Below are 49,453 nucleotides of genomic sequence, written 5' to 3' on the forward strand. Positions count from 1 at the left end.
CCACAGGTTGAGCTGGAATGCGATTGAATGTGGGAGCGAGCCTGCTCGCGAAGGCCGCGCTGCGGTTCTGGATCACTATCTATAATCCTCGCCGGCACGCACAGACCTGCCCACCACAAAAACCTTAACCGAGGCCGCCCATGCATCCGCCCATCCTCAACCTCAACGAGGTCGAACTCGAAGCCCTACCCGAAGCCCTCGCGCCGCAAGGCGATACCGCCGGGCGTTATCAGCAGCGTATCGCGCGGATCGGTCAGCAACTTGGTGCGCAGAAGCTCGGTTATCGCTTGTACGCGCTGCCCGCAGGCATGCGCGGCAGTCCATTCCACAGCCATCGGGTCAACGAGGAAATGTTCTACGTGGTGGCCGGGGAGGGCGAGGTGCGGTTGGGAGACGAGCGTTTTCCGATCCGCGCCGGTGATGTGATCGCCTGCCCACCCGGCGGACCGGAGAAGGCACATCAGATCATCAATACCAGCGCGGATGAGCTGCGTTATCTGGCGATCAGCACTCAGCAGCAGCCGGAGATCTGCGAGTATCCGGATTCGAACAAGTATGCGGTGATGGATCATTTCACGGTGGATGCCGAGGGCAATGCCTCGGGTTTTGTCGCTGTCGCGCGGCAGGTGGATGGAGTGGATTATTGGGATGGGGAATGAAACGGGCAGCTGAATATCGTGCAGATCCTGTGGGAGCGAGCCTGCTCGCGAAGGCGGCGGGTCATCCGAGATCGTGGTGACTGACACTACGCTTTCGCGAGCAGGCTCGCTCCCACAATGGCTTTGCGGTGGTTATTCGAGGCGGGCCAGGCGTTCTTCCAGTGCTGCGATCCGTGCTTCCAGCTCTTCGATACGCTCCAGTGAAACGCCACCGCTCGATCGCTCCCCAGGATTTTGCCGCGCCGTCAGGATCGCTTCGATATCCGCCGGATCGCCGAGGGCATGGGTATAACGGTCCTCACGCTGCCCGGCCTGACGCGGAATCAATACCGCCAGACCGCGGGCGATCAGGCGTTCAAGCTGATGCACGACCTGCTCGGCGTCTTCGAACTCGTGCATGCGCCCGCTGCGGGTCAGCAGTTCGTTAACGGTCTGCGGGCCGCGCAGAAACATCAAACCCGTCAGAATCACCTGTGCCGGCACCAGTTCCAGCGCCTTGTCGACCTTGTGCTCCCAGCGGTCGGCACGGCTGCCCATTACCAGCCGGGTAAAGCCACGACCCTCCAGAGCGCGCAAGCTCTGGCCGACCTGGCCCTGATTGAGGTTCATCACCGGTTCGCGGCTGGTTTTCTGATTGCAGGCCAGCACCAGCGCGTTGAGGGTCAGCGGATAGGTTTCCGGGCTGGTGGCCTGTTTTTCGATCAGCGCACCGAGAATGCGGATTTCCGTGGCATTGAGCCGAGGCTGTTCGGAGGTGGATTCTTGTTCGTTGCTCATCGCGCGTTCCCTCTGCAGTCGAAGCCGCCTAGCCTAATCCTTGCCAAACAAAAGGCAAGCCGTGTGCTCATCAAGCATGGCTATAATCGCCACCACGTATTACCCAGCCATCACATGAGATTGCCATGACCATTTCACTGTACGCCGCATCCGTCCCGGTTTTTCAACAAATGCTCAACGCCCTGAGCGATGTGCTGAAAAAGGCCGAAGCCCACGCCAGCGCGAAAAACATCGACCAGAGCGTCTTCCTGCAAGCGCGTCTGTACCCGGACATGTTCCCGCTGGTGCGTCAGGTGCAGATCGCCGTGGATTTCGCCAAAGGCGTGTCGGCGCGTCTGGCCGAAGTCGAACTGCCGAAGTACGACGACACTGAAACCACCTTCGCCGAACTGCAAGCGCTGATCGCCAAGGTTCTGGCCTTTATTGGCGAGATCAAGCCAGAGCAGATCGATGGCAAGGAAGGCATCGAAATCGTGACCCGTCCGGGTACGCCGAAAGAGAAGCGCTTCAGTGGTCAGGCGTATCTGCTGACTTACGGCTTGCCGCAGTTCTTCTTCCACGTCACCACCACCTATGCGTTGCTGCGTCATAACGGCGTTGAAGTGGGCAAGCGCGATTACATGGGCGCGTTCTAAACACCCCGATACGAAAAAGCCCGCCAAGGTTCGCGCCTTGGCGGGCTTTTGTTTTTCTGTGGGAGCGAGCCTGCTCGCGAATGCGGCGTATCAGGCGCTATTAATGCTGAATGTCTCGCCCCTTTCGCGAGCAGGCTCGCTCCCACAAGGTAAGGCGGTTACGCCGTACGCTGAGCCTTCTCTTCTTCGCCCAGGCAAGCCGCCGCGGTAAACAGCACGTCAGTCGACGAGTTCAGCGCGGTCTCCGCCGAATCCTGCAGCACGCCAATAATGAAGCCCACCGCCACGACCTGCATGGCGATCTCGCTCGGGATGCCGAACAGGCTGCACGCCAGCGGAATCAGCAGCAGCGACCCACCGGCCACACCCGAAGCACCACAGGCGCAAATGGCTGCGACGACGCTGAGCAGGATTGCGGTCGGAATGTCCACAGCGATGCCCAAGGTGTGCACCGCCGCCAGGGTCAGCACGGTAATGGTGATCGCCGCACCGGCCATGTTGATAGTCGCACCGAGCGGGATCGATACCGAGTAGGTGTCTTCGTGCAGACCCAGGCGCTTGCTCAATTCCAGATTGACCGGAATGTTCGCCGCCGAGCTGCGGGTGAAGAACGCGGTGATACCGCTTTCGCGCAGGCACATCAGGGTCAACGGGTACGGATTGCGGCGCAGCTTCCAGAACACGATCAGCGGGTTCATCACCAGCGCGACAAACAGCATGCAGCCCAGCAGCACCGCCAGCAGGTGCGCGTAGCCGAGCAGCGCGCCGAAACCGGAGGTGGCCAGTGTCGACGCGACCAGGCCAAAGATGCCCAGCGGCGCGAAGCGAATGACCACGCGGACGATCACGGTGACGCCGTTGGACAAGTCACCGAGCACTTCGCGAGTGGTGTCGCCAGCGTGGCGGATGGCAATGCCCATGCCGATCGCCCAGGCCAGAATGCCGATGAAGTTGGCATTCATCAGCGCGCTGACCGGGTTGTCGACGACGCTCAGCAACAGGCTTTGCAGCACTTCGCCGATGCCGCCAGGCGCAGTCACGGCAACGTTTTCGGCCGATAGCACCAGATTCGACGGGAACGCCATGCTGGCGACCACGGCCACCACCGCAGCGCTGAATGTGCCCAGCAGGTACAGGAACAGGATCGGCCGGATGTGGGTTTCCTGACCGTGCTTGTGGTTGGCGATCGAGGCCATCACCAGCACGAACACCAGAATCGGCGCCACGGCTTTCAACGCCGAGACAAACACCTTGCCGATGAACGCGGTGGACTTCGCCAGCTCCGGTGCAATCAGGGCCAGGGCAATACCGGCGATCAGACCAATGACGATCTGGCTGACCAGACTCAGGCGTTTCAGGCGTTGCAGTAACGAAGGGGATGAAGCGGTCATAGCGGCATCTCTGTTTTTTATAGGGTGCGAAGCGTCGTGGGCAGTCACGAAACGCCTGTCGAAGTGACATCAACGCCGCCAAACGGCACGTTGAACAGCTGTACGATTTTCAGGGCGCGGACTTTATCACAGCGTAGGCATGAACCTTCAGACCTGTGACGATCTGCCACCGGATCGGCCCGGCAGATCGGCAGTTTTGGGCAACTCAGTGCGGACGCAGTCTGTTAAGCTTCGCCATCCTCATTTTCAAGTTCTGCCAGCGGGCCTCCGGGTCATCGCTGGTGTCGTCGTTTTGCTGGAGTTGCGCATGCTGTTGCCTATTCTTCTGTTGTCCGCCGCCGGGTTCACGGTGCTGACCACGGAATTCGTCATTGTCGGCCTGTTGCCGGCGATCGCCCGAGACCTCGAAGTCAGCATCCCGCAAGCCGGGCTGCTGGTGACCTTGTTCGCCTTTACCGTGGCGCTGTTCGGCCCATTCCTGACCGCCTATTTCGCCCGTTTCGAACGGCGCAAACTGTTTATCAGCATTCTGATCATGTTCGGTCTGGCCAATACCGTTGCAGCGTTGGCGCCGAATATCTGGGTGATGGCCATCGCGCGTCTGATTCCGGCGTTGGGTTTGCCGGTGTTCTGGGCCTTGGCCAGTGAGACGGCGGTGGACATCGTCGGCCCGGATTTCGCCGGCCGCGCCATCGCCAAGATCGGCTTCGGCATCGTCTGCGCCACTGTGTTCGGCATTCCGGTCGGTACGCTGATTTCCGACGCGTTCGGCTGGCGCAGCGCATTCGGCATCCTGGCGTTGATCGCGTTTGCCAAAGCCTTGCTGCTATTTGTCTACCTGCCGAAAACCAGTCTGCACCAGCATCAGGTCAGCTTCCGTTCGCAGTTCAAGATCCTGCGCAGCCCGCTGATGCTCGGCCATATCTTGTTGTCGATTCTGGTGTTCAGCGGCATGTTCACCGCTTACACCTACCTTGCTGACATCCTCGAACGACTTGCCGGTTTCAACGGCACCGTGGTCGGCTGGTGCCTGATGGCGTTTGGCGCAGTCGGGCTGGTCGGCAACTCGCTCGGCGGGCGTGCGGTGGATCGGCATCCGCTGGGGGCGTCGGTGTTGTTTTGTGCGTTCATGATCGCCGGTATGGTTTCGCTGGTGCCGAACATTCATTCGCCAGTGGGTCTGGCGGTGGCGATGGGCATCTGGGGCGTGACTCAGGCGGCGTTGTTCCTGGTCAGCCACGTGCGCCTGATGAAAGCCGCGCCGGAAGCGCCGGCCTTCGCCGCGTCGCTGAACATCGCCGGGGCCAATCTCGGCATCGGCCTGGGCGCGATGGTCGGCGGCCGGGTGATCGACACTGCCGGCCTGGGCTTCCTGGGCTTTGCCGCTGCCGGCTTCATTTTGCTGTCGGTGTTCCTCGCCATGGTGCTGATGACGCTGAAGCCGCGCGAAGTCTGCGCTTCATAACCCGGTAAACAGCTCGCGTCGGGCACCCTCGGTAATCGCTACGATGCCAGGGTGCTTGACCTTGCGCTCCACCGAGATGGCATAGAACGACTCGCTCACGGCGTCGGTCTGGCCGATCAACTCGACGCCGTACTGGCGCTTCACTTCCTCGGCAATCACGCTCGGGCCGATAAAGATCCCGCTGCCGGATTGGCCGAAGGCCTGCATCAAAGCACTGTCATCGAACTCGCCGACAATCTGCGGCTGGATCTGCTGTTCGGCGAACCAGCGTTGCAAACGGCTGCGCACCACGGTTTCCGCGCCGGGAATCAGCAGCGGTGCCCCGTGCAGGCTGCGCGGGAAATCCTGGCCATACTGCGCGGCGAGTTCGGCGGTGGCGAAAAAACTGATCCCGCATTCGCCGAGCTTCTGGCTGTAGCCTTTGATGTCCAGATGCGAAGGCATCGGGCTGTCGGAAATCACCAGATCCAGACGCTGAATGGCCAGATCGGCGAGCAGGCGCTCGAGTTTGTCCTCGCGGCAGGTGATGCGCAGCGGCTCGCTCAATTCCATGGTCGGCGCGATCAGGCGATAAACAATGGATTTGGGCACCACGTCGGCCACGCCGACGCGAAAGAGGATCTGCTGCTCGTTGGGCTGCGCACGCAGCATCAGCTCAAGCTCGCCGCCCAACTGAAACATCTGCTCGGCGTAGGGCAGGGCCTGGCGCCCGGCTTCGGTGAGTTCCAACTGGCGGCCAACCCGGCGAAACAATTCCACGCCATAGGTTTGTTCAAGCAGTGAGATCTGTCCGCTGATGGTCTGTGGCGTCAGGTTCAGCTGCTCGCAGGCGCGGACGATGCTGCCGGTTTTGGCCACAACCCAGAAGTAATGCAGTTGTCGGTAATTAAGCATATCAGTCGCCACTTCGTGAAAACCGAAGTATAGCCGCTAAAAATACGAATTTTCCTGAAGTGTTCATCTCCCTAGAATGCCCAGCCATCGACGGCCGGTGTGTGCGCCTGTCTGTTCATTCGAAGGAAACCTTATGAAATACACATTTCCCGCAGTGATGTTTGCGTCTTTACTGGTTCTGGCCGGTTGTGATCAGGCGGAAAAAAGCGCTCAGCAACTGATGGGCGCGGCGGCTGAAACTGCCAAGCAAGCGATTGACGACACCCATAAAGCCGCTGAGCAAGCGCTCAGTGATGCCACCGGTGGTTTGATCGAGAAAAAAGAAACCCCGGAAAAACACGCGGAAGAATCCGAATCTTCCTCCAAGACCATCTAAACCGTCTTACACAGAGTCAGGACTGACCCATGGAATATCTGTTAGAACTCGCCGCCAGCCCCACCGCTTGGGTTGCTTTGGCCACACTGGTGGTAATGGAAATCGTGCTTGGCATCGATAACCTGATCTTTATTTCGATCCTGACCAACAAGCTGCCCGAACAGCATCGGCAGAAGGCGCGCCGTATCGGTATCGGCATGGCCCTGATTCTGCGTCTGGCACTGCTAAGCACCATCGCGTTCATCGTGCAGTTGACCGAGCCTGTGATCGAAATCCTTGGCCAGGCGTTCTCCTGGAAGGACATGATCCTGATCGCCGGTGGCCTGTTCCTGGTGTGGAAAGCAACGACCGAGATCCATCACAGCATGGACCCGTCGCCGGAAGACCCGAAAACAGCGACTTCGACCGTAACGCTTGGTTTTGCCGCAGCTATCGGTCAGATCCTGATGCTCGACATGGTGTTCTCGATCGACAGCATCATTACCGCTGTCGGCATGACCGAACACTTGCCGATCATGATCATCGCGGTGGTGGTGTCGGTGCTGGTGATGCTGCTCGCGGCTGACCCGCTGGCCAAGTTCATCAACGATAACCCGACGGTGGTCATGCTGGCGCTGGGCTTCCTGATCATGATCGGCATGACGCTGATCGCCGAAGGCTTCGGCGCCCACGTACCGAAAGGCTATGTGTACGCGGCCATGGCGTTCTCGGCCGGTATCGAAGTGTTGAACATGCTGTCGCGCCGGGCGAAGCAGAAGAAGGTTGCTCAGCAGGCGTAATTGCTGAGAACACAAAAAACCGCCTGGGCTGGTTGAGCTCAGGCGGTTTTTTTTCGCTTTGGTGTTGGGGTTGTGGTTTAGAGCTTGCCCCTCATCGGAACGCCGCCCGCCCAGCCCTCTCCCGAGTGAGAGGGAGTCAATTGGGTGCTTGTCAGATCCTGAGTTCGGCTGGATATTTCACGTCGACCTAATCCGGAAGAACAACCCGGTCAGTTCCCTCTCCCTCCGGGAGAGGGCTAGGGTGAGGGGCTCTTGATCTTCAATGCGCAGCAGCGTGCCGCACTGGATGCTTCTCTGTCTTCTCAACCGGCATCGTCTGCACCGGATGATGATGGCGCCGCGAAATCCGCAGCACGCCCCACAACATGGCAGTCGCCACGGCCAGCCAGCCGGCTATCAACATCACGATGGTCATGGTCAGGCTCATTGGTGCCTCCTCTTCGCCCTGCATCGGGCGCCCGCTTTTCGCAATTCGCTCTATTTCAGTGACAGTCTAGTCAATGGGATGTTTCAAGCTATTGACCAAAGGTCGTTGGTGACCAATCAGTTTGCTCTATGCAATCGCCCGCTCTGCGGTTTAAGGCTATACCGCAGGCTGGTGCGGCTCTATGATCGCTGGCGTTGCCGGAACACGATGACCGGCGTCTGGAAGAGAGTGACGATGGTGCAGGTATTTTCTCGAGTGCGTGGAGCGTTGCTTGCCGGCGCTTGCGCAGTGTTGCTGAGCGGATGTGCAGGCAATGTAGCGCCTGAAGTCAAACGCTTGCCGGAGCGGGTTGAGCTCAGCGGCACCTTCTATCGTGGCGAAGCCAATCAGAGCGGGCCACAGGTGCTCGCCAGTCTGCTGTCGCAACAAGGCATCGTCATCACCCCAGGCCTTCTGGAAAAACCGCTGCACTTGCCGGGCGCTGAGGACAAGCTGCAGCAGAACATGCAGAACCTCGCGCGCGAATACGGTCTGGTGGTTTATCCGCTCGACAGCAAGCTGCCAGCCTTGCTGACCCAGGTCGCAGCGGGCTATCCGGTCATGGTGCGTTTCAGCGAAGGTTCGGCATTCTGGGCCGAGCCGCGTTACGCGATCCTGTCCGGCTACGATCGCAATAAACAGAAGGTCCTGCTGCGCGCCGGCATGAATCGTCGGCAGTTGATGGATTTCGGCAGCTTTCAAGCAGCGCTCGACAAGGCCGGTGGCTGGGCGATCCTGATTCAGAAACCGTCGCAGATTCCGGCATCTGTCGACCGCTCCCGTTGGCTGAAAGCCGCCGATGAGCTGGCGCAGGCCGGTGAAGAAAACGCTGCGGCGCAGGCGCGAAAGGCTCTGGCGGCGCAATAAACCTCCGTTCGTCATCTGCCGGGCACGACTGCGCCCGGCGAGCCTCTGAAGATTAATGCCCGTGCTTCGCGGGTGAATCAAGGAGGCAACATGGCAGATTCCCCAAACCCGAAAGGCCCACACTCGTCCGAACATTCCTCGGGCGATGATCTGGGCTTCGATCCGGATTCGCCGGACCTCGACGATCCGCAAGTTGATCCGGTCGGTCCGGCGAAAGCCCCGCTGGATGTCGAGCCCGGTGAAGATCCGAAGAAACCGTCCAAGCCCTATGATCCGTTAGCCGATCTGAAACCTTGATGTGAGGTGCGTATGAGTACCGATTCAAGCTTCGATGACCACAAACCTGACAGCGTACCGACCACGCCGGAGCCGGAGGTTGATCCGGTGCTGGACCCGGACAGCCCGATGCGCGACCCGATGGCGCGGCCAAATGTGCTGACGCCGGAAGTTTCGCCAGAGCCGAGCTCGGGCGACGGCATCCCCGATGACGACAAAATGCCGCTGCCCAACGACTGATGCGCAGACGAAAAAAAGCCCCGAACATTCGGGGCTTTTTCATGATCGCTGAATCTACTTCGCCGCCTCGACCACGCCGCTCTGACGGCTCTTGAGGTTCTTGTCGGCTTTGTACTGCTGTGCCACCGCTGGAACACTGGCGCTGCGCCCGGTTTCCACCCAGCTGCGGATACGGCTGGCGTCGGCAAAATGCGTGTATTTGCCAAACGCATCGAGAATCACCAGGGCGACCGGACGGTTGCCCATCTTCGTCACCAGCACCAGGCAGTGGCCGGCCGGGTTGGTAAAACCGGTCTTGGTAATCTTGATGTCCCAATCAGCCTTGTTGACCAAGTGGTCGGTATTGCGGAAGCCCAGGGTGTAGTTGGGCTTGCGGAACGCCACGGTTTTTTCCTTGGTGGTGGTCAGTTGCACCAGAAGTGGTTGCTTGTGCGCAGCCACCAGCAGTTTGCTCAGGTCGCGGGCGGTGGAAACGTTGCGCTCCGACAAGCCGGTCGGCTCGACAAAGTGTGTGCTGGTCATGCCCAGCGCCTTGGCCTTGGCGTTCATTGCCGCAATAAAAGCAGCGTAGCCACCCGGATAGTGATGGGCGAGACTGGCGGCGGCGCGGTTTTCCGAAGACATCAAGGCGATCAGCAGCATCTCGCGGCGCGGCAGCTCACTCTTGAGTTTGACCCGGGAGAACACACCCTTCATTTCCGGGGTGTTCCTAATATCGACATCGATCCATTCGTCCATGTTCTGTCGAGCTTCCACCACGACAAGGCCAGTCATCAGCTTGCTGACGGAAGCGATCGGTACGATCACGTCAGGGTTGCTGGAATAAATGACTTTGTTGGTCTGCATATCCATGAGCAGGGCGCTGCCGGAAGCGATCTTCAATGTCGAAGCGTCACGTGGGACAGCGGTGGTTTCCGCAGCGTTGATCGTTGGCGTGATGATTGTGCCTGTGACAGCAAACAACAGGCTCAGAATCGAGAGACGAATTTTCACGCGGGTGAACTCTAAAAGGTTGGATATACCGTTAGTTTGTAACGGGTTATTTCTTAAAACCGGCGCATTTTAGGAGTATGTGCTAGGAAAGCTAGAGCCGCCCGTAAACAAAGGGCGAAATATGAAATAAAATTAAGCCTGTACCAATTTTGTACCAATCTGGCTTTCCAGCTTCCCAACTTCAGACCAGTCGGTAGTGGAACTCAGCCAGCGCGCATATGTGGACAGTAACACCTGGACGCTGTGCCCGAGTTGCCCTGCGATGAACGCGGGGTTCATGCCCGCCATAAGGCACATTGTGGCGTAAGTGTGACGGCAGTTGTACTGACTGCGCGGCTTTATTTTCAGAGCTTCCAGCGCCTTGGCGAAGTGGCCACCCGGCGTGGTCGCGCCCAGAATGTATTCCGAGCTTCCGGAAGGCGGAAAGACATAGGGCGATGACTGGCGCTTGCGGCGCACCTGGTTGAGTCTGGCGTCGGCAATTCGCTTGGCTCGCTCCAGAGCGTGCATGGCGCGGCTGTTCAGCATCACAGTGCGCGCATACTTCGTCTTCGTCCGCTCTTCAACTTTTCCATCGACCACGATCCGGCAGACATGCGCGACACGCTTGTCCATGTCGATCTCATCCCAACGAAGAGCCCTAAGCTCTCCCGTCCTCATCCCACAGTAAAACGCGAACTCGAAATAGGCCGCGTAGATCTGTGCCGCCCTCGAAGTGAAGTTGGCATACATCCATTCGATGATCATGTCCGCTTCTTCAACGCTGAACGGATCAATCACTTTCTTGGCTTTGCCAGGGAGCTTGATTGCCGTCGCCGGATTCCTTTCGATTACTTCATCCCGCACCGCAGCCTTGAACAAGGCATTCACTCGCGATATCGCCGTGCGCTTCACGGTGTTGCTTTCCCATGTGGTCTCGGCAATCACCCGGCGCAACAGCATCGGGGTGATCGTGGTCATTGGTACCGTGGCCAGTTCCGGCATCCAGTAGTTGTTGATGGTGCCCTTGTAGTTTCTGCGAGTGCCGGGAACGATCTCAAGGCCGTCGATCCAAGTCTGGGCGTATTCGCCGAACGTAAGGCCAGTGGCAACAGCGGAGTAGCTGGAGTTCGGGAACAGTTCGGCGTAACGCTTCTCGTCCAAAACCCCATGCTTGGCCAAGCTGATTACTTGATCGCGTAGATCGGCGGCCGCCTTGATCCCTTTTGGCGTCTGGGAATGGGCAAGGGTTTCGCACCGCCGCTCGCCGTTCCAAGTGAACCGGATACGGACAGACTGGCCAGCAAATTCAACTCCTCGGGGCAGGCCCACTGGCTTTCTTGCCATGCTTCATATCTCCTGATGCTATAAAAAACCCGGCCGTCTATCTTATTCCAGACGCCTTCGGGGATGACTCCTCGCGCTCGCTTACCTTCGAGTGCGCGTTTGGTGGTACCGATCAGGGCAGCCATTCGCTCTTCGGGCACCTTGTCGAACGGGAACGTTTCGACGGTTTCTTCGTTTTCGGACATAGCAGGGCTCCATGCCGCGCGTGGCGGCAGAAGGTGGTGAAGGGTTATGCGGCTTGGCGACTTGCCTGAGCTGCGTTCCGGCGTCGAGCCATGAGGAGTTGCAGTCGATAGGTTCGGAAGCGCCGACCATCTTGCGACCTGATCTCTTGAGCCAAGTCGGCCAAGTCCTCGTCGAGCCTGCCGAAGTAGTAGAGGTGCTCGCCATCGCCCATCCATTCGGGTTGAGCGATCGCCCAACCTCGCGCTTCGAGGCAAGGCATGCAGGTTTTGCAGGAATCCATGCGCCCATCCCAGCAGCCAGACACAAGCTGGTATTTCTGGCCCGGCTCAATCAGGCCGTAGCACTCGCCGCACTTGTGCTGCTTGCGCGCGGTGGGCGTGGTTTCGGTTTGGAAGTCGGACATACGAATACCTCGCCCGCCGTACACCGGCAGGCTGTTGAGTTGGGGGAGGGGTTATAAAGCGAGTTCGACCTGGGCTTCGCGCTGCCAGATCGGGGAACTGTTGTGTGATTCGATTCGATCAGCGATGACGTTGGCGCGCTGGCCGGCGGTGGGTGGGGCGTACATCCCAAAGCGGCTGATGCTTCCGCCGTTCACTGCGGCGTTTGTAGAGTCGGCGGACGCGAAAGGCAAATGCTGGAAAATTGCTGGGTCGAGCATCCGCAGCCCGTGCAGCCGGCACACCGGACGACCCTGGTCGTCACAGATAGCGTCCATCGCGGCAGCCATCCGCTTCCACCATGCTCCTGTGCCCGGCGCAGCCCATTGCCCCGAGCTGCCGAGGGCGACAGTTCGCCAGCACCTCGCCAGTCGCTGCAACCGCTCAAGCGATTCGTGCAAGTGCCAAACAGGCACGCCGCGTAGATCCTCTGGCCACTGCCTTACAAGGTCGTCGTTCGCCTCTTCGTCACCATCAATGACGTCCGGAATGAGCGCCCATGTGAATCCGGGGTGTCGGTGCCAGTCTTCGACCCAGCGCGTGTAGCCGTCGACGTCTACCTGGCCGCCTTTTTTCCACACGGTGAACGCGCCGTTATCGAAAACAAACGATTTGCATACGTCGGCGACAATTCCGAGATCGTCCTTGCGTGGGTACGGCACCAGCGCATGCCGGCCGGACAAGAATTTAGCGGCGTCCTCGCGCTTACCGCCGACTGGCGTGCCGTGGTAATGGATCATCCGCTGAGCCTCACCGTTTCGATTTCAACGCCCTGATGCGTGGCGATGATGGTTTGGTCGCCGCCGAGCGTTTCGGAAAGGCTGTCAGCGATTTGTTCATGCCAGCCATGCTTGATCAGCGCGGTGGCGGTCTTGATGTGTTCGACGTGAATAATCGAGGTTGATCGCAACTCAAGCCGGTAGATGATTGTCTCGCCGTCGGCCGGGCAGACGGCTGCGAATGTGTGTCGGTAAATGTTCATCACTGCGGCCCCTTGTAGCAGTACACGTAGGCGAACCAGGCGAGGGCGATCATGGCGTCACCTTCGCGGTTTCTGGGAACGACGCCTCGGCTTCAGTGCGGAATTTGATATCGGCACCGTCGCCGTGGCGACCTTCAGACCAGGTGATGCGCTTGCCGCAGTAGCAGCCAGTTGTTTGCGAAAGGTTAAAGTTCTGCCGAAACTCCATCGTGAGCCCCGTCATTCCGTGCTTGCGCGCCAGAGCCACAACAGCCCGGGCAAAATCCACATCGTGGTCAGTTACAGCAGTCATCCGATCACCGCCTTTATGGTCAGTACCAATGGAAGCCAGAAGAAGAGGGTGCAGCCGAGTAAGCACTTGGTCACCATGCGGCAGCCTTCCTTACGTCCTCGACGGTGACGATGTGGGGGATGACGTCCTTGATGGTGAAGAATTCCGGTTGGCAGTGCTTCCGCGCCCAGGCCATGAGCGGCCGCATTGCCTGCGCCAAGTCAGCCTTCGCGGCGGCGTCGAGCGTTGGGTAATTGTCGACCCACTCGCCGGCGTCGCTTTCGTAGGCGCGGTCGCACATGTGTTCGAGCAAATCGTCTTGGTCTGGCAGAAAGCTCGCCGGGTCGTCTTTACACTCGGTGCCGCGATAGACCGTATCGCCCTCGTATAGGCCGGGCCTGAAGCTGGCCGGGTGCCCGTCGCCGCAGCTGTCATGGCCGTAGTTGTCTTTGAGCAAGTCGGTCAGGCTGTCGTAATCCCACGAACCGTTCTCGCCGGTGAGCGACCACTTCTCGCCAGTTGCCGGAGCTTCATAGTCTGGAATCGAGTTCGCCGCAGCGATCGGTAGGGCCGCCCTGAACTGTTCGAGATATTCGGCTGGCTTCGATCCCCAGCGATTAAGCAGGCACTCGTCATCAACCGGCGCGCCTTCGTCTTCTGGCTCTCCTGACGGTTCGCCCGGCACCATGAAGAACTCACGCTCGACAGCCTGGAGAAGGTCGGAGAAGTGTTTAGTGTTTTCGATGTTGACCAACAGCGTCGACAGTTCGTGGTTGGAGCTGAGGCCGAACAGGTTGTAGATCCGGGCCAGCTCTGTCTTATGCTTGGGCATGACTTCGTCCTTGCCGCTATAGCGGCTAAAATATGTACAAGGGAATTGGAGCTGTAGAGGTATTGAAACCAGCCGTCCGTAACCGCTTCGGCGCCGTTGCGCTTCGTTCGATCAGGTCTATCTTTGGAGGAGTTTTAAGCCCCTATCAAGGAACAGGCAGGAGGGCGGTATGAGGCTTCGCGGCGACATTTTCTGGGCTTGGGCAGATCCCGAGATCCACAACCGAACACATGATGAAACTCTCAGTAATGGAACTCACATCGACGTGCAGGTCAGGCTATCTCGTACCGGCGAAACTCAAATGTTCATCGGTGTTTATGCTTCCGGTGGCATGGCGTTGCATGAAGAAACCGTTAACCCAAGTCCGGGTGAATCAATGACCAGAGCTATGGCTTGGGGCGTAAGCCGAGCTCGTCAGTTGGCTGCTGCTGGAAGTGCGAGTCCTAAGTCAGCGTCCTCGAAATAGCGGCTGACTTTGAAGGGGGAGGGAGTAGTTTTGTGGGTGGAGTACGGATGTACTCCTGTCAGGCAGTGGCGGACTTTTCCGCTTTCTTCTGCTGGCGAGCCCGGTGACGTTCGATGGGCCCATCAGGCAAAGCAGCGATTGCGTTGGCCGCCTTGATGAGCAAATTGCCTTGCTGCTCCAGCGCCTTTGGCACGAAGTGTTTGAAGCGAGAGCCGGCCGGGTAATAGGTGTCGTACGCCATGCGGCTGCACACAGTGGATGCCTCATGGAGGCCATTATTGCGACCGTAGGCAATCAGGCTTTCGCGCTCTTGGGCCAGCTCATCAATCCGCTGATCCGCTGCGTTCAGGCGCTGCTGCAAGGCTTCGATTTTTTCCCGGGCCGCCGCTTCACGTGCGAGGAAGATCGAGTAAGCCTCCTGCGAAACTCGCACCGAGCGCCCGTCGATTCCAAAGTCCACGCCGGCGGAATCTTCCGGCGCGGCGTTATGTGTGTCCGGAGCAGGGGCAGCGGCGACCATCGCGGCCCAGCACAGCTTCGCGCGAAACGCCGCTTGCTGGCAGCCGCTCATCTCCTGGTACTGCTCCCAGACCTCCTCATCGCTGAAGCATTCGTCTGGTTCCGATTCGAAACCGTTGATCACCATGGTTTCGGTCGGCTCGACCGGTACCAGTTTCCATTGACCACTCATGCTGCAATCTCCAATCAGTTGTCGGTACCGGTGTAGGTGCGCCAAGGCACCTTCATGCCGTTTACGAGGAATCCCCAGTCACCGCGCCACTTGCTGGTGATGAAGAGGGTGATGACACCGCCGGGGGATACCTGATCGATGCGGTGGTACTCGCCGTGGTTGAGGCTGGCGGTGTCGCCCTGGTCGCGCTTGATCCACTCGCAGGCGTCCTTCATCACCCAATCAACCCATTTCTGCTCAGGGTTCGAAACCATCCCGGCCATTACGGCTTTCTTCCACTCGGCGCCGGCGGGCCGCTGCTCCGTGTACCAGCCGCGCAGGATGATCGTGCGCGCGTTCCATGGATGGTCATGCAGGTCGCGATCTTCGTCCGGCCGCATGATGTGGTGAATGCGGAACGACCACGGGCACCACCACAGCGCCGGCTTGTGCGTCTCCCGGCTGTACGGGTTGAACAGCCACCAGCGGCCCATGTACATCTCGGTGCCGTCGGCGGACATGATGTGCTGGTACGGGGTGAGCTTGGCGCGGGCGATGAGCCAGTCGGCGATTGCCGGGCGCGCAAGCAGCTTGGCGACCAGGCGCCAGAAGAGATTGATCATGCTGCCTCCTGCTGCTGTTCTTGGCGCAGCGCATGCTGCACGGCGAGGATGATTCGCTCGAGGTACGCGTAATCGGGATTGGGCTCAGTTGCATCGCTCGTCATGTGCCACCACTCGTCGCCGAACAGCTTGGTCATCAGCTCGCTGTGGGCGCCGTGGAGATGATCAACCGATGGCGATTCGCGCAGATCCTCTGCCGCGTCGAACATTTCGCGCGCTTCGTCTGGTGTGTAACCGAATCGGCGGCGCTCTTTCAGCACCAAGCGCTGCGCCTCGTTCGCGAGAGCATCACCGCTGAACTGGCGCGCCCTGATGGCTTGATCGAAGTAGCCGATGATGTAGCTGGTGTTCAGCTCACAGAAGAACTGCGCAATGGTGTGACCATCCCACATGCCGCCCCAGTAAGCGGTCCAGCTCTTTCCCCAACAGCTGACGGTGATCTTGCCGCGCTTCGGTGCTAAGTCCTCAAGGAACACAGTGATCGGATCGAGGCTTGGCGCGCCGGTGATCACCAGCTTGGTGACTGTCGAGCGCTCAACCTTCAGCGGCTCGGCCGGTTTGTTTTCTGTGGGCATGGGGATTCCTCTATGGCCTTTGGCTATGGGGTGGGATACTTTATGGATTTGGATAAAAGGACCCACATGGAAAAGTTCGAGCTAAAAGTAGAAGCTGTCAGGCTTAAAGAAAGTGGGTTACTTGCTGGTAATCAGATTTCCGCAGGCACTGAGGCTGCACCGATCTACCTAAACGTAGATACTGGTTTTGACTATGCAGCGATTACTACTGCCGTCATTGGGCTCATCGTTGCAGTCGTTGTGGCTAAGTTTACTGTCAGCGTTCAGAGAAACCAGATTCAAGCGAATATTAGTAATTTCCGCCATCAATGGATGGTCGAGTTGCGTGAGTCCGCATCCGAACTGATTCAGCTTGCAGCTTTAATGATTAATGCATCGACTAAGGATAATAATTACAAGCCAAGCGCTCTCTATACTCAACATTATTCTCGCGTCATGCAGCTAAGAGCGAAGATAGACCTTCTGCTTAGTAGGGATGATGACGAAAGTTTTCTAATAAGAAAAACGTGTGGAGATTTATTAAGAGATATCAATGCATTGCAAGTCGGCGACAGTGTGCCGGACATGGTTGATAAGCTTGTTGGATATCAAGATCTGTTGCGGAAGGAGTTAGAGGGCGCTTGGGAAGATACAAAGGATGATCTTGGAATCAATGAAAGAGCTTACGGGAAAAGACTTTTTTCAAGACGATGACTAAATTCCTCTGCGATGGGCGTGATTCGTAGAAGTGGGGTATTTTTGTACAATATTAGTTTTGAGGAACTAGATAATGGAGCCGAAGGATTGGATCACCTTATCTCTCTCTGCCGCAGCTTTTGCGGTTGCTGCGGCTAGCTTCTATTTTTCTCACATACATAGGCCATCAGGAGCAATGCTGATATTGCTGGAGCGGCTATTCAGCGCAGAAAGGAGAAGGCTGACTGACGGCAAGGATGAGCAGGGAAACAATGTATGGGTCACGGTATCGCCGCAGACCAGAAACTTAAAGTACAGTCTAAGCAATACCGGCAAGCAGATGCTGTATATAAAAGATGTAGCATTGTTGCGAGGTCCCGATAGTAGAGGAAACCTAAAAGGACAGGGATCTTTTTTGGTAATTCCAAGCATGCCTGTTGAGGCTTTTCTGATTGATCCAGGCGAAATCAAAATAATTGAAATAGTGCATGCAACTAATTTCCAGTTTCCGAAAGGTTATGATTTTACAAAGAACTGCTATGAATTGATAAGTTTGGAAATCGTTTCTGCTGACGGTAATCGTTACCAAATTTGCCATGATATAACTCACCTGGGAACTTCCGGCCCTGACCTACATCACCCACTCTGGGACGGGAAGTCTCTTGGCTCACCAGTTCGCGGCTCTGGTTTCGTTTAGATAAGATCAGGCGTGGTTATTTCGTCGTCGGGCTCTGGCGGATCGTCAGCTAGCGACTTCCTTCCGGCCGCGTCGATCAGTCGCGACACCTTTTCAGTCACAACAAAAGGTGTCGTGACACACTTGAGCATCTGGGCTTGGGTATCGAAGTCGGCGGCGATCAGGTTCATCAGCAGCAGCTGGTAAACCTCCTGCTGGTTGTTGATCCCATGCGCTGCCATGACCCGCTTGAGGTCTGGCTTGAACACCCCGGCGACCTCAACCGTAAACTTCTCGACGCCCAATGCAGCGTCCTTTGCTGCTGCCTTCTCGCGCTTTTTCTTCTGCTTGATGGCTTCCTTCGTCGGCTCCTGTACTTCGGCCATGGCCTACCTCTTCAATTCCGCTGGCCGGCAAGTCCAGCCAGGTCTGTTTGCGGCGCTGCTGCACCTGTTTGCTGATGCGCTTCATTTTTCGGCGAACGTAATGCCGTTCTCCTGGGCGATCAGCTTCACGCGGCTGATACGCATGTCGAGTGCGGCAGCCGCCGCCGGTGCGGTCTTGCCGGCTTCGGCCTGGGCTTTGACCTTCGGGGCGTCTTTGTCACGCAGGGCGCGCAGCTTTTTGCTGTGCGGGGTGGCACCGAACATTGGCACCTCAGCACTGACGCCGGCCGGGATCTGTTGGGCGTGTTTGCCAGCGCCGAAGAACTCCTCCAGCGCCCGGTTGATCTTTGCGGTTACCTCGTCGCGCGGATCAGGAAGTGGAACACCGATCACTGGACACCTCCCGCCGGCCGGTTGGCCTTCTCTTCGAATTGCATGGCGATGTCGTACGCTGCTTTGAAGGTTTCACGGAAGGCGCGAGTCTTGCCGCTGCTGAGGTCGATGACCCGATACATCCCGCCGCTTTCGCCGGACACTTGGAAGCGAACCTTCTTGGGTGGCATGACCTGGTCAACGCGCTTGAAGAACTCGAGGCGCGCGGCGTGGGTTTTCTGGAGCAGCACACCGAGTTCATCGATGCGTTCTTGAAATGATGGATGCATGGCAGATGCCTCGGTGGGTTAGGCGGTAGCTGGGACGGCTTCGCGAAAGCGCGACGGGCTCCAGTCGCAGGATTCGTCCGCCGGGATGTGGCCGAACATCGCGGTGCAACGCTTGCAATGCACGCAGTCGCCGCAGGTCTTGCCCTCTGGCAGGTTCATCTGATCAGCGTTGTCCGCCGACCGTGGAAAGGGCGCTCGTTGCTCACTCATGGCTGACTCCGTGGGATGGGGGTGCGTGTATTCGTCAGCACTCTGTGCCTCCTGCTGGTTGCCGTTGGGCGCAGGGGAGAGTGCTGACGGATAAAGGCGGGCGAAGAAAAGGCCCAACTGGACGGGAGGGCCTTTTTTGTAGCAGCAGATGCAGTGATTCTCGGGTTCCGGTGTTTTTGGCGGGACCGATCAGCGCCAGAACGCTGCGACCCCGGCGATACATCGCCATCGCTCGCGGTGTGCACGTTGCGGATCGGTTGGCAGCGCGATAGAGCAGGGCGGTTCTGGCCGCACATGACCCAGCGCTGCGCCGATCAGTATGATCAGGAGCATGTTGATCTCCGGTTGATTGCAGGTGTCCAGCGTCTGCTGGGTTGGCGTCCGCATCGGAGTGTGATCGTGAAGGCTGGGCAATCGACCCCTATACCGGGCGTCGAGGTGGCCACCCCGCTGTTTGCTTGCAGCTCATCCGATCACACTCCGATGCGGCCTGGCGCTGGGGAGTACCAGGTGCTCGGGCAGTTAACGACAGGCTGTCGTGGCGCTGGTTGTCAGATTCGCGTCAGATCGTAGCCGTTGGCGCCATATGCTTTGGTGAGGCGGTCATTGATCTGCTGAAGCGAATAGGCGATTCCGCCATGGCCTCGCGGCCCTTTGTAGATGTACATTCCACCCTTCACTTCGTAGGTAAATTGCATAGGTGCATTCCATGGTTGGGAAGATTGAACCGCGTTTCGGCGCAGAGGTTTACATTTCGGATGCTGGAAACATTTGCATCAAGCAGGATCAGGGGATCCGAGAAGAGTTGATCCTGATTTTCAATGAAGGCGAAGTAGATGAGCTGATCGACCTGCTCAATCAGGCGAAAAGGGATCTCGAAGAAGAGCGCCGCGTAGTTCAGGAAAACGAAGAAAACTAATCGCCATGAGCATCTGGCTGCACCCAATTGCTAAGGTGCAGCAGCGATGATCACGCCGCTTGGAGTGCTTCGATTGCTTGCCGATATTCGGCGGCGTTGCTACGGCTGTTCGCCGCTTCTTCGTACTGACCCTCACGCTCCTGGATAACCGCGTTGTTCTCGCAGTTGGAGGCGTGGATTTCGAGCTGAGCAATTGCTGTTGCGTGCTTCATCGTTGAGTACCTACCCGGTTGTTTTCCCAATGCACCCGTCACCAGGTGCATCAGTGAAAAATTCCGTGTCCCTTCGGCGCTGCTGGCGCGGTACGGGCTCATTCAAATTTTTCCTCCGACCGCGACACCGTCCGCCGGATAACTGATTCGGGGCTTTACGCTGCGCACCCTGGGACAGTTGCCATCCCTCTGAATCGTTCAGGCCGATTCATCGCTGCCTTGCTGAGGCCGGTGGTTATCCGGCGTTGAAATTAATTTAGCTTCTAGCTAAAGATGCGTCAATAGCTCGCAGCTAAATAATTTAGCTTCGAGTGAAATTTCGCACGGGGAATGTAAGAAGGGATCGTTTCGACGGAGGGGGCTTTTGCATCGCGCTAAGTGTCGCTATGCTGCGACACGAATACTGTACGAATATACAGCACAGGAGCAACGACACATGGCGCGCCCACAAAAGCAGAAACAAGAACGCACCCCTATGTCTGGAATAGAGCGCCTGAATTTGCGGGTCTCGAGCATGATCAATCACCCGATCGCGCAATTGAACCGGACGGTGACTATCCATCGGTTGGACACGGACGGGGATAGGGAGTGGGATGAGGTGATGAATGTGCTCGCCGAGGTCGACGGCATCGATATCGTTTTCAACGACGACCCAGAATCGGTCACGTTGCGGTGGGAGGCAGCCTCAGATAACGATGCGCAGGTAGAAATGAATGACGATCTCGAGCCATTAGAGGAGATAGCACCTTTTTAAAGGCGAAAAAAAGCCCGCTAGGTAGCGGGCTTCTTGTGCTGGTTCACGCCTTTCGCGCGTTCCAGATCAACAGTACCTTCGCATGAATGTTGACGTCGTCGATCCTTGCGGTCTGGTTTTCGTAGTGCTGATTGTCGGAGATCAATCTGTAATGCTCTTCATCTAACCGCATGACTCGCTTGATGTAGAGCTCTTGGTGCCAGGTCATCAGATATATGCCCTCACCAACAAACTCGTTTACGCCTCGATCAACGATGACAAGGTCTTTGTCATTGATGGTTCCTTCCATCGACTGTCCCCATCCCGTAATCATCGCCAACGCGTTTGCGGCGGTGTACGTCACTCCTTTCTCACGAAGGATCTCCTCTCTAACAACGAGATTGCGAACGGCCTCGTTGTATTCCGGGGGAACCTGGCCATGTCCCATAGCAGCACGGACATCGTATTGAGGGATCAAAATTTCTTCGCTTGTAGGGCGAAGCCGGGATAGGTTGCTCGAAATGACGTGATCAGGTCCATCGTCCGGCTCTTCTGCAGCTGCGACGATACGGTCCCTGGCCTCAACCGATAGCCCCTTCACCTTGGCGAGCATCCGCTTCACCTGGTCCGCGGCGGAAGCTGCCTTCGCAGCCACGTCCGTTGTTTCGCCTTCGGACTCCGTGCCCTTGGTAATCCCGCCACTTTCGTTAGATATCGAGTCAAACCAACCCCGCGGAAGTTTCTCGATCGACTCAATGCGTCGAGCAACGTCATCCCCAAGGTTCTTAGCGGTTTTATCCGACAGGATCTGACTTAAGTGCGCAGGCGCCATCCCCCAGCGCTCTGCGCAAGCGCCTTTTCTCTGGTCGCCAATCAGCGTGATCAATTGATGTTTGCGAATCGCATAAATATCCATGCGGCCAAGGATGACAGCGTTTAGCTCAATGCTAAATGTGCTCACAGCTAAATATTCCTTGCTCCAATGTTAGCTCTAAGCTAAATTTCTCCTACGTTTCAGGAGATTCCTTATGAATGACCATCTGCGCGACTGGCTCGCAAACGCTGCTTCCAGCCGACGTGAAGAAGTTGCCGCTGCCGCTAAAACCACCGTCGGCCATCTCTGGCAGCTCGCGGGTGGTCACCGCAAAGCTTCTGCCGAACTTGCTGAGCGCTTGCAGGATGCCTCCGGAGGCGAAATCACCATCGCCGGACTTCGTCCCGATCTCGTCGAGCTGGCCCACAAGGTTTTGCTCGGCGCTGCTTGACCTACCGCCCTGAGAAACATTTTGCAACGACTGATGGCATGCAGCCACATAAACAAGATTGAGGTTTTACGGATGCAAGATTTTCTGAAGGCCTGCGACGACGTGGTTGATGAAGCCAATACCAAGGAACTGGCCACGCTTATGAACATGCCGCCGGTGAGCCTGCTCCAGCGGGCGAATGCCAACTACGACGGCGCGTGGTTTAACGCGAAGCATCTGTACGCATTGCTTCTACACACCCAAGACATGCGACCTCTTGCAGCTCTGGCTGGCGAGTTTGGGTACTCGATCGTGAAGCAGGACCAGCCTGTTGCGCTGGGAATTCATGAAGCGCTTGGCCGCGCAACGCTGGAATTCGCTGAGGTTACCGTCGAGACGCACACGGCAATGGCTGATGGTCGGGTCGATCAGGTAGAGCGTGCCCGGATCTTGAAAGAGATAGGCCAGGCGGAAGAAGCACTGGCTCAGCTGAAGGCATCGGTAAAAGTCGCCTGAATCGCAGGCATAAAAAAACCGCCTGGCAGGGCGGTTCTTTCAACAACTTGTAAAACACAGTGGGGCCATTATGAACACCTACACCGCTCCAGGCAATACCCGCCAAGTCGCGACACTTTTCCCGCACGGACAAAACGTGTCGCGACACTTCAATCATGCGCATGTGGCTTTCCTACTTCCTGCGATTCAACGGGAGGCTGCGTAATGGCTCGGGCCCGTAACGTGAAACCGGGGCTGTTCAGCAATGAACTGCTCGTTGAGCTTCCAGCGTTCGATCGACTGATGTTCATCGGTCTGTGGTGCCTTGCCGATCGGGAGGGTCGCCTTGAGGACCGAGTGAAGCGCATCAAGATCGAGCTTCTCCCATGTGATGACTATGACGTTGATGCCGGCCTGAATCGCTTGGCTGCTGCTGGCTTCATTTCACGCTACCAAGTAGCTGGTCAGTCGGTGATCGAGATCGTCAACTTTCAGAAGCACCAGAGCCCTCATGGTTCGGAGAAGGACAGCACGTTGCCCGACGTTAACGGCTATCTAACTGTTAACGAACGGAAAAAGAACGTCGTAGTCGCAGGCGGCCAACGCAAAGTTCATGTCTCTGAACAAGGTTTTAACGTTAAACCACCGTTAGAGCCTGTTAATCCACCAAACGATAACGCCCTGATTCCTGATTGTGGATTCCTGATTCCTGATTCACTGAATCAAGATCAACACCACTCTCTCTCAGCGGGCGAGGGCAATTCGGATTCAGCCGAGCAGGGTCTGGAAAACGTCCCAAACCCATCGGTGGATCCCGTCGACCCAAAGGAACCTGTGGAGATGACGCTGGACTGGGTGCCTGACGCCAATCTCCTGAAAACCTACTGCGTGCACTTCGGCGTATCGCCGGACCTCTTCACCCGAGAAGCCATGGCCTCGTTCACAGCGCACCACGAGTCCATTGGCGGCCTGAACACCCAGGCCAAATGGGTATCGCTATTGGTCGGTTGGGTGAAGTCGGACAGGGCCAAGGCCAACAACGTTCGTCAGCTGAAGCCTGTTCAGCCTTCGCGCCACAGCGGGTTCGCGGAACGTAACTACACCGCTGGTCTGACCAAGCGAGAGGACGGTACCTATGGCATCTGAAAACGTGATCACCATGCCTACTGCATCGTCGGCGCCGCACAAGTCGACGGGGATTTGCGAAGAGCACGGTCAGTACCCGCAGACCGTCAATGTCATCTTCGGCCGTGAATTCAAGACCGCCTGCCCGCAGTGCCAGGTCATTGCGAAGGCAGAGGAGCAGGAGCGCATCAGGGCTCAGGCGCGGCAGGAGTTGGCGCTGAAGCTTGGGTCCGCTCTGATCCCCAAGCGGTTCGCCGGGAAAACGCTGTCTGGGTATCTCGCCGTATCACCCGCTCAGAAGGAGGCGCTGAGGATCTGCACGAAGTACGCAGACAAGTTCCCAGAAATAGCCCCGACCGGGAGGTGCTTGTTGCTGCTGGGGAAACCTGGAACTGGTAAGACGCACCTGGGCGTGGCCATCGCTGCCGAAATCATGAAGAAAACAGACGCGACAGCGGTGTACCGAACGCTCGGCACCGTGTTGCAGGAGATCCGCTCGACCTACTCGAAAGGGAGTGAGCGCACCGAAAGCCAGATCCTGTCAGGGCTGATCGGACCGTCGCTTCTGATCCTTGACGAAATTGGCGTGAGCAAGGAGACCCCTAGCGATTTCGAGCTTACGACGTTGTTCTCGATCATCAACGGCCGTTACGAGCAGATGCGCCCCACGGTAATCATTTCAAACCTCGACGCCGGCATGCTCCCAGGCGCTATGGGTGAGCGTTGCTTTGATCGACTGCGGGAAGGCGGCGCGATTGCCGTGCCATTTGAATGGGAATCCCAGCGCGGCAAGGAGGGTTTCTGATGGCTGACCGGCGCCTGGCTGTTCCCGAGATCGATACCTACCGCTTCGCGGTGTTCTGCTGCTCGTTCAAGGTTGATTTGAGCTCTCCACCTGATCACGCACTGGCGCTGTTCGCCGACGAGTCCATGGCCAAGCGTTATGGGGCGTGGATGTGGCCGGGTACCTACGAAGTCGTCGACGTCGTCACGGGGCAGCCGGTATGCGCGTGACCTCCAAGAAACTGCGCGACTCGGCGAATGGCCAAGACTGCACGTTGCGCATGCCGGGCATCTGCAACCACAACCCGGAAACCACCGTGCTCGCACACCTGCCTTGCGGGCAGAAGGGCATGGGCATGAAGGGCTTCGACACAGTGGCGGTGTACGCGTGCAGCGCCTGCCATGACGTGATCGATGGCCGCGCCGCCGGCGAGATTGATTGGCAGGACGTGCCGCGCGCGATCGCCGAAACCCACGAAGCCCTGATCAGGGCAGGAATTCTCACCGTGAAGGGGGCTGCATGATCGCCTTTCTGGAAAACAATCTGCTCCACTTCTATTTCGGTTCACTGCTGATTCTGTTCGTCGCTTGCCTGTGGGGTATTTGGCGGTTGAGCCGGCGTGCACGCATGGTGCGTGGTGAGCGTGTATGAAGCCTGCTGCCATGAGGTTGTTCAAGGCCAAGCCTGTGCGGGCCAAGCGGGTCGACCGCGAAGGCCAGGAGCAGACCGCGCTGATCGCCGAGCTGCGCATCCGGATGCCGGAAGTCGCCGACCTGATCTATCACGTCCCCAATGGTGGGCACCGCCTGAAGAAGGTCGCGGCAGATTTGAAAGGGCAGGGCGTCGCCGCCGGTGTTCCTGACCTGGTGCTGACCATGGCACGCGGCGGCTATTTCGGCCTGTATATCGAATTCAAGGCGACACCGCCGAATGCTGCCCCCGTCTCGGACAGCCAGCACAAATGGATTCGCAAGCTGAACGATCAGGGCTATCTCGCCATCGTCTGCCGGGGGCACTTCGACGCGATGGAGCAGATCCGCGCCTACCTTCGCCTCGCTCCAACAGTGGTGGCCGCATGAGCACCGCCGCCGTCAATCTCTCCGATGCCGAGATCCGCCGGCAGGCTGCCGACTCGGCAGTGCACACGCTGCGTGACCCGCGCCACCCGGGACTCTACTTTCGGTTCAGTGAGGGGAGGGCGCGCGGCTCCTGGTACTTGGTTGTCAAGCGTTCGTGGCGGCGGATCGCAGGATATCCCGACCTCAAGACCAATGCCGTATTGGCGGTTCTGCCCGAGCTGCGGCAGCGCCTGGTGCTCAAGCCGAACGCCAGCGCGGCAATCGAAGCCTGGAGCACTGTCGGTGATCTGCTCGATTGGTACGGTGATCGGATGTCCCGTGATCGGTCGCTTTCGGACAAGCGAAAAGCCGGCGGAAAAACAGCGATTACCTGTCACTTGAAGCCACGCCTCGTCGACTTGCCGATACGTGATGTAAGCGCCCAGACCCTGGACCAGATGCTGATGTGGCCGCTGCAAGCCATCTTGTCGCTGTCCTATGTGCAGCAGCTCTACCGCCTGCTGTCTGCCGCGTTCCGCCAGGCGCATAAGCTGGACCTGATCGCGACAAACCCAATGGCTGGCCTGAAGTTCGCCGACTTCACCACCGCTCGCATCGTGCCCAAGGCTGCCCGGCTGCGCGGTGTCCAGATTCCTGACGTACTCGCCTTGCTGGTCGAGCGTTTCGAGACGGCGCCGGCAGACGCCATGCTCGCTCTGATGATGCTCTGCCACGGCACACGAATTGGCGAAACCCGCATGGCCCGCTGGGCCGATATCGCGCTGCCGGAGCGTGAGTGGTTCATCCCGGCCGAGCGCACCAAGAACCGGACCGAACATCGCTTGCCGCTGACCGACCAGGTATGCGCGCTGCTGCGTCGGTACCGGGCAGTTCAACTGGCCGCCGGCTATCAAGGCGCCTACCTGTTCCCGTCTCGTCGCGGGCTGGCTCTCAGCGAGAACCAGGCGAGCGCCGTATTCACCCGTCTTGGCATGGGCGAGTGGACCAGCCACGACCTACGCAAGGTAGCCCGTACCGCATGGACTGACCTCGGCATCGACGGGCACATCGGCGAGATGCTGCTCAACCATTCTCTGGGCAAGATCGCTTCCACCTACATCAACACCCAGGCCACCGAACAGCGTCGACTGGCGTTGGTGAAGTGGCATGACTGGTTAGATGGCCGTGGCTTTAAGGCGATTCACGGGCAGACGGGCGTTAGATATGAAGATTCGCAAAACACCCTGCAAGCCACGGAATACGCGGCCTGCAAGGTGAATCCACAATTTGTTAATGGCGAGGTTTAAAAATGATGATTTTGCTCAATGCGGCCACCGGCCTCGCTGTAAATCCCAAGCTGATCGCGGCAATCAAGATCGTCGAGAACGGCAGGCCTCGCCTGATCATCACCATGAAGGACGGGTTTGAACTTGAGATCCCGCATGATCCCGAAGCCGGGCTTGATGTCCGATCAATTCACTGCCGCCTGATGGTGTCCGTATGAAGAAGTCGCACGGACCTGCATTCAAAAAGCAGGTGATCCCATTGGCGCCCTGCGCAGCGTGCAAGGGAAAGGCAGTCATCAGCGGCGTTTTCCATGAGATGGACTGCCTCCAGTGCCACGCATCGGGCTGGGTTCGATTCGACAACGGTCAGGCGCTTGAACTGCAAGAGCTGGTCACGCAGCTCGGCTTCAATCTTCGGATCGCGTGCCAGCAGATCGATCGGCGAATTACCGGCTCACCCATGGGTGTATCCGAGTACTACGAACAGAACAACCGCCGCGGCGCCGGCGGATCGAATTACACGGGGGATTGAGTATGCGGATAGCAGAGTTGACTGAGCACGAAGCAAAGGTCGCGCAGATGCTCGGAGATGCCTGGAACGAATACCTGAAATTGCCCATAGAACATCCAATGGAGCGTCAGGAATTTTGCACCGCAATGCATTCATGCCAAGACAAAATCCTTGGCAGGGCTGGTCGCCGGGCCTTTCATTCGGTGGCGCTTGCCGCCAAGGGGGATTAATCGATGGGCATTTATAAAGACGTGATGAGCACCTTGGTACGCGTACTGGCTGCCGACAACATCGACAACAGCACCAAGCAGTCCTGGCAAAAGCTGATCGATGCCGATCTGCGCCAAGGCGGAAATGGCAGCTCCCTATCACCCCGCGACAAGTTCGATTACGACTGCTGCTTATATGCGCTGCTGCACCGCCAGCTCGCTCCCGCACAGTGGGACGTGTTGGTCGCCAAGTATTCGACCCACAAGGCCAACAAGGTCGCCGCGATCGGCCGGCTCGTTTCGCGAATGACTTCTCCGGCACCGGAGCTGTTCATTTACAAAGCGCTCACGGCCTGGGCGATTCCGAAGCTGAAGGGTGTCGAGTCGGGCAAGCGTTCAACCGACATGATCGTGCTGCCGGCCGAGTTCTACGACATGAACACCTGGGATCTGGCCGGCTCGCCAGAGCGCACCCGTCGTAACTGGCGTGGTGGAATTCACAAGCGACTCGAGCAGCTGGAAGAGGCTGCGGTGATCCATGCCACCGAGATTTTCGACCGGGAACAAATCTTTGTAGATGCCGCTTGACCATGATGGCCAATTGGCCGTAAATTAACCCCATCATGTCGATCTTGCGCGTTATGAGAGACGACACACGAAGCCCCGCCACCGAGCGGGGCTTTTTCGTTTTCGGGCATTGCCCAGGCCGCGCAGGCCTCTTTTATTGATGGAGCGGCACATGGCTGAGCCGAGCACTGGCGCACTCGCTGTAACTGGTGTGGTCGCCAGCCTTGGCTTGGGTGCAGCTTTCCCGCAGATTGACCTGTCAGCACTTGTTGGAGCATTCGGCGGAGCGTTTCTCTTCGTCGTGGCAGCGGACGCCATGCCAACGTGGCGCCGTATCGGTTACCTCTTCGCCGGCTGGATCGGCGGTTATTTCGGCTCTGCCGAACTCTTGGGGCTCACCTGGACCAAAACGGCCGGATTCAGTGGGTTCGTCTGTGGCGCAATTTGCGTGGCAGTCGCGACCGGCATTCTTGAGTGGATGCACACAGGCGTGATGCCGCGCTGGCTGCAATGGTTCTTCCGCCTCCGGGCACGGAAGGAGAGTTAAATGGCTGCTGTCATTCAGGCCGCGCTATGTGCGGTCATCTTTACCATGATCGGGTTGCGCTACAGCCCATATCCAAACTCCCGCTACAAGCTCTCGATCTCACTGATTGCATGGGCTGCATGCGCCGTCACCGGCATGCAGTGCGTAAGCCTGGTCGGCCGTATGGTGATCGAGGGTGAGTTCGCTGATGCGTCGTGGTTCAACACGGCGTTCTATGGGTTGGCCGCCGTTCTGGTTTGGCGTGCCCGCGGCAACGTTGCCCGAATCGTTCAGGTGGATTGATATGCCCCTCAGGCCCCAGAAGCCATGCACCGCGCTTGGCTGTCGGGCGCTGACCCGCAATGCCCGTTACTGCGATGACCATGCCGAACTGGCGAAGGCTGCGGCAGCCAAACGCGTCGACGCTCAGAGAGAGAGCAGCACGCAGCGTGGCTACGGGTACAAGTGGCAGAAGGCGAGCAAAGGCTTCCTCATCAAGCACCCGCTGTGCGCTGAACATGATCGGCGCGGCGAAGTCGTGGCTGCGACAGACGTGGATCACATCGTCCCTCACAAGGGCGACATGACTTTGTTCTGGGATCGCAGCAACTGGCAGTCGCTGTGCCATAGCTGCCACAGCACGAAGACGGCCTCGGAAGACGGTGGGTGGGGCAATCCAAGGCGGTAGTCGTGCGAAATGCACGGAAAATGGTCAAACGAGACGGATTCTCATCCAGAGGGGTGGGGGAGGGTCAAAAGTCGGGGGCTTTTTGCTTCTAGACCGTCCGCCCAGCCTTTTTCTTACGCCCGCGAAATTAAAAAATCAGGAGTTGCGCGATGGGAGGCACCGCCACGGTCGCCGGCCGTGGTCGCAAACCCAAGCCAACGGCCAAGAAAGCACTGGCCGGTAATCCCGGCAAGCGGGCGCTGAACACGTCCGAACCGCAGTTTTCAGAAATCACCAAAGACATCGATCCGCCCGAGTGGATGAGCGATATCGCCGCCACCATGTGGAAGATGGTTGTCCCGGAATTGCTACGCGAACACGTCATCGCCCTGACCGACCTTCACAACGTGGAGGCGTTTTGCACCGCGTATAGCAAGTGGCGATTGGCCGAAGAATCTGTGCAGACCTACGGCATCGTTGTTGAGTCTGCTCAGGGCAGCCCGATGAAAAATCCAGCACTGACCGCGGCTAACGAGGCGATGCGCCAGATGGTGACCTTCGGGTCGATGCTCGGCCTTGATCCGTCCAGCCGCTCGCGCCTGATCGGTGGAAACAAGGAAAAACAAACCAATGAATTCGCCCAACTACTGAGATCCTAAATGGCCAAGTCCCCTACGCCGAACGTCGAAAAGGCGACGGCTTGGGGGCGCTCGGTTCTTCGGGGAAAGGTGCCGGCATGCCGGTATGTGCACCAAGCGATCCAGCGTCACTTCGATGACCTGGCGGCCAGTCGCAAGCGAGGATTTCGCTACAAATTCGATGCAGCCAAGGCTGAGAAAAAGCTAAAGCTGATCCAGCTGCTTCCCCACACAAAGGGCGAGTGGGCGTTCAAGCGTCAGCTCATCACCCTTGAGCCGTGGCAGTTGTTCGGGCTTGCCGTCACCTTCGGGTGGGTGAAGAAGAAGGGCGGTCATCGCCGTTTCCGTGAAAGCTACTGGGAGGTGCCACGCAAAAACGGCAAGTCTGTGGTAGCGGGCGGCGTGGGCATCAGCATGTTCGTTGCCGACGGTGAGTTCGGCGCCGAGGTCTACGCGGGCGCCACCACTGAGAAGCAAGCATGGGAGGTTTTCCGGCCTGCCAAACTGATGGTCAGCAAGTCACCGATGCTCATCCAGGCCGCGGGCATCGAGGTCAACGCCTCGAACATGAACATCCCGTCCGACTTCAGCCGGTTCGAGCCGCTGATCGGCAACCCTGGCGACGGCGCCTCACCGAGCTGCGCCATTGTCGACGAATACCACGAACACCCGACCTCTGCTCAGTACGACACCATGCTCACCGGCATGGGCGCACGCCGGCAGCCGCTGATGTTCATCATCACCACGGCCGGTGCGGATATCGAAGGGCCTTGCTACGACAAACGTCGGCAAGTGATCGAGATGCTCGAGGGCACGGTGCCAGACGACGAGCTGTTCGGCTGGATATGGACGCTGGACGAGGGCGATGACTGGACCGATCCGAAGATGCTGGCCAAGGCCAACCCTAACCATGGGGTGTCTGTGTTCCAGGAGTATCTGGAAAGCCAGCAGGCGCGCGCGATCCGATCGGCAAGGTTCACCAACACATTCAAAACGAAGCACCTCAATCTATGGGTGAGCGCCAAGGCCGGCTTCTACAACATGGAAAGCTGGAAAGCGTGTGAAGACACGACGCTGACACTGGAGCAGTTTGAGGGCCAGGAATGGATCGCCGGCTTCGACCTGGCGCGCAAGCTGGATATGAACTCGCGCGCCAGATTGTTCTGGCGCGTGATCGATGGAAAGACGCATTACTACAGTGTCGCGCCAAAGTTCTGGGTGCCAGAAGACACTGCGTTCAACAGCGACAACAAGCGCATGTCGGAACGCTTTCAGGCGTGGATCAACTCACGGCACCTTGATGTCACGGAAGGCGCCGAGATTGATTATCGGGAGATCCTCGAAGACACCAAAGAAGCCAACCATCAGGCGCCCATTCGCGAATGCCCAATCGATCCGTTCGGCGCTTCCGGTCTGATGCACGATCTGGATGACCAAGGCTTCAGCCCGATCACCATCACGCAGAACTACACGAACATGTCGGACCCGATGAAAGAGCTTGAGGCGGCCATTGAGTCAGGTCGGTTCCACCACGATGGCAACCCGATCATGACGTGGTGTATCAGCAACGTCATTGGTAAAAATCTTCCGGGGAACAATGACGTTGTACGGCCGATCAAGCAGGGCGATGACAACAAGATTGACGGTGCGATCGCACTGATCATGGCTGTCGGGCGGGTCATCATTATGGCCGGCGACAGCAGCGGCAACATCAGCGACTTCTTCTCCAAACCAATCATCGTTGGATAACTGACCATGGAAACAGGCCTGATCCTATTTATTGCCGTGGCCATCGTCGCGTTCTGCCTTATCGCCGCTGGAGTGTTTGTTCTCGCCGGCCTCGGCTGGGCTTTGGTGGCTGGCGGCGTTTCCTTTCTGATTGCGGCAGGGTTCATTCGTAAGGGGTTGACCGGTGGATAGATCCCTCAAGGCAGTTTTGCGCCAAGCGCTGCACAAGTCGGCCGAGCCTGGGCTTATGCGATCCTCGCTTGCCGGTTGGGTGGGGCGCCGTATCGGGCTGGGCGATGCGTCTTTCTGGAACGGTTACTACGGCACCGATTCGGCTTCGGGCAAAACCGTCAGCCAGCAAACAGCCCTGCAGCTGTCTACGGTTTGGGCCTGTGTTCGGTTGATTGCTGAGACCTTGGCGACACTGCCGATCGCCCTTTACGAAGATCAAAAAGGCGTGCCGGTAGTGGCCAGCGCGCATCCGGTTCACCGGGTGATTAGCGTTCAACCCAACGCTGATCAGACGCCTGTCGAATTCTGGGAATGCGTGGTCGCGAGCCTGCTGCTGTCTGGCAACAGCTTCAACGAACCAACGCGGGTGGGGAAGGACGTTTCATCGCTCGAGTTTTTGCTTCCACAGTCCGTTTCGCCGCCGCGCCGGTTGGGTGATGGCTCAATCGAATACCGATTCATCGATAGCACTGGGAAATCTCATACGCTGCTCGACGAACAAATGATGCATACACGGGGGTTCGGAACCGACCCGTTATGCGGATTGAGCCCCATCGCGATGGGGCGCAACGTGTTCGGCGCTGCAATGGCCGCAGATGAGTCGGCGAGCAAGATGTTTGCCAACGGCATGAAGTTGGGCGGTGTCTTGTCAACTGATTCGATCTTGAACAAGACGCAGCGCGAAGATATTCGAGAAGACATGGCTGCGCAGTTCGCCAGCACAGTCAACACCGGCAAGACGATGGTGCTCGAGGCAGGGATGAAGTATCAGCAGGTGTCTATGTCACCTGAAGATGCCCAGATGCTGCAGACGCGAGCGTTCAACGTCGAAGAGATCTGTCGCTGGTTTCGTGTGCCGCCATGGATGGTTGGCCATACCTCGAATAGCACCAGTTGGGGAACGGGGATGGAGCAGCAAATGCTCGGCTTCCTCAGCTTCACGCTGTTGCCCTGGATGAAGCGCATCGAACAGAGCATCAATCGCCGCTTGCTTCGGCCGGACGAGCGCCGTCGTTTCTACGCGAAGTTCAATCCTGAAGGACTGCTTCGCGCCGACAGTGCGGCGCGCGCTGCGTTCTACAGCTCGATGACGCAGAACGGCATCTACACCCGTGACGATTGCCGGATAAAAGAGAACATGGCTCCCCATGGCGGCAACGCGGCGAAACTGACTGTGCAGTCCAACATGCTCCCGATCGACAAACTCGGCGAAGGCGCTGGCGATGCTCAGCAAGCGCGCTCAGCGCTCATTGATTGGCTCAACGACAAGCCAAAAGGTAATTCTGAATGAACCGAAAAGACCAATCGGTGGCGGTGAAATACCGATCATTCGACTATGACGTGAAGGCTGTCGGGGACGACGGCCTTTTTTCTGGATACGGATCAGTGTTTGGCGTTGTCGACAGCTACAACGAGGTCGTGGCGCCGGGGGCTTTTCTCGAATCCATCGCGGATGCGAAGGCTAAAAGCCGCACCTTCCCAGTGTTGTGGCAGCACCGCACCGGGGAGCCGATCGGCAGCTGGGACATCGAGAGCCTGAAAGAGGATGACCGCGGCCTGTTCGGTTCCGGCGACCTCTGGCTGGCAGACGCACCCTATGCCCGCATCGCTTTGCGGGGGATGCAGTCGCGCTCCATCACTGGTTTGTCGATCGGGTACTACGTTCGCGATTCCAAGTTCGACGAAAAAACGCGTATTCGAACGCTGACCAAACTCGACCTAGTGGAAATCTCGATCGTCACTGTGCCGGCGAACGATGAGGCGCGTACCGACACTATCAAATCGAAGCTTGCCCATGGCGGCCTGCCTTCGATGCCCGAATTTGAGCTGCTCCTGCGCGAGGCAGGCTTCTCGAAAACTCAGTCTGCGGTGATTGCCAATCGCGGACTGCAGCATTTGCTCCGGAGCGAGTCCGAGGGCGACCTGGCAGCCATCGAAATCGTCGAGGCGCTTAAATCGCGTCCGGCGCTGGTTCTCCCTTCTTTTTGAGGATTCACCATGCACAACGTCATGAGCAACGACGCTCGCTCCGAGCATCGTCAAATGCAGCGTAAAGAACACGCTGGCGACCAGATTCAGCTGAAGGCCGTCAATGACCTGCTTGATCAGCGCGACACGGAAATCAAGGCGTTCGCCGAGAAGGCGAGCCAAGAAATCAAAGAACATGGCACCATCCTGGCTGATACCAAAACTGTCCTCGACGGCCTTGTGAAGGATGGCTTGGGTCTGCAAGATCGCTTGCAAGATATCGAGCAGAAGATGGCGCGACGCTTCGCCGCCAACGACCCAACCGAGCAAAAGTCCGCCGGTGAAGAGCTGTCTGATTCAGAGGATTTCCAAGCGCTGCAAACCCGTGGCCGCGGTATTGCTCGGATCGGCCGCAAAGCCGTCACCAATATCACCAGCGCGACTACGGGGACTGGTGGTGTTGGCGTCGGTATTCAGCCTACCCGTTTACCCGGCGTGCTCGCCGAGCCTGATCGTCAGTTCGTTATCCGCGATCTGATCATGCCAGGCCGGACCAGCTCCAGCTCCATCGAATATGTCCAGGAGAGCGGCTTCCAAAACATGGCTGCTATTCAGGCGACTGAAGGCGCGGCCAAAGCTCAGTCTGATATTTCCTTCAGTCTGAAAACCACCAATGTTGTAACGATCGCTCACTGGTTTCGCGCGTCCAAACAGGTGCTGTCGGATATCCCGCTGTTGCAGAGCTACATCAATGGTCGTGCGATCTACGGCCTGAAGTACAAAGAAGAAGAACAGTTGATCGCAGGCAATGGTGTCGGTGGAAACATGCTTGGTTTGATTCCTCAGGCCTCCGCGTTCAACGATGCTCTTCGCAAGGTTGGCGATACCAAAATCGACACCCTGCGTCGTGCGATTTTGCAGGTTCGCATCGCTGAATATCGTGCTTCGGCGATCGCGCTGAACCCGGTTGACTGGGCCGACATCGAGTTGACCAAGGACGCCAACGGCTCCTACATCTGGGTCAATGTCCAGGAGGGCGGGGCGCAGCGGCTCTGGAAATTGCCAGTGGTAGACAGCAACGCGGTGCCGGAAGGTGAATTCTTGGTAGGCGCGATGAATATCGCCGCTCAAGTATTCGACCGTGAAGAGGCCGCGGTCGAAGTTTCCACCGAAGACGGCGATAACTTCCGCACGAACATGGTCACCATCCGTGCAGAAGAGCGGTTGGCTCTTGCGGTTTACCGCGAGGAATCCTTTGTCCACGGCGAGTTCGACGCTCCTTAAGCGTTCTCCGCCCTTAAGAGGAACGCGCCCGGGTAACTGGGTGCGAACACTTATGCCAGACGTAACTGTAAAAACCGTAAAAGGGTTCAACGCAGACGGGTTGGGGATCGACGACAAGTATCTCAAGCGCGGCGCAGAGCTCGTAATCGACGAATCGCTTGCTCGTGACCTTCACCGGAACGGCTTGATCGAAGATTACGATTCGAAAGCAGCGGTTGAGCCGGATAACAAAAAAGCGCCTGATCCAAAAAACAAGTCGACTGGGAAATCGCCACAATCGAAGACCTGACGGGGCGTGATAGACATGAGCGTCATCGATATCGATCTGGCGATGAAGCACCTTCGGGCAGAGTCCGAGGACGTCGTTGACGTTCAGTCGAAGCTCGACAGTGCTGAAAGCGCCGCACAGAAGTTTTTGCAGCGCCGATTTTATGCCGACGCTGCGGCCTTGGCTTCTGCGCGCGCCGGGGTCCCAGCAGCGCGCCTCGCCGCTCGCACGGCTTATCAACTGGCCGTCACGGCTGCGGAAGCTGTTGAAAACTGGGATGACCGCTGCGCTGCGTTTGCCGATGCAGAGTTCGTGTTCTCTGAGGCGTTGCGAGATTGCACGGCGGTTGCTCGCGGAATAGTCATAAACAAGTCCATCGTTGCGGCCTGCCTGCTTACGCTTGGTCATTTATGGATGAGCCGAGAGGATACCGTGACCGGAATCAATACGTCCTCGGTGATCGAGCTACCACACGGTTCGCGATCGCTACTGCAGCCCGACAGAATCCAGATGGGGGTTTGAATGGCATATCGCGAACCTGGCGCTGGCGAGCTGAACAAGCACATTACGCTGCGCCGCCGAAATGATGCCCCCTCTGCGGACATGGGCGTGGAGTCGCTGTTCTCGGAGCTCAACCCGCGATGGGCAAAGATTGAGCCTGTCGGTTCGGCCGTCTACACAGACAGCGCCCAGACCGACAACAAGATCACCCACCGCATATTCCTCCGCTTTCGCACTGGCATCACGACGGCCTATGAAGTGGTTCATCAGCAAACCCTGTATCGGGTGAAGCGCGGCTTCGACATGAACGGCCGTGGCCGATTCGTTGTGCTTGAGGTCGAAGAGCTCGGACTGATCAACTCGGGAGGGGGCATCTATGCCTAACTCAGCATCGGTTGAAGGCTATCTTCACTTCGAAGGCTTCGACAATTTCCAGCGCGACGCTTTCGATAAGCGGAAGATCCGCGCCGGCATGCGCAAGGCCGGCTTGTTGGTAGCGCAGCGGGCCCAAATGAATCTTGTTTTGGGTGGCGGGCAAGACGGGTACCCCACCAGCCGGACCGGGCGCACGGTTGAGTCGGTGATTTTCAAGGTCTCGAAGTCTGGTTTTCTGGTTCGCGTGTCGCCTACCAAAACTTCCGCCATGGAAGATTTCTACCCGGTTTATCTGCACTACGGTGTGAAGAAGGGCCGCAAGCTCGGAAAGCTCGCACCCGGGCAGGGCCGAGGTAAATCAAACCGGCGGGCTGCTGGTGCCCGTGCCGCCGCGGTAGCTGAGCGTGCCGCCGGCGAATGGCGCATCAAGCCACGCGACAACTACATGGCCGACGCTCTGCAGGACTCGGCTTCGCAAGTTCAATCGATCCTCTCTACCGCTTTCGCAAACGCGCTGGGCTGATCGCTGCCCCGGACACCCGCATGAAATTGAATCCTATCGTTGCCCATCTGCGGCTGGCGTGCCCAACCTTTGCCGGTCGAATTGCGGGCGGCATCGACTGGGACTCTGTCGTCGACAGCGCTCAGCTTGAACTGCCGGCCGCTTATGTGATCGCCACGGCCGACGCTGCCAGCCCGAGCAGGGCCCAGAACATGGTCATTCAGGACATCACCGACCAGTTCAATGTAGTGATCGTGCTGAAGACATCGGATGAGCGTGGCCAGGCAGACAACGATCTGTTGCACGACATTCGCGCCGAGCTCTGGCGCGCTCTTGTTGGCTGGTTGCCAGGGCCTGAGTACACCGAAATCGAATACGGGAAGGGCGCCTTGCTGCACATCAGCCGGGCGCGGTTGGTTTACCAGTTCACCTTCTTCTCCGAATTCCAGCTCGGCCGCAATCGCTCCGACCAGCCGCCAGAGACATGGCAGGAGTGGGAGCTCGACGGCTTGCCCGGGTTTTCTGGCGCGACCATCAACATGGACTGCATCGACCCTGCAGATCCCAACCTGAAACGACCTGGCCCTGACGGGCGCATTGAAGTTGCATTCACTGGAGACGTAACACCATGACCAAGCGCATCACTGTGGTGCCGGCCGCTGGCCGCTCTGTGCCCGATCCGGAGGCTGGCGACCTGTTGCCCGTTGAAGGTCGGGAAGTTCCCGACAACGCCTGGTGGCGTCGTCGTCTGGCTGACGGTGACGTCAGAACCAAAACGGTTGAAGCCCCATCCACCAAAGCCGTTAAAACGGCGCTGATCGAGGAAGGCAAATAATGGCCATCGGATTCAGCAACATCCCCGCCGATATCCGTGTGCCGCTGTTCTATGCGGAGATGGATAGTTCGGCGGCAAACAGCGCTTCGAGCGTGATGCGCCGCCTCATCGTCGCGCAAGTCAATGACGACGCCGAGAGCGAAAGCATCGGCAAGCTGGTGCTGGTCTCCAGCCTCGCGATCGCCAAGAGCATTGCCGGCCAAGGCTCGATGCTCGCTGCGATGTACGAGACCTGGCGCAAGGTCGATCCGATTGGCGAGGTCTGGTGTCTGCCGCTCCAGAATGAAACCGGCGAATCCGCTTCGGCAACCATCACCATCACCGGCGCTGCTACCGAGGCCGGGCTCATGAACCTGTACATCGGCGGCGTGCGCGTCCAGTCGGCGGTGGCATCGGCGGCAACCCCGACGATCGCGGCCGCTGCCTTGGCCGTGAAGATCAACGCCACACCAGACCTGCCCGTCACCGCGGCGGCCGCTGCTGGCGTGGTGACGCTGACCTGCAAATGGACCGGCGAAAGCGGCAACGACATCAGCATTCAGATGAACCGCCTCGGCAAATCCAACGGCGAATCGACACCGGCAGGCCTGACCGTGGTCACCACGGCGATGACTGCGGGTGCCGGCGCGCCGGATGTGGTCGATGCAATCGCGGCGCTCGGTGATGAGCCTTTCGAATTCCTGTGCCAGCCATGGTCTGACATGACCACGCTGAATGCCTGGAAGGATGCGATGGACGACAACACTGGCCGCTGGAGCTGGGCGAAACAGTTGTTCGGCCATGTGTACACCGCCAAGCGCGGCACCATCGGCACGCTGGTGGCCGCCGGGCAGGCGCGCAACGATCAGCACATGACCATTCAAGGCGTGGAACCCGGGGTGCCTCAACCGGTATGGGTGGTGGCGGCATCGCTTGCGGCTCGCACGGCGGTGTTCATCTCTGCCGATGCCAGCCGTCCAACGCAGAGCGGCAGCATGCCTGGTATCGATCCGGCACCGGCCAGTGACCGCTTCACCCTGACCGAACGCCAGTCGCTGCTGAACTACGGCATTGCCACTGCGTACTACGAAGGCGGCTACGTGCGCATCCAGCGCTCGATCACGACCTATCAGAAGAACGCCTATGGCCAGGCCGACAATTCGTACCTGGACAGCGAGACCATGCACCAGTCGGCGTTCATCGTGCGCCGCATGCAGAGCGTCATCACCAGCAAGTACGGTCGGCACAAGTTGGCCAGCGATGGCACCCGCTTCGGCGCCGGCCAGCCGATCGTGACCCCGGCGACCATCCGCGGCGAGCTGATCGCCCAGTACGCCAAGCTCGAGCTGGAAGGTCATGTGGAAAACGCTGACCTGTTCGCCGAGCACCTTGTGGTGGAGCGCGATCTGAACGACCCGAGCCGGGTCAATGTGCTGTTCCCGCCTGACTACATCAACGGCCTGCGCATCTTCGCGCTGCTCAACCAGTTCCGCCTCCAGTACGACGAAGCGGCGTAACGCTCAACTGAACACCCAGCCCGCCCTGTGCGGGCTTTTTCATTCTGGAGACAAAGACCATGGGCGAAAAAGTAGCCGGCACCGCGTACGTAAAAGTAGACGGTGAGCAGCTGACCATCACGGGTGGCGCGGAAGCCCCGCTGATGGAGGTAAAACGCGAGACGATCTATCCCGGCTTCTTCAAGGAAGAAGAGCTCCCGCCTTACCTGAAGATGACCGCGCTAATGCCGCAGGGTTTTCCGATCAAAAAGCTGGCCAACGGCCGCGACATGACGGTGACCTGTGAATTCAACAACGGTCGGGTCTACGTGCTGTCGGGGGCGTTCCTCGTCGATGAGCCTTCCTTCAAGGGCGACGACGGCACACTTGAATTGCAATTCGATGGCGTTAAAGGGAGCTGGCAATGAATGATGTGGTGAAGTTGCAGGTGGCGATCGAGGCTCACGGCGAGCCGCTGACCGAGCTGACAATGCGCCGTCCGACGGTGCAGGAAGTGCGGGCCATCAAGGCGTTGCCGTACAAGATCGACAAGAACGAAGAAGTCAGCCTGGACATGGACGTGGCCGCGAAATACATCGCCGTCTGCGCCGGCATTCCGCCGTCGTCGGTCAACCAGCTGGATCTGGCTGACCTGAACTCGCTGAGCTGGGCGGTGGCCAGTTTTTTCATGAGTGCGGCGTCGACTCCATCCACGACCTGATCGCCGTTGCTTATGACCTGGCGTGGTTCTGGAAAACGGATCCGGAACTGATGTTGGCTCGCCCGCTCGACGTGCTCCGCGAATCCATGGAGCACGCGCAACGAATCAATAATCTCCAGCAGGTGCAGTGATGGCGGATAAATTCCAGCTCAAGGCGTTGATCACCGGCGTCGACAAGCTGTCGCCGATGCTGGGCGGCATCCGGAAAAAGGTTGCGGGCTTTCGCAAGCAAATGGAAAGCTCGGGACTGGGCAAGATCAGTTTTCAAGATGTGTTGCAGGGTGGGGTGTTCGCTGCCCCATTCGTGGCGGGAACCAAGGCGGCGATCGAATTCGAATCGTCCATGGCCGATGTGAAGAAGGTGGTCGATTTCGCAACGCCTGAGCAGTTCAAGGCCATGGGCAAGGACGTGCTCGATCTGTCCGAGAAAATGCCGATGGCGGCCAGCGGCATCGCTGCGATCGTCGCGGCCGGCGGGCAGGCTGGTTTCGCGGCTGGCGAGTTGCGCCAGTTCGCTGAAGACGCCGTGAAGATGGGTATCGCTTTTGACCAGACCGCTGAGCAGTCCGGCGAGATGATGGCCAAGTGGCGGACGTCGTTCAAGCTCACTCAGCCAGAGGTTGTAAAACTGGCTGATCAGATCAACTACCTCAGCAACACCGGCCCATCCTCTGCGGCGCAGATTGCCGATATCGTGACCCGCATTGGCCCCTTGGGGAAAATCGCAGGCTTGGCATCTGGGCAAATCGCGGCAATGGGCGCGACGCTGGCCGGTGTGGGTGTCCCGAGTGAGGTGGCGGCCACCGGCCTGAAGAACTTCATGTTGGCGCTGACTAAAGGCAAAGCAGCCACCAAGGAGCAAACCCAAGCCTTCAAGTCGCTGCGCCTGGACGTGAAGAAAGTTTCCGAAGGCATGCAAAAAGATGCTCAGGGTACGATGCTCGATGTGCTCGAACGGGTATCGAAAGTCGCGCCGGAGAAACAGGCTGGCCTGCTGACTCAGCTATTCGGATCTGAATCGATTGCGGCAATTGCTCCGCTTCTGACAAATCTGGATATGCTGAAAAAGAGCTTCGGCGACGTTTCGGCAAGCACCAAATTCGCCGGCTCGATGAGCAAGGAATATGAAGCCCGGTCGGCGACGACGGCGAATGCCATGCAGTTGATGCGCAACCGAGTGACGCGTCTGGGCATTGAAATCGGCAACGCACTGCTGCCGCCGCTCAACGAAATCATGACGTTGTTAGGGCCGATCGTAAGCCAGATTTCGGAGTTCGCCGCGGCGAACCCCGGGTTGGTGAAGGGGATCTTGGGTGCCGGCTTGGCCTTTGGTGTTTTGAAATTAGGTGTGATGGGCGCCATCGTTGCGATGAAGTTGTTCGATACAGCGACGAAAATCTCTCCTGTCGGCTTGATCATTCGCGGGCTTGCTCTCGCGGCGGGCCTACTCATCGCGAACTGGCAGAAGGTGGCGCCGTTCTTCTCGGCGCTCTGGAACCTGATCAAGGCAGTAGCCCTGCGCGCGCAGTTGGCGTGGGACAAGTTCACCCAGACCAGCCCGGTTCTGGCGAAGAGCCTGATGGGTGCGGCCGCTGGCTTTCTAGCGATGCGTGTTGCCATGCTGGCCGCGACCGTCGCCGGGAAAATCTTCAGCGCGACGTTGGTTGTGGTGAGGGGCGCGGTGTTGGCCGCGACGGTAGCGACCCGGATATTCAACCTGGTGGCGAAAGCCAACCCGTTCATCCTGATTGCCAGCCTGATCGCCATGGCGGCCGGCGCCCTGATTGCAAACTGGGAGCCTGCGCTGAAGTGGTTCAAGGATGCCTGGGACAAGATCAGCGGGTGGGTGAAATCGATCATGGGCGCATTCGGCATGGTGGGCGATGCCGGCATGGATGGTGCGGTGAATACCGCCACCGATGCCGTCAACAACCTGACCATGCAGGTGGCGCCTGCGCGGGCTGGCAATGGCGACGGCACACTGTTGAGACCAAGGCCTGAAGGAGAGCGCTGGTCACCGCAGGGGGACTCGCTCGTTCAGAACGCCATGGCTGCCAGTCAGCCAAAGCTCCAGGGCGAGCTGGTGATGCGCTTCGAGAATCCGCCGCCCGGCCTTCAGGTCGACAAGCCACAAACCAATCAGCCGGGGCTGAACATCAAGCCCAACGTAGGCACCCGCACCGTGGGTGTGATGAGGCCATAAATGGATCAGACATGGCGTGATCAAATGCTGCCGGCGTCGTTCCGGGGGATCAGTTTCTTGATCCCTCAGGCTTCGGTGCCGGTCGGCATGAAAGTGCAACTGCATGAGTTTCCTCAGCGCGATGAGCCCTATTCCGAGCAAATGGGCAAACAGGCGCAGGTTCACCGGCTCGTCTGCTGGATCATCGGTGACGACTGCTTCGAGCGCCGCGATAAATTCATGGAGGCCGTGCAGACGCCAGGCGCTGGCGAGCTGGTGCACCCTTGGCTCGGCCGCATGCAGGTCAAGGCCGGTGAGGCCGAGCTTACGCACGACTTCAAGCAGGGCGGCATGGCGGCGTTCGCGGTAACGTTCTACCCGGACATCCCACTGAAGTTTCCGACAGCGAAGGTCAACACCCAGCAGCAGGTGGTGAAGGCCTCCGATAGCCTGCTGGATTCCGCGCTGGACCGGTACAAGTCGGCAATGGCGAAAGTGGATCAGGCCCGTCTGGGATTGGCACGTCTGCGCAACAGCCTGTCGGGTGTGTACACGGTGATCCAGCAGCAGTTCTCAACCATCATCGGTGCCTTCACCAACCTGACCGGTTTCGTGCAGTCACTGATGAATGCGCCCGATTCACTGTCGTCGCTGTTCTCCAGCTACTTCAGTGAGTTTTCGGTCGACGATTACCTGGGTGACGACTCCGGTTCGAGCTACCGGAACTCAGTGGCCACCGCCACGCAACAAACCGAGGCCGTGGCCAGCATCAATACTGTCAGCGATTCAGGTGGTGTCGATGCGGCGGCGGCTTCCCAAGCCACTGCCAACCTGGTGCAGGATGCTTTGCTGGTTCAGGTTGCGCTGATCATCAGTGAAATGCCGGTGGCGTCTCAGCCGGTTTCGACGGCTACGGTGGCTTCGGTCGAGCAGCAGGCTGTGCAGCCGATCGTGCGCCCGGAGGTTCCGGTGGCTGACGATGTGATCGAGTTGCGCGACAACCTCAACGAGGCAATCTTTCAGGCGTCCTTGAAGGCCGATCCGGAGCACTACATGGTGCTCAACACCCTGCGACAGACCATCGTCAAACACCTGACCGCCGTTGCGGAATCGGGCGTGCGCCTGGTGGAAATCACACCGCCAGAAACGCTGTCGGCGCTGGTGCTGGCTTACCGTCGTTTCGGTGATGCCACTCGCGAATCCGAAGTGGTGCAGCGCAATCGCCTGCGTCACCCCGGGTTCGTGCCGGCCCGGCCGATCAAAATAGCCCAGAGGTAACCCATGGAAGACGTCAACGCTGTCAGCCTCACGGTTGACGGTCTGGATTACTTCGGCTGGAAATCGGTAGAGATCACCGCCGGGCTTGAGGATCAGGCTCGATCATTCACGCTGAACATCACATGGAAATGGCCAGGCCAGCCGTTGCCTTTGCCGATCAAGCAGGGCGCCAAGTGCCAGGTGAAGATCGGTGATGACCTGGTCCTGACCGGGTGGGTGTTCGCCACGCCGATCAGCTACGACCATCAGCAAATCACCACCAGCGTCAGCGGCCGCTCCCTCACCGCCGACCTGGTGGACTGTGCGGCAATCAATAAGCCTGGGCAGTGGAACAACCAAAGCGTCCTTTCAATCGTCAGGGCGCTGGCGTCGCCGTACGGTGTTCGTGTGCGCAGCGAGATCCCGGAAGGGGCAAAGCTGTCAGACCACACGATCGAGCCAGGCGAAACCGTTTTCGAATCCATCGACCGCCTGCTGACGCTGTTCCGTGTGTTCTCCACCGATGACGCCAAGGGCATGGCGGTGCTCGCCAAGCCCGGCAGCGAGGTCCGGGCATTCGATGCGCTGGAAGTCGGCAACAACATCTTGACCGGTGATGCCGCGCTCGACTTCTCGGCGGTCTTTTCCGAATACCAGGTGCTCGGCCAGAAGAGCGGTACCGACGACGAGTTCGGCGAGCAGGCGGCCGAGGTGTCGGCGCTGGTGGCGGATCCGCGCGTTGGTCGCAAGCGCGTCATGATCATTCAGGAATCCGGCCAGATGACCAACGAGCTGGCGCAGGCCAGGGCGAACTGGGAACGCGGCACGCGCATGGGTAAAGCGCTCACCACCAATTACACCGTGCAGGGCTGGCGTCAGTCGAACGGCGCGCTGTGGAAACACAACTCGCTGGTGCGGGTCATCGACCCAATTCTGGGCTTTGATCGCATCATGCTCATTGCCCGGGTGACTTACACGCTCACCGACAGTGGGCAGATCACCAAGTTGGAGGTCGGTCCGCCGGACGGCTTCGAGCCAGAACCGCATGATCCGCATAAGGATCGCAAGTTGAAGAAAGGCGGCAAGGCCGACAACTTCGAATACCTCATCCCCGCAGACTACGAGCCGAAAAAATGAGCCTGAAAAGCATGATGGCGCGCGGCACCGTGGTGCTGGCGGCAGCCGGGAAGATGATGCAGACGCTGCAGGTGAGGCTGACCGCCGGCGAGCTGAAGGACAACGTCGAACACTTCGAGCCATACGGGTTGACCAGCAATCCACTGCCGGGCGCCGAGGTGCTGACAATGTTCCTCGGCGGTGATCGGTCTCACGCAGTCGTCGTGGTTGCTGCTGATCGCCGGTACCGAATCACGGCGCTGGAGCCGGGCGAGGTGGCCATCTACACGGATGAGGGCGACAAGATCCACTTCAAGCGTGGCCGAATCATCGATATTGAAACCGCCACGCTGAACATCAAGGCGACCACCGCGGTGAACTTTGACACGCCGGTCATCAACCAGACGGGGAAAATCGTCTCGACTGGTGATCAGGTCGCCGGCGGCGTCAGCCAGATTCTTCACGTCCACACCAATGTCCAGGCGGGCAGCGGAAACAGCGGGCCACCCGCGGCGGGGGCCTGATGATCTTTTCTGATGATCGTGAATCAGCCCTGACCCGCGCCGTGCTGATCAGTCTGTTTACCTGGCGCCGAGCGCTGACCGATGACCCCGTAGACGATGAGGAACTCTTCGGCTGGTGGGGCGACAGCTACCCGGATATCGCTGACGACCGCATCGGCTCGCGCCTGTGGCTGTTGCGACGAGTGAAGCTGACAGACGCAACTCAGCGCGACGCGGAGTTCTATGCGAACGAAGCCCTGCGCTGGCTTCTTGACGATGGCCACGCAATCGCAATCGAGGTCAGCAGCGAGAAGGCCGACATCAGCCGGCTGAACCTGACGGTCATCCTTACGGTGCCCGGCGGTGACCGCATCGAAATCAAACCCATCTCTTCCTACCAGGTGATCTATGCCGTTTGAAACACCTTCACTGCCGGTGCTCATCAGCCGCACGCAAAGCGATCTGGCCAGCGATGCGCTGCGCCGCTCCGATGCGCAAGTGCTGGCGCGCACGCTGAGCGGCACAGCCTATGGGTTGTACGGCTACCTCGACTGGATCGCCGAACAGATCCTGCCTGACAAGGCGGATGAGGAAACGCTCGAGCGCATTGCGGCGCTGCGCCTCAATCGTCCACGCAATGCTGCTCAACCAGCGGAAGGCAGCGTCAGTTTTAGCGCTGCCGCCGGTGCCGTGCTGGACGTGGATGTGGTGCTTCAGGCTGGTGATGGCCGTATGTACCGCGTCACCACCGGCGTTACCACTGTTGCAGGGGGCAACACGACCACGATTGAGGCGGTTACGGCGGGCGCCCTCGGTAACGCTGATGCCGGGCTCCAGCTAACACTGGTTCAGCCGGTGGCCGGTGTGACCAATGCTTTCGCCGTCATCGCCCCAGGACTCTCGGGCGGCATTGAAAAGGAAAGCATCGAATCGCTCCGCGCGCGGGTCATCCGCTCCTACCGGGTTATCCCGCACGGCGGATCGGAAGACGACTACGAGACGTGGGCTTTGGAGTTTCCCGGCGTCACCCGAGCATGGTGCCGCGGCAACTATCTGGGGCCGGGCACCGTCGGGCTCTTTGTGATGCGGGACAACGATCCGGTGCCAGTGCCCAATCCTACTCAGTTACAGGAAATCAAGGACTACATCGAGCCACTGCGGCCAGTCACCGCCGAACTCCACGTTCTTGCCCCAACGCAAAAGCCGGTGCTCTACAGCATCCACCCAGTGCCAGACACCACCGCGGTTCGCGCTGCGATTACGGCCAGCCTGAAGGATCTACACGATCGCGAGGCTGGCTTGGGCGACACGCTGCTGATCAGCCACATTCGCGAAGCGATCAGCGGCGCCGCCGGCGAAACAGACCACGCGCTGACGGTGCCGGCCGCAAACGTTACTGCCGCGGCGAATGAGTTGCTGACTTTCGGAGGCATCACATGGCTATAGCGCGGACGGCTGAAGAGTATCGGCAACAACTGCGCGGTCTGCTTCCCTTGGGACCAGCCTGGGATCCAGAACTGGTGCCCGAAATTGATCTTGTACTGACGGGTGTATCTCTGGAGTTCTCTCGGCTTGATGCTCGGGCTGTTGACCTTTTGAACGAAATGGACCCAGTCAGCGTTAGCGAGTTGGTACCGGACTGGGAGGCTGTGATGAATCTGCCTGACCCGTGCTTGGGGCCAAACCCCGCGTTCGAGGACCGTCGCTTGGCAGTGCGCCGGCGCTTGGTCGAGGTCGGTGGGCAGAGCAGGGCGTATTTCATAGATATAGCCGTGAGCCAAGGCTATCCGAACGCCACTATCACAGAGCATCGCGCGCCACGTTTCGGTCGATCAAGGTTCGGCTCCGCACATTTTGGTACATGGCATGCACAGTTCTTGTGGACCTTGAACACAGGTGGTCGTCAGCGGCAGGGTAGGCGATTTGGTGTCAGCTACTGGGGAGAGCGCTTCGGTGTAAATCCGGGTGATCCGCTCGAATGCACCATCCGGCGTCCATCGCCAGCGCACACCGTAGTACATATAAATTACGACTGAGAGGTAAAACTGTGGATTATCCAAAGAGCGTGCCCAGCGTTGGGTTGGTAGGTGGCAAGTTCGTTGATGAGGACCCGCTGGCGGGCACTCCAGGGTCCTTGATTCCGGCGCAGTGGGGGAACGCAGTCACGCAAGAAATCATTAATGTTTTGACTGCGGCGGGATTAGTGCCTGACGAACTCAACAACGCGCAACTTCTGCTGGCAATTAGCAATCTATCTCTGGTCAGTCAAGCGCAATATGCGTTAGGCGCTGGCAGCGCCAATGCAATCACGGCGACTTATGCGCCTGCAATAACCTCGCTTGCAGACGGAATGGTTCTCAAATTTAAGGCCCTCTCCACCAACACCGGCGCTGCTACTTTCAATCCGAACGGGCTCGGCGCTAAAGCAATCGTTGGCGGCGCACATGCTGCCTTGCAGGGCGGCGAGATTGCCGCAACGGGAGATGTTTGGCTTCAGTACAACGCATCGGTAGCCGGTGGCGCCTGGGTCATCATTGCTGGTACAGCCGGCAGCAGTCAATTATCCGCCGGAAGTTATGGTGGCACTGCGCAACAGTTCGATAATTCACAAAAGTTGGCAACAACCGCGTTTGTTAAAAAAATCGGTGCTCAATTTTCTGCCACAACTGTATTCGCTACCGGTCCGCAAACTTTAACCGCAGCCATGGCCGGCACTTTAATCGATTGTACAGGCGCCTACTCCGGCAACATGACGCTCCCTTCCGCATCAAGTGTACCTGATGGAACATGCTTTACGATCTGGTCTGGTGCTGGGGTCAATTTCAATTTGCTGTGCTCCGGTTCAGATGCTGTCTTCGTAAATCAAAACGCATCAGTGTCATCCATCACCATCCGCCCAGGCGGAACGCTAACGGTGGAAAAATCTCCAGCCTCCAACGCTTGGATAGCAGTTTCAGGTAGCGAACAGCTTCCATTTTCTACTACCTACGCAGGGTTGGCTCCAAAGCCTATAAGCGGTGCTGGTGTAGGAGCGTGGCAAACAAACATAGGCACCGTTAATACCGCCTACTCTCTCCCAGCGGGAGGGACGTGGGCGTATTTTGCAATCCCATTTACATCTTCTGGGGCGCAACAAACAGCGGTGCCACCTTTAAGCGGGGTAGCTGCGGGCGGATCGATTATCGCTACTGCCGTGGCTGCTCAATACTGGTATGGATTCTGCTGGAGGATTCAATAATGTTTACAGACTGCGCTTATGACGCGACGGGCAACGTGGTGTGCACCTATCGCGGAATGCCGTTCCAATGCACAGAAAACGAAACTCCCGAGGAGTGGGCAGCGCTGCTGGGTGCCATTGACTCGGGGGAGGTGGTTGTTGCTGATCATGAACCGATTCCAGTTGTGCCACCGACACCGTCCGAGATACTGGCGGCCAACACGGACACGTTCATTGGTCTAAGCAAACAAGCATCCGTTGCTATGACGCCGCTGTTGATATCTCTGCAGCTTGGTGACGCCACTGCTGCGGAAACAGCGGCTGCCAAGGCATGGCAAACCTATTCGCGGGCATTGAAGATCGTTGATCTGACAGCCTTCAATCCGGACTGGCCGGCGACCCCTTCTTAAAACTGCGCCGCCGCTATTTGCGGTTTTTGCCTGGAGAAAAACATGCCGATCACCCAGCAGCAGTTGCTGCAGATCCTTCCGAACGCCCGCACCCAAGCGGGCGTTTTTGTTTCCGCCCTGAACACCGCCACGCAGCACTACCAGATCGTTGGTCCCAAGCGCGCCGCTGCGTTCATTGCTCAGATCGGCCATGAGTCTGGCCAGCTGCGCTATGTCCGTGAGATCTGGGGGCCGACCTCCGCCCAGCGCGGTTATGAGGGACGCCAAGACCTGGGCAACACCGTTCCGGGAGATGGACGGAAGTACTGCGGGCGCGGCCTGATCCAGATAACTGGCCGGGCGAACTACGCCAAGTGTGGGGAAGCGCTGGGCCTTGACCTGATCAATCACCCCGAGCTGCTCGAGCTGCCTCAGCATGCCGCGATGTCGGCAGCGTGGTTCTGGAAGCAGAAGGGGCTGAACGATTTGGCCGACCGAGACGAGTTCAACACCATCACTCGGCGTATCAATGGCGGGCTGAACGGCTTGGCGGATCGGCTGGCGCTGTGGGAGAAGGCGCGGGCGGTGCTGGCGTGAACGTGCCGTGGCGGTTGATCGGAGTGGTGTTGCTGGTGCTCGCCGGCTTCGGCAGCGCCTGGCAGTTTCAGGACTGGCGCTACGGCCGGCAGCTCGCCGAGCAGGCCAAGCTCAACGGCGAGACGCTGAACCAGCTTGCCACGGCCGGCACCGAGGCGCAGAAGGCCGAGCAGGCCAAACGATTGGCGCTCGAACAGAAGCTGGCTGCCAGTGAGCAAACCCATTACAGGAAACTGAGTGATGCCCAACGTAACCAAGATCGCCTGCGCGATCGCCTTGCCACTGCTGATCTGCGGCTGTCAATCCTCGTCGACGCGGATTCAGCCAGTGGCTGTGACGTGCCAAAAGCCACCGGTACCGGCGGCGTGGATCATGCAACCGTACGCGCCAGACTTGACCCAGCGCATGCTCAACGAATTGTCGCCATCACCGACGCCGGCGATCGTGGACTGATAGCGCTGCAGGCTTGCCAAAGCTACATCAGAACTCTATCGAACTGAAATGAATGCCTCACCAGAACTTAGAGTAGTTC

77 protein-coding genes are annotated in these 49,453 nt (G+C 58.6%); 55 read left to right on the plus strand and 22 right to left on the minus strand.

From position 1 onward, the window contains the following. The first annotated feature begins 140 nt into the window (after positions 1 to 140). Positions 141 to 659, plus strand: coding sequence for a cupin domain-containing protein (locus tag F8N49_RS03360; protein ID WP_151550777.1), 519 nt, complete (start codon positions 141 to 143; stop codon positions 657 to 659). Between the two features lie 132 nt (positions 660 to 791). On the opposite strand, the gene F8N49_RS03365 is transcribed toward F8N49_RS03360, so the two are convergent. Further along, a complete protein-coding gene (locus F8N49_RS03365; RefSeq protein ID WP_039763387.1) occupies positions 792 to 1,436 on the minus strand; it encodes a YceH family protein in 645 nt (214 codons plus the stop codon). Between the two features lie 125 nt (positions 1,437 to 1,561). Here F8N49_RS03365 and F8N49_RS03370 point away from each other — a divergent pair, with 125 nt between their 5' ends. After that, the gene (locus F8N49_RS03370) at positions 1,562 to 2,071 is read left to right on the plus strand and encodes a DUF1993 family protein (RefSeq protein WP_016775348.1); all 510 of its coding nucleotides are present in this window, start codon (positions 1,562 to 1,564) and stop codon (positions 2,069 to 2,071) included. Positions 2,072 to 2,229: 158 nt separating this feature from the next. Here the strand turns inward: F8N49_RS03370 and sstT are convergent, their stop codons facing one another. Beyond that, on the minus strand, positions 2,230 to 3,462 hold the full coding sequence (gene sstT, locus F8N49_RS03375; protein ID WP_151550778.1) for a serine/threonine transporter SstT: 1,233 nt from the start codon (positions 3,460 to 3,462) through the stop codon (positions 2,230 to 2,232). A 307-nt stretch (positions 3,463 to 3,769) separates the two neighbouring features. Here sstT and F8N49_RS03380 point away from each other — a divergent pair, with 307 nt between their 5' ends. Further along, a complete protein-coding gene (locus F8N49_RS03380) occupies positions 3,770 to 4,927 on the plus strand; it encodes an MFS transporter (RefSeq protein ID WP_016775346.1) in 1,158 nt (385 codons plus the stop codon). Here the strand turns inward: F8N49_RS03380 and nhaR are convergent. Next, complete coding sequence (gene nhaR, locus F8N49_RS03385) at positions 4,922 to 5,821, minus strand: transcriptional activator NhaR (protein ID WP_016775345.1); 900 nt, start codon at positions 5,819 to 5,821, stop codon at positions 4,922 to 4,924. The genes F8N49_RS03380 and nhaR overlap by 6 nt on opposite strands. A 133-nt stretch (positions 5,822 to 5,954) precedes the next feature. Here nhaR and F8N49_RS03390 point away from each other — a divergent pair, with 133 nt between their 5' ends. Then, on the plus strand, positions 5,955 to 6,197 hold the full coding sequence (locus tag F8N49_RS03390) for a hypothetical protein (protein ID WP_151550779.1): 243 nt from the start codon (positions 5,955 to 5,957) through the stop codon (positions 6,195 to 6,197). Positions 6,198 to 6,226: 29 nt separating this feature from the next. Next, on the plus strand, positions 6,227 to 6,976 hold the full coding sequence (locus tag F8N49_RS03395) for a TerC family protein (protein ID WP_016775343.1): 750 nt from the start codon (positions 6,227 to 6,229) through the stop codon (positions 6,974 to 6,976). Positions 6,977 to 7,235: 259 nt separating this feature from the next. On the opposite strand, the gene F8N49_RS27845 is transcribed toward F8N49_RS03395, so the two are convergent. Then, positions 7,236 to 7,403, minus strand: coding sequence for a hypothetical protein (locus F8N49_RS27845; RefSeq protein WP_016775342.1), 168 nt, complete (start codon positions 7,401 to 7,403; stop codon positions 7,236 to 7,238). 234 nt (positions 7,404 to 7,637) lie between these two features. Here F8N49_RS27845 and F8N49_RS03400 point away from each other — a divergent pair, with 234 nt between their 5' ends. The 3 genes from F8N49_RS03400 (at position 7,638) to F8N49_RS03410 (ending at position 8,825) form a co-directional block, all read left to right on the plus strand. Then, positions 7,638 to 8,309, plus strand: coding sequence for a peptidase C39 family protein (locus F8N49_RS03400; RefSeq protein ID WP_122703702.1), 672 nt, complete (start codon positions 7,638 to 7,640; stop codon positions 8,307 to 8,309). A 90-nt stretch (positions 8,310 to 8,399) separates the two neighbouring features. Beyond that, the gene (locus tag F8N49_RS03405; protein ID WP_151550780.1) at positions 8,400 to 8,606 is read left to right on the plus strand and encodes a DUF6021 family protein; all 207 of its coding nucleotides are present in this window, start codon (positions 8,400 to 8,402) and stop codon (positions 8,604 to 8,606) included. Positions 8,607 to 8,618: 12 nt separating this feature from the next. Then, positions 8,619 to 8,825 (plus strand): hypothetical protein, encoded by a 207-nt coding sequence (locus F8N49_RS03410; protein WP_071172948.1) that lies wholly within the window; start codon positions 8,619 to 8,621, stop codon positions 8,823 to 8,825. Between the two features lie 54 nt (positions 8,826 to 8,879). Here F8N49_RS03410 and pbpG read toward each other — a convergent pair whose 3' ends face one another. The 8 genes from pbpG to F8N49_RS03445 all read right to left on the minus strand — a co-directional run bounded on the left by pbpG (position 8,880) and on the right by F8N49_RS03445 (position 13,855). Next, complete coding sequence (gene pbpG, locus F8N49_RS03415) at positions 8,880 to 9,818, minus strand: D-alanyl-D-alanine endopeptidase (protein ID WP_130928819.1); 939 nt, start codon at positions 9,816 to 9,818, stop codon at positions 8,880 to 8,882. A gap of 132 nt (positions 9,819 to 9,950) precedes the next feature. Next, complete coding sequence (locus tag F8N49_RS03420) at positions 9,951 to 11,084, minus strand: site-specific integrase (RefSeq protein WP_236169595.1); 1,134 nt, start codon at positions 11,082 to 11,084, stop codon at positions 9,951 to 9,953. Further along, entirely contained in the window at positions 10,985 to 11,329 is a 345-nt protein-coding gene (locus F8N49_RS28170; RefSeq protein WP_236169590.1) for a hypothetical protein, read from the minus strand. The genes F8N49_RS03420 and F8N49_RS28170 overlap by 100 nt, the downstream gene beginning before the upstream one ends. Before the next feature lie 44 nt (positions 11,330 to 11,373). Further along, entirely contained in the window at positions 11,374 to 11,733 is a 360-nt protein-coding gene (locus tag F8N49_RS03425; RefSeq protein WP_130926928.1) for a hypothetical protein, read from the minus strand. Positions 11,734 to 11,784: 51 nt separating this feature from the next. Beyond that, a complete protein-coding gene (locus tag F8N49_RS03430; protein WP_151550782.1) occupies positions 11,785 to 12,510 on the minus strand; it encodes a hypothetical protein in 726 nt (241 codons plus the stop codon). Beyond that, the gene (locus tag F8N49_RS03435) at positions 12,507 to 12,752 is read right to left on the minus strand and encodes a hypothetical protein (protein WP_151550783.1); all 246 of its coding nucleotides are present in this window, start codon (positions 12,750 to 12,752) and stop codon (positions 12,507 to 12,509) included. Before F8N49_RS03435 ends, F8N49_RS03430 begins: the two co-directional genes overlap by 4 nt. A 49-nt stretch (positions 12,753 to 12,801) precedes the next feature. Further along, a complete protein-coding gene (locus tag F8N49_RS03440) occupies positions 12,802 to 13,044 on the minus strand; it encodes a hypothetical protein (protein WP_151550784.1) in 243 nt (80 codons plus the stop codon). Positions 13,045 to 13,114: 70 nt separating this feature from the next. Beyond that, complete coding sequence (locus F8N49_RS03445; RefSeq protein ID WP_151550785.1) at positions 13,115 to 13,855, minus strand: hypothetical protein; 741 nt, start codon at positions 13,853 to 13,855, stop codon at positions 13,115 to 13,117. Between the two features lie 169 nt (positions 13,856 to 14,024). Here F8N49_RS03445 and F8N49_RS28175 point away from each other — a divergent pair, with 169 nt between their 5' ends. Beyond that, on the plus strand, positions 14,025 to 14,321 hold the full coding sequence (locus F8N49_RS28175; protein WP_083386928.1) for a hypothetical protein: 297 nt from the start codon (positions 14,025 to 14,027) through the stop codon (positions 14,319 to 14,321). 58 nt (positions 14,322 to 14,379) lie between these two features. On the opposite strand, the gene F8N49_RS27850 is transcribed toward F8N49_RS28175, so the two are convergent. The 3 genes from F8N49_RS27850 to F8N49_RS03465 are packed head-to-tail and all read right to left on the minus strand — an operon-like array spanning position 14,380 to position 16,189. Then, positions 14,380 to 14,967 carry a hypothetical protein gene (locus tag F8N49_RS27850; protein ID WP_218574803.1) on the minus strand — a complete coding sequence of 196 codons (588 nt, stop codon included), beginning with the start codon at positions 14,965 to 14,967 and terminating at the stop codon, positions 14,380 to 14,382. 59 nt (positions 14,968 to 15,026) lie between these two features. Next, the gene (locus F8N49_RS03460; protein WP_151550786.1) at positions 15,027 to 15,614 is read right to left on the minus strand and encodes a hypothetical protein; all 588 of its coding nucleotides are present in this window, start codon (positions 15,612 to 15,614) and stop codon (positions 15,027 to 15,029) included. Continuing rightward, positions 15,611 to 16,189, minus strand: coding sequence for a hypothetical protein (locus F8N49_RS03465; RefSeq protein WP_151550787.1), 579 nt, complete (start codon positions 16,187 to 16,189; stop codon positions 15,611 to 15,613). The genes F8N49_RS03460 and F8N49_RS03465 overlap by 4 nt, the downstream gene beginning before the upstream one ends. A 66-nt stretch (positions 16,190 to 16,255) precedes the next feature. Between F8N49_RS03465 and F8N49_RS03470 the strand changes: the two genes are divergently transcribed. Beyond that, positions 16,256 to 16,882, plus strand: coding sequence for a hypothetical protein (locus tag F8N49_RS03470; protein WP_151550788.1), 627 nt, complete (start codon positions 16,256 to 16,258; stop codon positions 16,880 to 16,882). 76 nt (positions 16,883 to 16,958) lie between these two features. Further along, entirely contained in the window at positions 16,959 to 17,561 is a 603-nt protein-coding gene (locus F8N49_RS03475; RefSeq protein ID WP_151550789.1) for a hypothetical protein, read from the plus strand. On the opposite strand, the gene F8N49_RS03480 is transcribed toward F8N49_RS03475, so the two are convergent. The 5 genes from F8N49_RS03480 to F8N49_RS27855 form a co-directional block, all read right to left on the minus strand. Next, positions 17,558 to 17,926: a hypothetical protein gene (locus tag F8N49_RS03480; RefSeq protein WP_151550790.1), complete on the minus strand. Its 369-nt coding sequence runs from the start codon at positions 17,924 to 17,926 to the stop codon at positions 17,558 to 17,560. The genes F8N49_RS03475 and F8N49_RS03480 overlap by 4 nt on opposite strands. An 81-nt stretch (positions 17,927 to 18,007) precedes the next feature. Beyond that, on the minus strand, positions 18,008 to 18,319 hold the full coding sequence (locus tag F8N49_RS03485; RefSeq protein ID WP_151550791.1) for a hypothetical protein: 312 nt from the start codon (positions 18,317 to 18,319) through the stop codon (positions 18,008 to 18,010). Continuing rightward, positions 18,316 to 18,588 carry a hypothetical protein gene (locus tag F8N49_RS03490; protein WP_151550792.1) on the minus strand — a complete coding sequence of 91 codons (273 nt, stop codon included), beginning with the start codon at positions 18,586 to 18,588 and terminating at the stop codon, positions 18,316 to 18,318. Before F8N49_RS03490 ends, F8N49_RS03485 begins: the two co-directional genes overlap by 4 nt. Before the next feature lie 18 nt (positions 18,589 to 18,606). Next, positions 18,607 to 18,798 (minus strand): hypothetical protein, encoded by a 192-nt coding sequence (locus F8N49_RS03495; protein WP_151550793.1) that lies wholly within the window; start codon positions 18,796 to 18,798, stop codon positions 18,607 to 18,609. 551 nt (positions 18,799 to 19,349) lie between these two features. Next, positions 19,350 to 19,496 (minus strand): hypothetical protein, encoded by a 147-nt coding sequence (locus F8N49_RS27855; protein ID WP_178116885.1) that lies wholly within the window; start codon positions 19,494 to 19,496, stop codon positions 19,350 to 19,352. A gap of 11 nt (positions 19,497 to 19,507) precedes the next feature. On the opposite strand from F8N49_RS27855, the gene F8N49_RS03500 reads away from it, so the two are divergent. After that, positions 19,508 to 19,717, plus strand: coding sequence for a hypothetical protein (locus tag F8N49_RS03500; RefSeq protein ID WP_151550794.1), 210 nt, complete (start codon positions 19,508 to 19,510; stop codon positions 19,715 to 19,717). 50 nt (positions 19,718 to 19,767) lie between these two features. Here the strand turns inward: F8N49_RS03500 and F8N49_RS03505 are convergent, their stop codons facing one another. Continuing rightward, complete coding sequence (locus F8N49_RS03505; protein WP_151550795.1) at positions 19,768 to 20,031, minus strand: hypothetical protein; 264 nt, start codon at positions 20,029 to 20,031, stop codon at positions 19,768 to 19,770. Between the two features lie 334 nt (positions 20,032 to 20,365). Here F8N49_RS03505 and F8N49_RS03510 point away from each other — a divergent pair, with 334 nt between their 5' ends. Next, positions 20,366 to 20,683 carry a DUF1654 domain-containing protein gene (locus tag F8N49_RS03510; protein ID WP_151550796.1) on the plus strand — a complete coding sequence of 106 codons (318 nt, stop codon included), beginning with the start codon at positions 20,366 to 20,368 and terminating at the stop codon, positions 20,681 to 20,683. Between the two features lie 43 nt (positions 20,684 to 20,726). Here F8N49_RS03510 and F8N49_RS03515 read toward each other — a convergent pair whose 3' ends face one another. Further along, entirely contained in the window at positions 20,727 to 21,578 is an 852-nt protein-coding gene (locus F8N49_RS03515; RefSeq protein ID WP_151550831.1) for a S24 family peptidase, read from the minus strand. Between the two features lie 112 nt (positions 21,579 to 21,690). On the opposite strand from F8N49_RS03515, the gene F8N49_RS03520 reads away from it, so the two are divergent. The 42 genes from F8N49_RS03520 (at position 21,691) to F8N49_RS03715 (ending at position 49,421) form a co-directional block, all read left to right on the plus strand. After that, the gene (locus F8N49_RS03520; RefSeq protein ID WP_122597369.1) at positions 21,691 to 21,927 is read left to right on the plus strand and encodes a hypothetical protein; all 237 of its coding nucleotides are present in this window, start codon (positions 21,691 to 21,693) and stop codon (positions 21,925 to 21,927) included. A gap of 72 nt (positions 21,928 to 21,999) precedes the next feature. Further along, positions 22,000 to 22,422, plus strand: coding sequence for a phage regulatory CII family protein (locus F8N49_RS03525; RefSeq protein ID WP_122597370.1), 423 nt, complete (start codon positions 22,000 to 22,002; stop codon positions 22,420 to 22,422). Positions 22,423 to 22,626: 204 nt separating this feature from the next. Continuing rightward, a complete protein-coding gene (locus F8N49_RS03530) occupies positions 22,627 to 23,547 on the plus strand; it encodes a DnaT-like ssDNA-binding domain-containing protein (protein WP_122507132.1) in 921 nt (306 codons plus the stop codon). Further along, positions 23,537 to 24,331, plus strand: a complete 795-nt coding sequence (locus F8N49_RS03535; RefSeq protein ID WP_151550797.1) for an ATP-binding protein — start codon at positions 23,537 to 23,539, stop codon at positions 24,329 to 24,331. The genes F8N49_RS03530 and F8N49_RS03535 overlap by 11 nt, the downstream gene beginning before the upstream one ends. Further along, entirely contained in the window at positions 24,331 to 24,540 is a 210-nt protein-coding gene (locus F8N49_RS03540; protein WP_151550798.1) for a hypothetical protein, read from the plus strand. The genes F8N49_RS03535 and F8N49_RS03540 overlap by 1 nt, the downstream gene beginning before the upstream one ends. Then, on the plus strand, positions 24,531 to 24,833 hold the full coding sequence (locus tag F8N49_RS03545) for a nuclease domain-containing protein (RefSeq protein ID WP_151550799.1): 303 nt from the start codon (positions 24,531 to 24,533) through the stop codon (positions 24,831 to 24,833). The genes F8N49_RS03540 and F8N49_RS03545 overlap by 10 nt, the downstream gene beginning before the upstream one ends. Further along, a complete protein-coding gene (locus F8N49_RS28180) occupies positions 24,830 to 24,961 on the plus strand; it encodes a hypothetical protein (protein WP_256675386.1) in 132 nt (43 codons plus the stop codon). Before F8N49_RS03545 ends, F8N49_RS28180 begins: the two co-directional genes overlap by 4 nt. Next, positions 24,958 to 25,389 (plus strand): VRR-NUC domain-containing protein, encoded by a 432-nt coding sequence (locus F8N49_RS03550; protein ID WP_151550800.1) that lies wholly within the window; start codon positions 24,958 to 24,960, stop codon positions 25,387 to 25,389. Before F8N49_RS28180 ends, F8N49_RS03550 begins: the two co-directional genes overlap by 4 nt. After that, positions 25,386 to 26,675: a site-specific integrase gene (locus tag F8N49_RS03555; protein WP_151550801.1), complete on the plus strand. Its 1,290-nt coding sequence runs from the start codon at positions 25,386 to 25,388 to the stop codon at positions 26,673 to 26,675. Before F8N49_RS03550 ends, F8N49_RS03555 begins: the two co-directional genes overlap by 4 nt. Before the next feature lie 2 nt (positions 26,676 to 26,677). Further along, the gene (locus F8N49_RS03560; protein WP_151550802.1) at positions 26,678 to 26,872 is read left to right on the plus strand and encodes a hypothetical protein; all 195 of its coding nucleotides are present in this window, start codon (positions 26,678 to 26,680) and stop codon (positions 26,870 to 26,872) included. Further along, positions 26,869 to 27,186 (plus strand): hypothetical protein, encoded by a 318-nt coding sequence (locus tag F8N49_RS03565; RefSeq protein WP_151550803.1) that lies wholly within the window; start codon positions 26,869 to 26,871, stop codon positions 27,184 to 27,186. The genes F8N49_RS03560 and F8N49_RS03565 overlap by 4 nt, the downstream gene beginning before the upstream one ends. A gap of 17 nt (positions 27,187 to 27,203) precedes the next feature. Further along, entirely contained in the window at positions 27,204 to 27,395 is a 192-nt protein-coding gene (locus tag F8N49_RS03570) for a hypothetical protein (RefSeq protein ID WP_256675387.1), read from the plus strand. Positions 27,396 to 27,398: 3 nt separating this feature from the next. Further along, positions 27,399 to 27,962: a hypothetical protein gene (locus tag F8N49_RS03575; RefSeq protein WP_151550805.1), complete on the plus strand. Its 564-nt coding sequence runs from the start codon at positions 27,399 to 27,401 to the stop codon at positions 27,960 to 27,962. Positions 27,963 to 28,113: 151 nt separating this feature from the next. Next, entirely contained in the window at positions 28,114 to 28,488 is a 375-nt protein-coding gene (locus tag F8N49_RS03580) for a putative holin (RefSeq protein WP_151550806.1), read from the plus strand. Continuing rightward, positions 28,489 to 28,770 (plus strand): phage holin family protein, encoded by a 282-nt coding sequence (locus F8N49_RS03585; RefSeq protein WP_071171687.1) that lies wholly within the window; start codon positions 28,489 to 28,491, stop codon positions 28,768 to 28,770. A gap of 1 nt (position 28,771) precedes the next feature. Further along, positions 28,772 to 29,155 (plus strand): HNH endonuclease, encoded by a 384-nt coding sequence (locus tag F8N49_RS03590; RefSeq protein ID WP_151550807.1) that lies wholly within the window; start codon positions 28,772 to 28,774, stop codon positions 29,153 to 29,155. Positions 29,156 to 29,304: 149 nt separating this feature from the next. Further along, positions 29,305 to 29,793 (plus strand): phage terminase small subunit P27 family, encoded by a 489-nt coding sequence (locus tag F8N49_RS03595; protein ID WP_151550808.1) that lies wholly within the window; start codon positions 29,305 to 29,307, stop codon positions 29,791 to 29,793. Then, a complete protein-coding gene (locus F8N49_RS03600; RefSeq protein WP_151550809.1) occupies positions 29,794 to 31,521 on the plus strand; it encodes a terminase large subunit in 1,728 nt (575 codons plus the stop codon). It begins immediately after the preceding gene. 6 nt (positions 31,522 to 31,527) lie between these two features. Continuing rightward, positions 31,528 to 31,692: a hypothetical protein gene (locus F8N49_RS27860; RefSeq protein ID WP_178116888.1), complete on the plus strand. Its 165-nt coding sequence runs from the start codon at positions 31,528 to 31,530 to the stop codon at positions 31,690 to 31,692. Further along, positions 31,685 to 33,022: a phage portal protein gene (locus F8N49_RS03605; protein ID WP_151550810.1), complete on the plus strand. Its 1,338-nt coding sequence runs from the start codon at positions 31,685 to 31,687 to the stop codon at positions 33,020 to 33,022. Before F8N49_RS27860 ends, F8N49_RS03605 begins: the two co-directional genes overlap by 8 nt. Beyond that, positions 33,019 to 33,720, plus strand: a complete 702-nt coding sequence (locus tag F8N49_RS03610; protein ID WP_150743303.1) for an HK97 family phage prohead protease — start codon at positions 33,019 to 33,021, stop codon at positions 33,718 to 33,720. The genes F8N49_RS03605 and F8N49_RS03610 overlap by 4 nt, the downstream gene beginning before the upstream one ends. Before the next feature lie 9 nt (positions 33,721 to 33,729). Beyond that, positions 33,730 to 34,983, plus strand: a complete 1,254-nt coding sequence (locus F8N49_RS03615; protein ID WP_151550811.1) for a phage major capsid protein — start codon at positions 33,730 to 33,732, stop codon at positions 34,981 to 34,983. Between the two features lie 52 nt (positions 34,984 to 35,035). Beyond that, positions 35,036 to 35,272: a hypothetical protein gene (locus F8N49_RS03620; RefSeq protein ID WP_151550812.1), complete on the plus strand. Its 237-nt coding sequence runs from the start codon at positions 35,036 to 35,038 to the stop codon at positions 35,270 to 35,272. A gap of 15 nt (positions 35,273 to 35,287) precedes the next feature. Beyond that, positions 35,288 to 35,773: a phage gp6-like head-tail connector protein gene (locus F8N49_RS03625; protein ID WP_151550813.1), complete on the plus strand. Its 486-nt coding sequence runs from the start codon at positions 35,288 to 35,290 to the stop codon at positions 35,771 to 35,773. After that, the gene (locus F8N49_RS03630) at positions 35,774 to 36,136 is read left to right on the plus strand and encodes a phage head closure protein (protein ID WP_151550814.1); all 363 of its coding nucleotides are present in this window, start codon (positions 35,774 to 35,776) and stop codon (positions 36,134 to 36,136) included. Then, a complete protein-coding gene (locus F8N49_RS03635) occupies positions 36,129 to 36,650 on the plus strand; it encodes a hypothetical protein (RefSeq protein ID WP_151550815.1) in 522 nt (173 codons plus the stop codon). The genes F8N49_RS03630 and F8N49_RS03635 overlap by 8 nt, the downstream gene beginning before the upstream one ends. A gap of 20 nt (positions 36,651 to 36,670) precedes the next feature. Further along, positions 36,671 to 37,261: a hypothetical protein gene (locus tag F8N49_RS03640; RefSeq protein ID WP_151550816.1), complete on the plus strand. Its 591-nt coding sequence runs from the start codon at positions 36,671 to 36,673 to the stop codon at positions 37,259 to 37,261. Next, positions 37,258 to 37,464 carry a DUF2635 domain-containing protein gene (locus F8N49_RS03645; RefSeq protein ID WP_151550817.1) on the plus strand — a complete coding sequence of 69 codons (207 nt, stop codon included), beginning with the start codon at positions 37,258 to 37,260 and terminating at the stop codon, positions 37,462 to 37,464. The genes F8N49_RS03640 and F8N49_RS03645 overlap by 4 nt, the downstream gene beginning before the upstream one ends. After that, the gene (locus F8N49_RS03650) at positions 37,464 to 38,960 is read left to right on the plus strand and encodes a phage tail sheath subtilisin-like domain-containing protein (RefSeq protein ID WP_151550818.1); all 1,497 of its coding nucleotides are present in this window, start codon (positions 37,464 to 37,466) and stop codon (positions 38,958 to 38,960) included. Before F8N49_RS03645 ends, F8N49_RS03650 begins: the two co-directional genes overlap by 1 nt. A 59-nt stretch (positions 38,961 to 39,019) precedes the next feature. Beyond that, positions 39,020 to 39,367 carry a phage tail tube protein gene (locus tag F8N49_RS03655; protein ID WP_151550819.1) on the plus strand — a complete coding sequence of 116 codons (348 nt, stop codon included), beginning with the start codon at positions 39,020 to 39,022 and terminating at the stop codon, positions 39,365 to 39,367. Next, positions 39,364 to 39,660, plus strand: coding sequence for a phage tail assembly protein (locus F8N49_RS03660; RefSeq protein ID WP_151550820.1), 297 nt, complete (start codon positions 39,364 to 39,366; stop codon positions 39,658 to 39,660). The genes F8N49_RS03655 and F8N49_RS03660 overlap by 4 nt, the downstream gene beginning before the upstream one ends. 130 nt (positions 39,661 to 39,790) lie before the next feature. After that, complete coding sequence (locus F8N49_RS03665) at positions 39,791 to 41,863, plus strand: phage tail tape measure protein (RefSeq protein ID WP_151550821.1); 2,073 nt, start codon at positions 39,791 to 39,793, stop codon at positions 41,861 to 41,863. Continuing rightward, positions 41,864 to 43,120 carry a DNA circularization protein gene (locus tag F8N49_RS03670; protein WP_151550822.1) on the plus strand — a complete coding sequence of 419 codons (1,257 nt, stop codon included), beginning with the start codon at positions 41,864 to 41,866 and terminating at the stop codon, positions 43,118 to 43,120. It abuts the gene before it with no gap. Between the two features lie 3 nt (positions 43,121 to 43,123). Beyond that, entirely contained in the window at positions 43,124 to 44,236 is a 1,113-nt protein-coding gene (locus tag F8N49_RS03675) for a phage baseplate assembly protein (RefSeq protein ID WP_151550823.1), read from the plus strand. Continuing rightward, positions 44,233 to 44,739: a phage baseplate assembly protein V gene (locus tag F8N49_RS03680; protein WP_151550824.1), complete on the plus strand. Its 507-nt coding sequence runs from the start codon at positions 44,233 to 44,235 to the stop codon at positions 44,737 to 44,739. Before F8N49_RS03675 ends, F8N49_RS03680 begins: the two co-directional genes overlap by 4 nt. Beyond that, positions 44,739 to 45,137: a phage GP46 family protein gene (locus F8N49_RS03685; RefSeq protein ID WP_151550825.1), complete on the plus strand. Its 399-nt coding sequence runs from the start codon at positions 44,739 to 44,741 to the stop codon at positions 45,135 to 45,137. The genes F8N49_RS03680 and F8N49_RS03685 overlap by 1 nt, the downstream gene beginning before the upstream one ends. Beyond that, the gene (locus F8N49_RS03690; RefSeq protein ID WP_151550826.1) at positions 45,127 to 46,164 is read left to right on the plus strand and encodes a baseplate J/gp47 family protein; all 1,038 of its coding nucleotides are present in this window, start codon (positions 45,127 to 45,129) and stop codon (positions 46,162 to 46,164) included. The genes F8N49_RS03685 and F8N49_RS03690 overlap by 11 nt, the downstream gene beginning before the upstream one ends. Continuing rightward, entirely contained in the window at positions 46,155 to 46,754 is a 600-nt protein-coding gene (locus F8N49_RS03695; RefSeq protein ID WP_151550827.1) for a YmfQ family protein, read from the plus strand. Before F8N49_RS03690 ends, F8N49_RS03695 begins: the two co-directional genes overlap by 10 nt. Positions 46,755 to 46,765: 11 nt before the next feature. Beyond that, positions 46,766 to 47,956: a hypothetical protein gene (locus F8N49_RS28185; RefSeq protein WP_256675388.1), complete on the plus strand. Its 1,191-nt coding sequence runs from the start codon at positions 46,766 to 46,768 to the stop codon at positions 47,954 to 47,956. After that, entirely contained in the window at positions 47,956 to 48,345 is a 390-nt protein-coding gene (locus F8N49_RS03705; protein ID WP_151550828.1) for a tail fiber assembly protein, read from the plus strand. The genes F8N49_RS28185 and F8N49_RS03705 overlap by 1 nt, the downstream gene beginning before the upstream one ends. 42 nt (positions 48,346 to 48,387) lie before the next feature. Then, positions 48,388 to 48,921 carry a glycoside hydrolase family 19 protein gene (locus F8N49_RS03710; RefSeq protein WP_151550829.1) on the plus strand — a complete coding sequence of 178 codons (534 nt, stop codon included), beginning with the start codon at positions 48,388 to 48,390 and terminating at the stop codon, positions 48,919 to 48,921. After that, positions 48,918 to 49,421 (plus strand): lysis system i-spanin subunit Rz, encoded by a 504-nt coding sequence (locus tag F8N49_RS03715; protein WP_151550830.1) that lies wholly within the window; start codon positions 48,918 to 48,920, stop codon positions 49,419 to 49,421. The genes F8N49_RS03710 and F8N49_RS03715 overlap by 4 nt, the downstream gene beginning before the upstream one ends. Positions 49,422 to 49,453: the final 32 nt, after the last annotated feature.

The organism is Pseudomonas sp. GXM4 (assembly GCF_008923895.1).
In the GTDB taxonomy this organism is placed as follows: Bacteria; Pseudomonadota; Gammaproteobacteria; order Pseudomonadales; family Pseudomonadaceae; genus Aquipseudomonas; species Aquipseudomonas atacamensis.

What these genes read in the sequence shown, in the direction of transcription:
- F8N49_RS03655 (WP_151550819.1), top strand. Translation starts at nt 39,020, where the DNA reads ATGGGCGAAAAAGTAGCCGGCACCGCGTACGTAAAAGTAGACGGTGAG.
- F8N49_RS28180 (WP_256675386.1), top strand. Translation starts at nt 24,830, where the DNA reads ATGATCGCCTTTCTGGAAAACAATCTGCTCCACTTCTATTTCGGTTCA.
- F8N49_RS03480 (WP_151550790.1), bottom strand. Translation starts at nt 17,926, where the DNA reads ATGGCCGAAGTACAGGAGCCGACGAAGGAAGCCATCAAGCAGAAGAAA.
- F8N49_RS03670 (WP_151550822.1), top strand. Translation starts at nt 41,864, where the DNA reads ATGGATCAGACATGGCGTGATCAAATGCTGCCGGCGTCGTTCCGGGGG.
- F8N49_RS03680 (WP_151550824.1), top strand. Translation starts at nt 44,233, where the DNA reads ATGAGCCTGAAAAGCATGATGGCGCGCGGCACCGTGGTGCTGGCGGCA.
- F8N49_RS03600 (WP_151550809.1), top strand. Translation starts at nt 29,794, where the DNA reads ATGGCCAAGTCCCCTACGCCGAACGTCGAAAAGGCGACGGCTTGGGGG.
- F8N49_RS03615 (WP_151550811.1), top strand. Translation starts at nt 33,730, where the DNA reads ATGCACAACGTCATGAGCAACGACGCTCGCTCCGAGCATCGTCAAATG.
- F8N49_RS03555 (WP_151550801.1), top strand. Translation starts at nt 25,386, where the DNA reads ATGAGCACCGCCGCCGTCAATCTCTCCGATGCCGAGATCCGCCGGCAG.
- F8N49_RS03690 (WP_151550826.1), top strand. Translation starts at nt 45,127, where the DNA reads ATGCCGTTTGAAACACCTTCACTGCCGGTGCTCATCAGCCGCACGCAA.
- F8N49_RS03590 (WP_151550807.1), top strand. Translation starts at nt 28,772, where the DNA reads ATGCCCCTCAGGCCCCAGAAGCCATGCACCGCGCTTGGCTGTCGGGCG.
- F8N49_RS03490 (WP_151550792.1), bottom strand. Translation starts at nt 18,588, where the DNA reads ATGCATCCATCATTTCAAGAACGCATCGATGAACTCGGTGTGCTGCTC.
- F8N49_RS27860 (WP_178116888.1), top strand. Translation starts at nt 31,528, where the DNA reads ATGGAAACAGGCCTGATCCTATTTATTGCCGTGGCCATCGTCGCGTTC.
- F8N49_RS03545 (WP_151550799.1), top strand. Translation starts at nt 24,531, where the DNA reads ATGCGCGTGACCTCCAAGAAACTGCGCGACTCGGCGAATGGCCAAGAC.
- F8N49_RS03560 (WP_151550802.1), top strand. Translation starts at nt 26,678, where the DNA reads ATGATGATTTTGCTCAATGCGGCCACCGGCCTCGCTGTAAATCCCAAG.
- F8N49_RS03510 (WP_151550796.1), top strand. Translation starts at nt 20,366, where the DNA reads ATGGCGCGCCCACAAAAGCAGAAACAAGAACGCACCCCTATGTCTGGA.
- F8N49_RS03550 (WP_151550800.1), top strand. Translation starts at nt 24,958, where the DNA reads ATGAAGCCTGCTGCCATGAGGTTGTTCAAGGCCAAGCCTGTGCGGGCC.
- F8N49_RS27855 (WP_178116885.1), bottom strand. Translation starts at nt 19,496, where the DNA reads ATGCAATTTACCTACGAAGTGAAGGGTGGAATGTACATCTACAAAGGG.
- F8N49_RS03580 (WP_151550806.1), top strand. Translation starts at nt 28,114, where the DNA reads ATGGCTGAGCCGAGCACTGGCGCACTCGCTGTAACTGGTGTGGTCGCC.
- F8N49_RS03360 (WP_151550777.1), top strand. Translation starts at nt 141, where the DNA reads ATGCATCCGCCCATCCTCAACCTCAACGAGGTCGAACTCGAAGCCCTA.
- F8N49_RS03610 (WP_150743303.1), top strand. Translation starts at nt 33,019, where the DNA reads ATGAACCGAAAAGACCAATCGGTGGCGGTGAAATACCGATCATTCGAC.
- F8N49_RS03675 (WP_151550823.1), top strand. Translation starts at nt 43,124, where the DNA reads ATGGAAGACGTCAACGCTGTCAGCCTCACGGTTGACGGTCTGGATTAC.
- F8N49_RS03515 (WP_151550831.1), bottom strand. Translation starts at nt 21,578, where the DNA reads ATGGATATTTATGCGATTCGCAAACATCAATTGATCACGCTGATTGGC.
- F8N49_RS03565 (WP_151550803.1), top strand. Translation starts at nt 26,869, where the DNA reads ATGAAGAAGTCGCACGGACCTGCATTCAAAAAGCAGGTGATCCCATTG.
- F8N49_RS03405 (WP_151550780.1), top strand. Translation starts at nt 8,400, where the DNA reads ATGGCAGATTCCCCAAACCCGAAAGGCCCACACTCGTCCGAACATTCC.
- nhaR (WP_016775345.1), bottom strand. Translation starts at nt 5,821, where the DNA reads ATGCTTAATTACCGACAACTGCATTACTTCTGGGTTGTGGCCAAAACC.
- F8N49_RS03705 (WP_151550828.1), top strand. Translation starts at nt 47,956, where the DNA reads ATGTTTACAGACTGCGCTTATGACGCGACGGGCAACGTGGTGTGCACC.
- F8N49_RS03520 (WP_122597369.1), top strand. Translation starts at nt 21,691, where the DNA reads ATGAATGACCATCTGCGCGACTGGCTCGCAAACGCTGCTTCCAGCCGA.
- F8N49_RS03410 (WP_071172948.1), top strand. Translation starts at nt 8,619, where the DNA reads ATGAGTACCGATTCAAGCTTCGATGACCACAAACCTGACAGCGTACCG.
- F8N49_RS03660 (WP_151550820.1), top strand. Translation starts at nt 39,364, where the DNA reads ATGAATGATGTGGTGAAGTTGCAGGTGGCGATCGAGGCTCACGGCGAG.
- F8N49_RS27850 (WP_218574803.1), bottom strand. Translation starts at nt 14,967, where the DNA reads ATGGTGATCAACGGTTTCGAATCGGAACCAGACGAATGCTTCAGCGAT.
- F8N49_RS03525 (WP_122597370.1), top strand. Translation starts at nt 22,000, where the DNA reads ATGCAAGATTTTCTGAAGGCCTGCGACGACGTGGTTGATGAAGCCAAT.
- sstT (WP_151550778.1), bottom strand. Translation starts at nt 3,462, where the DNA reads ATGACCGCTTCATCCCCTTCGTTACTGCAACGCCTGAAACGCCTGAGT.
- F8N49_RS03625 (WP_151550813.1), top strand. Translation starts at nt 35,288, where the DNA reads ATGAGCGTCATCGATATCGATCTGGCGATGAAGCACCTTCGGGCAGAG.
- F8N49_RS03370 (WP_016775348.1), top strand. Translation starts at nt 1,562, where the DNA reads ATGACCATTTCACTGTACGCCGCATCCGTCCCGGTTTTTCAACAAATG.
- F8N49_RS27845 (WP_016775342.1), bottom strand. Translation starts at nt 7,403, where the DNA reads ATGAGCCTGACCATGACCATCGTGATGTTGATAGCCGGCTGGCTGGCC.
- F8N49_RS03585 (WP_071171687.1), top strand. Translation starts at nt 28,489, where the DNA reads ATGGCTGCTGTCATTCAGGCCGCGCTATGTGCGGTCATCTTTACCATG.
- F8N49_RS03620 (WP_151550812.1), top strand. Translation starts at nt 35,036, where the DNA reads ATGCCAGACGTAACTGTAAAAACCGTAAAAGGGTTCAACGCAGACGGG.
- F8N49_RS03400 (WP_122703702.1), top strand. Translation starts at nt 7,638, where the DNA reads ATGGTGCAGGTATTTTCTCGAGTGCGTGGAGCGTTGCTTGCCGGCGCT.
- F8N49_RS28175 (WP_083386928.1), top strand. Translation starts at nt 14,025, where the DNA reads ATGAGGCTTCGCGGCGACATTTTCTGGGCTTGGGCAGATCCCGAGATC.
- F8N49_RS03630 (WP_151550814.1), top strand. Translation starts at nt 35,774, where the DNA reads ATGGCATATCGCGAACCTGGCGCTGGCGAGCTGAACAAGCACATTACG.
- F8N49_RS03365 (WP_039763387.1), bottom strand. Translation starts at nt 1,436, where the DNA reads ATGAGCAACGAACAAGAATCCACCTCCGAACAGCCTCGGCTCAATGCC.
- F8N49_RS03530 (WP_122507132.1), top strand. Translation starts at nt 22,627, where the DNA reads ATGGCTCGGGCCCGTAACGTGAAACCGGGGCTGTTCAGCAATGAACTG.
- F8N49_RS03575 (WP_151550805.1), top strand. Translation starts at nt 27,399, where the DNA reads ATGGGCATTTATAAAGACGTGATGAGCACCTTGGTACGCGTACTGGCT.
- F8N49_RS03640 (WP_151550816.1), top strand. Translation starts at nt 36,671, where the DNA reads ATGAAATTGAATCCTATCGTTGCCCATCTGCGGCTGGCGTGCCCAACC.
- F8N49_RS28170 (WP_236169590.1), bottom strand. Translation starts at nt 11,329, where the DNA reads ATGTCCGAAAACGAAGAAACCGTCGAAACGTTCCCGTTCGACAAGGTG.
- F8N49_RS03645 (WP_151550817.1), top strand. Translation starts at nt 37,258, where the DNA reads ATGACCAAGCGCATCACTGTGGTGCCGGCCGCTGGCCGCTCTGTGCCC.
- F8N49_RS03445 (WP_151550785.1), bottom strand. Translation starts at nt 13,855, where the DNA reads ATGCCCAAGCATAAGACAGAGCTGGCCCGGATCTACAACCTGTTCGGC.
- F8N49_RS03470 (WP_151550788.1), top strand. Translation starts at nt 16,256, where the DNA reads ATGGAAAAGTTCGAGCTAAAAGTAGAAGCTGTCAGGCTTAAAGAAAGT.
- F8N49_RS03500 (WP_151550794.1), top strand. Translation starts at nt 19,508, where the DNA reads ATGGTTGGGAAGATTGAACCGCGTTTCGGCGCAGAGGTTTACATTTCG.
- F8N49_RS03440 (WP_151550784.1), bottom strand. Translation starts at nt 13,044, where the DNA reads ATGACTGCTGTAACTGACCACGATGTGGATTTTGCCCGGGCTGTTGTG.
- F8N49_RS03460 (WP_151550786.1), bottom strand. Translation starts at nt 15,614, where the DNA reads ATGATCAATCTCTTCTGGCGCCTGGTCGCCAAGCTGCTTGCGCGCCCG.
- F8N49_RS03465 (WP_151550787.1), bottom strand. Translation starts at nt 16,189, where the DNA reads ATGCCCACAGAAAACAAACCGGCCGAGCCGCTGAAGGTTGAGCGCTCG.
- F8N49_RS03495 (WP_151550793.1), bottom strand. Translation starts at nt 18,798, where the DNA reads ATGAGTGAGCAACGAGCGCCCTTTCCACGGTCGGCGGACAACGCTGAT.
- F8N49_RS03540 (WP_151550798.1), top strand. Translation starts at nt 24,331, where the DNA reads ATGGCTGACCGGCGCCTGGCTGTTCCCGAGATCGATACCTACCGCTTC.
- F8N49_RS03535 (WP_151550797.1), top strand. Translation starts at nt 23,537, where the DNA reads ATGGCATCTGAAAACGTGATCACCATGCCTACTGCATCGTCGGCGCCG.
- F8N49_RS03430 (WP_151550782.1), bottom strand. Translation starts at nt 12,510, where the DNA reads ATGATCCATTACCACGGCACGCCAGTCGGCGGTAAGCGCGAGGACGCC.
- F8N49_RS03505 (WP_151550795.1), bottom strand. Translation starts at nt 20,031, where the DNA reads ATGAGCCCGTACCGCGCCAGCAGCGCCGAAGGGACACGGAATTTTTCA.
- F8N49_RS03650 (WP_151550818.1), top strand. Translation starts at nt 37,464, where the DNA reads ATGGCCATCGGATTCAGCAACATCCCCGCCGATATCCGTGTGCCGCTG.
- F8N49_RS03390 (WP_151550779.1), top strand. Translation starts at nt 5,955, where the DNA reads ATGAAATACACATTTCCCGCAGTGATGTTTGCGTCTTTACTGGTTCTG.
- F8N49_RS03595 (WP_151550808.1), top strand. Translation starts at nt 29,305, where the DNA reads ATGGGAGGCACCGCCACGGTCGCCGGCCGTGGTCGCAAACCCAAGCCA.
- F8N49_RS03695 (WP_151550827.1), top strand. Translation starts at nt 46,155, where the DNA reads ATGGCTATAGCGCGGACGGCTGAAGAGTATCGGCAACAACTGCGCGGT.
- F8N49_RS03435 (WP_151550783.1), bottom strand. Translation starts at nt 12,752, where the DNA reads ATGAACATTTACCGACACACATTCGCAGCCGTCTGCCCGGCCGACGGC.
- F8N49_RS03475 (WP_151550789.1), top strand. Translation starts at nt 16,959, where the DNA reads ATGGAGCCGAAGGATTGGATCACCTTATCTCTCTCTGCCGCAGCTTTT.
- F8N49_RS03685 (WP_151550825.1), top strand. Translation starts at nt 44,739, where the DNA reads ATGATCTTTTCTGATGATCGTGAATCAGCCCTGACCCGCGCCGTGCTG.
- F8N49_RS03710 (WP_151550829.1), top strand. Translation starts at nt 48,388, where the DNA reads ATGCCGATCACCCAGCAGCAGTTGCTGCAGATCCTTCCGAACGCCCGC.
- F8N49_RS03395 (WP_016775343.1), top strand. Translation starts at nt 6,227, where the DNA reads ATGGAATATCTGTTAGAACTCGCCGCCAGCCCCACCGCTTGGGTTGCT.
- F8N49_RS03635 (WP_151550815.1), top strand. Translation starts at nt 36,129, where the DNA reads ATGCCTAACTCAGCATCGGTTGAAGGCTATCTTCACTTCGAAGGCTTC.
- F8N49_RS03425 (WP_130926928.1), bottom strand. Translation starts at nt 11,733, where the DNA reads ATGTCCGACTTCCAAACCGAAACCACGCCCACCGCGCGCAAGCAGCAC.
- F8N49_RS03380 (WP_016775346.1), top strand. Translation starts at nt 3,770, where the DNA reads ATGCTGTTGCCTATTCTTCTGTTGTCCGCCGCCGGGTTCACGGTGCTG.
- F8N49_RS03665 (WP_151550821.1), top strand. Translation starts at nt 39,791, where the DNA reads ATGGCGGATAAATTCCAGCTCAAGGCGTTGATCACCGGCGTCGACAAG.